The following is a 55,537-nucleotide window of genomic DNA, read 5'->3' on the forward strand; positions in this document are numbered from 1 at the left end:
GTCCGCCGCCCCGCTGGCGTCCTCTGCACCAAAGATCAGATCGCGGATACCCTTGAGGGCATCGGTGCCATCGCCCATGCCGAGGCCGGACAGCAAGCCGCTGAAGCGCGACTTGAACTCATCGAAAATGGTGAATCGCGAGTCGAGCGTGTTAAAAACGAGCGAAAGATTGTCCGCCATTTCCGACACCGGGCCGAGGATATTGGTGCCAATGCTCTCTCCAAGGTTGGAAAGTGAGACCTTGAGAGACTTCACCTTCTGGTTTGCGTCGTTCATCCGGCGTGCATAGGCGTCGGCAACCGTACCGCTGGCGCGCTCCGCGTCCTCGCGAATCTTGATATAGTCCTGAAAGTCAGCCAGCATCGGCCGCACGAAGTCGAGAACCTGTTTGTCTCCGAAAAGCTGCCCGAGCAGGTCAGCCTGACCGCCTTTCGTGGACTTGTCGATCAACTTGATGAAGTGCTCAATCGGCGAGATGCCTTGTTTATGGGCTTTCTTCAGCTCCTTGGTGACATCGACGCCGAAGCCTTTGAAGCGCTTCATTACTTCCGGCGACATGATCTTGCCGAGGAAATTGCCCATGTTATTCGCGGCTGTGGATGCATCACCAGCACCGCGCCTTGCGACCTGGAGAGCGGAGGCCATATCTAGGATGCCATCTACACCCTCGATCCCGAGCGACTTCGCCGACGCCGTAAGCTGCGGGAAGTACGTCGCCATGTCGCGCATTTCGAATGCGCCGGCGTTACCCGCCGAGGTCATTCCATCGAGCATCTTCGGAATGTCGGTGTGCAGCACATTGAGGTTCTGCATTGCCGATACCGACGCGGCGGAGAGATCGGTCATGGTGGCGCCGGTGGCCGTGGATGCTTTGCCGATGGCCTCAATGGAGCCCATAGCCTGGTCGACGCCAAGACCCATGGTGAGCATGGTGTCCACGCCGGCACGAAGGTCCGACGTGAACTGGTTCACGCGGGGCGCCATGCCAGCCAGCCGCTGCTGGAGGACCCCAAGCTGCGCCTGGCTCAGATCGGCTTTGATGCCGATTTCGGACAGTGCCGCCTGCGCATCAGCGGCAGCACCGTATGTTCCGGACCAGCCTTGCGTGACGCCAAGGTAGGCGCCACCAAAAGCAACGATCTGTCCGGTGACACCGCGCAGCGGCGCCATCATAGACGACTGCTGGCGCCTCAGCCCGTTGAGGACGCCATTGATTCGTCGCGCAGGTCCGGTGATGCCGTCGAGGAGGTCCAGCCGGAGGGTGCTGCGTAGTGCTCCCATCTTGCGCCCCTCCCTTAACCTGGAAGTCGGTCGGCGATCTTCTGCGCATCGTCCCCGAGGCCGCCTAGAAGCTGGCCGACATCATCGATTTCAAGCGCTGAGATGACGGCCTGAGGCACATCAGCGAGGCGCGCGAGCAGGATCTTCATCGCTTCGATCTCGTGTTTCGCGCCGAAAAGACTTTCGAGATCGCCGAAGCGAAGCGCGCGAATGGTGAGGACTTCGTACGTCTTGCCCTCGACGGTTACTGGGACGGACAGCTTGAAGGATTTGCTGGTCATGGTTTCTCCAATAAGAAGCCCGGCGCAAAGGCCGGGCGATGGTGGGGATGGTGGATGGGATGGCGGCGCGCGGAACAAAGGTTCGTATTTGGAATTTCAGCCTCCGATCTCCAACACAACGAGGCTGGCGATGTACGATCGCGTAAGACGACTTAAGGACACCGACAGCACACTCGTCGCCGCCGCGACGCTGATTCTCGCCGGCTTGGTGATGATCGGAATACCGCCATACATTTTGCTCGGCAGCTAAGCGGGCCTGAGCTCACACAGCCGAAAGGTCGGCCAACGCAGCCACGACCGCGTCGTCTATCGCCGCCTTTATTTCCGATGCTGAAGTCATGCCAGAGAGGCGGGGCGCGATTTCCGCCCCAATAGTTCGGCACCGCTGCCGGACTATTCCGAACTCGTTTACAATGTGCCTGGCCGCGTCGTCGATGGTCACGACGCGGGTGCTTTCGCGCTCAAATTCGAGCTGCTTCAGACGGGCGGAGAAGTTTTCTTTGACGGTTTCGGCGTCGGCCCGCGACCACAGCGGCTCGCCGTCGATCGACGTTACCCCTGTCAGGTCAATGTTCGCGGGTTGACGAATCCCGTGATCGGCCAAGCGCTGATCCGTGGCCAGGAAATCAACTTTTCCGTCATCGGAAAAAACGAGCAGACCCCGCTGTTTCCAGTCGGTCACGGTCTGCCTGGAGACGCCCTTGAATGCGGCGAAAGAAGCCTGATTTCCGGTCTGGCGGGGGTCTTCTGTCAAGTTGTCAACCTGTTTTAGAGTAACCTAATTTTCGAATCCTCGCGGCTGCGTGACCGCCCAGAAGAACGAAATGAGAACGGTCCCTATGATGGGGGCTATCGGTGGCGTCGGACGAACGAGTTGTTCGCCTCAACGATTTTCGCCCAACCGGTGAGCTCGACCTTCGGCTGCGCCTCCTCTGGCGACGCGGCAGGCGCGAAGCCCATCGACTTGTTCATGGACGCGACAACGCGGGCCCACGACGCCTTGGCATCGGCCACCTTCTGTAGGCCTCGAGGTGAGGCTGCTGCGCGTGCATGCACGGCCTGCATTCGCGCCTCATATCGCTTATCGACGAAGGCGAAAGGCACAGCACGGCGGTCGGCCACGGCGGTTGCGAACCCTGCGGTTACTGCCTCGTCTGGCGTGAACCAAGTCTCGGCCTTCATGACCTGGCGGGCCGCTGCCTCAGCGATTCCAGCACGCTTCGCGTAAACCTTTGCATAGGCCACGGCATGCGCCTCCAGTTGCTCGACGGTCTTTTGGTGCGCAGCTGAGTCACCGATCGTAATGTTCTGCGGCTCATGAATCATGAGAATCGATCCGTCGAACATCGTGATGGTGTGTCCAGCCATGGCGATAAGGCTGGCGGCCGAAGCGGCAATGCCGATAATCTCGACCGCAACCTTGCCGCGGTGAGCGGCAAGGATGTTGTAAATTGCGGAGCCATCGACGGCGATACCACCACCACTATTAATGGCGACGGTGATGTCGCCACTATAAGGCAGTGCTGCGCGAACGGTCGCCGGTGTGAAGTCCTCCCCGACGACGCCAAACAGGTCAATACGCAAGGGCAGTCTCCTTCGGAGCAAGGCTGTATTCATATTCAGGGCTGCGCTCGGGGCGCTTAGGCGCGGGCTTCAGTTCGGCAGCTGCCTGGTTTGATGCATCACGCTGATCGTGAGCCGGTTTCCAGAATGGAGATGCGCCGGCATCGATTGGTGGTAGCATGATCTCACAAGCCAGCGGCCCGGTGAGCCAGCCGGCCTGATCAGGAAGGATTTTCGTGCGGCGGAAGCGCTTGCGGACCACCTCAAGCGGCCCGTGCTCCGTTTGTGCGGTCCCATACAGCAGCGGACGTTCGTCGCTGTCAGATCGGTCTCGCATCATGCCGCGCCGATTTTTCTCGTGCGCGCGCACGGTGCGCTGGAGTTCGTCACGAATCGGGCGTGTGCCATCGATCTCCGTCCACATCTCGACGATGTCTTCGGAGATGACCTCCCGGTAAAGCTGATGCTGCGAACGGGAGTAGTCGGGATCGAGCAGCGGGGGGGCTCCTTCGGGGCGATCCTCATTCGCAGCCTGCACGGCGATCGACGCGGCAGCAACCTCGGCAAGAAGGTCGCGGATCTGGAGGGCAGCCTTCGAATATTCGCGGCGAAGGCGTTTTTCAGCGGCTTCTGATGCGGCCTTTGCCTCATCATAACGGCGCTGGCGCAAGTCGGTAGCCTCAGCCTCAAGGGCTGCCGCGTGGTCCCGCTCAAGACGGTGGATGCGGGCACGAGCCTGGTCTACATCGATGCCTGCTTCCGTCTTCGCATCCAGGAAAGCGCGCAAGGACTTCTTGTCGGCCGTGAGGAGGTTGGCGTCGTATTGCTCTTCGGCCGTCGCTACCGCAGCCTCAGCCTGGGCGAGCTCGGCCCGCGCCTTGGTGATCGCGGAAGCGATGTCGGTGGAGGATGACTTGCCCATAAGTTTGTTCAGGAGTTTTGACATTCGAGTTCCTTCAGTTCGGTTTCGACGTCACGCCAGATATTTGCCGCATGCAGCACGATCCCGGCGGCAGCAGTTTCTCGGACGGTGAGTAGCGCGCCGGGTTCGGGCACGGCCGGCTCGGGGTCGCGTGTGGCGGCAATGATGGTGGAAATGGCGTCGGCGTTGACCGGTACGCCGGCCCGGTGAAGGGCGACCAATAGGGCGATGACGTATGTCTCGTGCTGGCTGAACACACGGCGATGCCCGCGCTTTTCACCAAACGGGACAATCATCTTTGCGATGGCTAGCCAGTTGCCGAGGCTAGCGGAATTGACATCGAGGACGCGGCAGACGTCGCTGAACTCGAAAACTCGGTCGTGGTAGTACGGCGATGCGCGCGGCATATCGCGGCTCCTTTCAGCTATTAGATTTAACGGGTCTTGAGGTGGCGTAAAAAAAGCCCCGGCCTTGCGGCCGAGACTTTTGCAAACTGGCCCCGTGTCGCTCTGCAGCGCCGACGGGGAGATCGACCGGCGGGAGAAGGAAGACAACCGCCGGCGATGGGGGGATAAAAAACCGCTGGGGCGGCAAAGAGGTTGAGGGTTTGGCGCCTGCTATGCCCGTATGGAAGCCGGTGCGTTCTGCCCTCTAACTACTTTGCCGCCCAGGTGCAGTTTGGGGACTACGCGGCCGCTAGTTTTTTTTAGATTTTCGTTGGCGGCCTTGAGAATTTTCTTCCCGAACCGTTCGGCATTCTTGTCCACTTTGCCGAACGCCTCGCCGACTTCCTCCAGATTGGCAGCGGTGCTAGCGATGTTCAACGCCTTCCGCTCGTTGGCCGGAAGGGCTGCCGCCCACCGTTCAAATTCGCCCTGCCGGGCCATCTCATCGGAGATGTCTTCCCACCGCTCAAGCGGTTGCTTGCCCTTCGGGTTCGATATCCATCCGCCGATGAAGCTGTCACCAAGGTTCTCGACCCCGCACGGAAGGCCGGGGCGGCAGTGAGTGACCGGTGGCAGGGGGCCAGACAAGAGTACGGCGCGGTCCTCCGCTGTCAACTTGACATTGCGGCGCATCTTTCCACGGCGGATGAACCGAACAGGCTCAAGTTCTTGCCGTCCTTCGTTTGACATCAAGCGGACCCAGTATCGGTTGGACCGTTCGATTTCGAGTGGGTCCCGGCCAGGGCCCAGCATCTCACCGAACTTGTCAGGCTGGAAGAGGATAGTTCCCTCTTCAATGCGGTCCGCGCCATTTTTTGTCTGACCGTTCGCTATACGAAGTTTACCGGCCCGGACAACGGTGCGGTGGCTTCTCCTCACGGTGCCGGCCCTGTCGGTTTTGTCGGGCACCGTCTGCAGAGTGATATCTGTGGGCTCAAGTTCCCAGACCCCGCCACCGCCAAGGCGAGCGTGCTTCCGGAGCCCCAACGGTCCAGCCTTCGTGATGTAAGATTTCAGTTCTGCGTCGTTCGAGCCGGGGCGAATGCGCCGCTGGAGATTAGAAGCAGGTCGCTCTTCACCTTCGGCGTAGTTGTCGTTGTCGGCCTGCAGCCAATTCGTGCCGGAGAGGAATAGGGGCTTCCGCATCCTGGCCCAGGTTAGCAGCATGTTCAGGCTATCCGCCATGTGGCCGTTTTTCGGCCTTTCCGTCGAAGCGACGCGGTCGAAGATGTCGCAATCGTTTGGTGGCAGGGTAGCCCAAATGGCCATAGTGCGAGCGAGCCATGCGGCTGTCGGCCCGTCGTTCTCCCTCCACACCCGACTGCCGACAGGGTGGAGACGATGCATGGGAACGATGAGCCCATCGCGGATGGCGGTGAAATGTAAGGCGATACCGAAAAGGCGACGCAGCCGTTCGGAGATGCTCAGATAGCGCTCGGACAGGGCGACGTCGTCTCCGTCGACAAGCCTGTCCAAAAACCGCTCTGGAATCCACGGTGCCTTCTCCGCTTCCGCGCTGAGTGGAAGCGGCAGCTCGAATCTGGCGGGGGGCTGCTTGCCAGCCAGCCAGAGGGCTGTGGCGCGGTTGCTATACAGGCGCTGGCCTGGAAGGATATGGTCGCGACGGTTCCAGCGGTCCGCGGCGGTGCCGCGGGCGGTCGAAGATGTCATTCGTGATTTCCCCAGTTGCCCTAGCGGGCGAAGTTGGCCTCGTTGGCCATCGCGGAGCGCCGCCCTTTCCGGGTCTTGCGCATGTGCCGTCGTGCGGCGAGCTTGATGTGGAATCGGTGCACTGAACACCGATGATAAAAGGATAGTACCGTTTTACAAATTTGTCAAGCTTTTTCTGTTGACAAGTACTGAAAAGTGTGATCGCGAATTACGCAATTCTTGTAGCAAACGCGGGAGTTGCAATTGGCATGCCGATGTAGTGAATAATCCCAATCGCAATTTGGAGAACGCCATGGCGGATGACATAGACCTAAGGGATCTGCTTGCCGGCGACACGGACATGGTGGCGCGTGATCTACGCGGCGCGAACCTCACAGGCGCCGATCTTCGGGCGCGCGACTTCAGTGAATGCAACTTTGCTGATGCCAATCTTGAGGGGGCGGACCTTTCTGGCTCCTTACTCCGCGGCACGATATTTTTTAGGTGTAATCTTGCAAACGCAAAATTTGACGGTTGCACAGGATCCAGCACACTTTTCAACGATGCCTCCACAATTGGCGCGAGTTACATCAACGCCGAACTAGGAAATGCGAACTTTAACGGCGCAGATCTTCGGGGCGCTGACATGCGTGGCGCAAAAATGGGGTACTCGACGTTTAATCAAACGCAGATGGAAGACGTAATAACCGACGACGACACTGATTTTGAGGGCTCCGCTGTGGCGCGTACTCTCGCTTTAGCGCCTGCATTTCGCCGCTATAAAGTAGAGAAAGGGAAGCTTATTCGGCGGGCAGCCGATGACCTCCTATACGACGGCAACAGTGCTTACGGCGATGCGGTCTATGCCACTCCCGGGCGGATGGTCGCTGGTACGGGTGAGTTCCGCATCGGCACACCCACGATTTCGTCATCTCACCGGAGCGAATATCCCGAGATCGTAGCCGCGATTGATAAGCTGCTGGCCGACCTGAAAGAGATGGCGCCACCACTTCCGGCTGACCAGGCGACGCATGGCGGCATCGGCCACAACGGTCCGCCAGATGATTATCCCCTGAACCGTGTCGAGCACGATGACCTGGTCGCGGCCTTGACCGAAGTGCGTGTCGAACTTCACGGTGGGGATGTGCGACGGGACGTAGTTCAAGCCGCTGCCAATAAGTTTGATAGCGTAGGCTGGCAAATCGCTAAATGGGTTGGTCGTAAGGCGGATTTGGCCGCAGATGAATTTGCTAAAAACATAGGAAAAAATCTCGCGGATTCACGCCACTGGATGGGGGGCTTCATGATAGTCTCAGGACAGCTTGCGAACCTCTCGCAAGCATTGACGGGCCTGCTTGGCGGGCTAACGCACTAGCGCTTACTCTAGTCGCCGGCTCGCCGAACAACTGAAAGATCCATGTAGAGATCTTGTCCGCGCTCCGTCAGCTTCATTAGTTCCACGTCAACTCCCTTTTCCGTTTTATCGGTGTAGAACTCCACCAAATTATATGCACGTAATTGAGACTTTATCCGCGCTCTATCGGTATCGTTTAGCGAAATAAATCGGTCCTGCCGATAGACTTCCTTCATTGCATCGGCCATTGCGGTAGATATGGCGCCATCACGCTTCGGTGCACCAAGTTGAGCCGCAACGTGAGTGAAAATCTGGCTCCATGTGAGTTCATTTGATCTATCCTGAGACTCAGAAAGCCCGTGACCGGTCGAGACTCTTACCTTGTAGCGGACTTTATATTTCTCATCCATGTCTGCCAGATCTTCAAACAGTTTTGGCGTTTTCATTTTCATCCGATCGAGCTCGGCGCGCAAGCGTGCGTTCTCCTGAAGGATTGCGTTGGATTGCTCCAGCATGTCGGTGCTGGCGGCAGCATCGCCGCGAATCCATCCAGTTTGCGGGTAGGTACTGAAGGCGAGCATAAGTGATTGGAAAACCGCAAGCTGCAGGTCCGTGCGGTTTGTCCAAGTCTTGATTAAACGCCCCGACATCACCTTGTCTTTAAATGCCTTCAACGCCTCCGCCAGCTTCGGCTCGATATCGCTGTTATCTACCGTTATCGAGCCAGGGGCGCCGTGGACAAACGCGATCACGAACTTCCCCTTTTCTACGGCATAGTCGTACTCTCGCTCCGTGAAGCTAATACCTTCCGCGTCCAGCGACCCGTAGCGTCCCCCCACGATGAGAAGGTAGTAGTCGCACTCATCGATCACCTTCTTAATGTAAACGAGCTGATCGACATCAGCCGCAGGGAAAAGCTCCATTCCCGCGGGGATGTGCTTCATGTCGCGAATGGTCCTAATCGTATCCTGCCGCTCGTCCACGAGATCGCGGAAAGTCGATGAAACGAAAACCTGATATTTCCTCTCAGCCATTTCCAACCCTGCATTGCGTTTGAACGAGATGTAACCGCGCAAGCGCTAGTGATGCAAGGGCATGGAATTACTGGAGCTACGCTATACCCGTGGCTATGCCAGCCGATAGGTGGGTACCCATAAGTTGCATTTCAACACAATACACCAAAAAGTTTCCACACCACCACTTCTATGATTTTCCCTACACCACACCCACCCACCCCACCATAAAGGTGAGGTGTGGGTGGTGTGGAGTGCAGTTTTACCCACACCTCCACACCTGCTCCCCACCTCAATCACTCGAGGTGTGGAAGACTGGAACGAGGCACGGGCGCTCGACGCCCTTGTAGTCCGGTCGCTGCTCGATGGTGAAATGGCCTTGCCGCTTCCACGCCTCCAGCATGCGCCGCACCTCCTTCTTTTCAGAGGGATCGGCCATGTTCATCTGCAAAGCTTCAGCGACTTTGTACCCTGCCCACTGCGACGACTGGACATTGTCGCGGCAATCAGAGCCGTTGATTTTGCGCTTGATGGCGTGCAGCGCTTCTTCGGAGACACCTGCCACCGCGTCCGCTGCCGCCGGCCAGCGCCACGCCTCTACCACGCCTATCTCGTCGCCTCTATCGAGTAGCCCTGAGCCGTTCATCAGCGGCACGTTCGCGAAGCGGCGCCACTCGGAACGGCCTGATGCAACAAGGTTGACCTTACCGTTGTCGATCCGGAAGTACCCGTCCGGCGTGTCAAGGCCAGCCTTGTCGGCTTCCTCGCGGGTCATCGCATTGATAACCCGCATGCCGCGCGTCTTATCCTTGAGCGCACCGCCACCACGGGCCGAATCCGCGGTGACCTCGCCGCTGTTTTTGACGACGTGGTGGATGACCTCGACGCAGCAGTTGCCGCGATCGGAAACCTCTAGCCAAGCCTTGGCAACTCGTTGCATCGCGCCGTTGTCGTTCTCTGGCACCTCATGCGTCGAAACCAGAGGGTCGACAATCACAACGTCAATCTCCCGACGCCTGATCTCTGACACCATCTCGTCGATGAGCGGCTGGCAAATCTTAAGGTCGCGGCCCTCCTGGCGCATGATTACAAACTCCTGATCTCGACCCGAGTCTGTGTACAGACGATCAGCGATCTGATCGGGCGTGACATCGAAGTGTTTTGCCGCCGCGTGGAAGCGGCGATCGATTTCCTCCTGCGGGTCTTCGGCATTGATGTACCAAACCCGCAGAGGTTTTGTGAGTGGGCCTTCAGGGTCCAGCAGAGGCCGGCCAGTCACCATCGCCAAAGTCTCTGAGATGGAGTGCGCGGACTTGCCGCCGCCGCCAGCGCCTACGGTAGACGTGAGAAACTTACGGATGTAGTGCCGAGCAAAAAGCCAGTCACGCGCAGGGAGGCTTGATGGGTCGCGTAGCGCGAACGGCGTAGCCTTGATAACTGGCCGAGGTTGGGTGGCATAAGCCTTAAACCTGGGCTGGCCGTCTGGGCCGATCTCCGCAACGCCGACCTTGCCTTCATGCTTGCAGTTGGCGAGGAAGTGCTTCCCCGTGTTCTGGTCCACGCCCATCTGCCCATCGCCGAAGAGCTCGCGTAGGCGTGCATCATCCGTGCGATTGTCGTTTGCCGGCGAGGGCGGATCGACACTAACGTCGTCGAGACGGCGTCGAGCCTCGCGTTCAAGCCATTTGGGGCGATGCCCTGCAGAATAGCCCTTCAGATATGCCAGCTTTTCGATCTCGGCCTCCAGCGGCGGGAGACCGACCCACTTCTCAGTGAGTGCTTCCTGAGCGGTGATAGCACCCATGATCAAATTCACTGCGGCCTCACAGGGGGCGCCGTCGATCTGCCTGACCAGTGGGGTTCCTTCACGCCAGATCGTGACGATAGACGCGTCTTCGCCCTCGTCAATGAAGCGAAAAAAAGAGTCGGTCAGTACGGCGAGACGGGGAATGTCCGCCTCTGTTATGTCGGACCAGTGCGAAATTTTCGTCAGATCGTCGCGAGTTACGCCGTCGATATTATAGGGGTCTGGCACTAGCACCACATCGCCGGCAAGTTTCCATTGCGCAATGGAGCTGATTTCTCGGAAGGCGGTCTGATGTGGGCGCGGGTCAGACTCAGGCTGCATTAATGCTGTCATTGGCGGTCACTGCCTTCAGTTCGTCGGTTGCGAGTTGGGTAATGCGCGCAGCGAGGGGCGCCGCAAAGGTGGCCACTCGCCGGTACCCGGACTGGGGCGCGAACGTCAGTAGGCGGCCATCGCGCATGCGCAGCAGTCGGAGTCCGTACATTCGGACCTCGTCGGTCAACTGCAAGTCGAAGGCCGCGATGGCGCGATGGCCGCTGCCGGGTTCGTCTATAAGTTTAAGTTCCAAGATTCTCATTTGTGTCCTTGCACGGGAAAACGCCCGCCGGGATGCCGGCAGGCGGTTAGTGGTGATGGAGTGGGGTAGGTGGGCAGCCTAGCGTCTGGGGGACGCTACGTTAGGCGAGGGGACGCCAGCTAAGCATTTCACATGGTTAGCACAGAATGCGGAACTGCTCGCGCGGCTCATGCGCCATGGCGGCGTGGCAATATTGGATGACGGAAGCCCAGGAGGCGAGCACGGTCTTGTTGCGGATCTCGCTTTTCAGCGTGCGCTGGGCAATGGCGGAAATCAGTTTCAGGTCGAGGGCCACGGCCTCGCCGATACCCTTCACCTCCTGCAACAGCGCCGGCGTGGCGCCGAAGACGCCGGAAAGCGTGCCGAAGCGGTCGAGCAGCGCCTTCGCCACCGGCTTGGTGTCGCGGCGGGGAATGAGGCGGAACAGCAGCAGTTCGAGGATCTCGTAATCGGCCAGCGCGCCGTCGCCACTGTCGCGGAAGCGCAGGCGCAGGCGCTCGCGGTGGCCGTGATAGTGTTTTTCCTCCACCGCCGGAATCGCCTTGGCGTTCGTCGTGCGGGCAGGGCGCTCGTAGAAATGGCCGCGCTCGTCCATGGGGTCGAAAAGATCGTCGGCGGTCGCGGGCTCGTCCCCCGTCGTGGTGGAGGATGTCGTGTCCTTTCGTCCGCGCGATCCCGCCATGGGCGACCTATGCCGGAAGGCCGGGGCGGTCGAGGCCGCCGGGCGAAAGGGTGAAGATCTCGCAGCCATCCGCAGTCACGCCGACGGTGTGTTCGTACTGGGCGGAGAGCGAGCGGTCGCGCGTGACCGCCGTCCAGCCGTCGGACAACACCTTCACATGCGGGCGACCGAGATTGATCATCGGCTCGATGGTGAAGATCATGCCCTCCTTCATTTCCGGCCCCTCATTGGCGCGGCCGTAGTGCAGGATGTTCGGGGCATCGTGGAAGAGACGGCCGACGCCGTGGCCGCAGAAATCGCGCACCACCGAGCAGCGCTCGTTTTCCGCATAGGTCTGGATCGCCTCGCCGATGGCGCCGGTGCGCGCCCCCGGCCTGACGGCGGCGATGCCGCGCATCAGGCATTCGTGGGTGACTTCCAGCAGCCGCTCGGCGGCGCGCTTGATCTCCCCGACCGGATACATGCGGCTCGAATCGCCGTGCCAGCCGTCCAGGATGAAGGTGACGTCGATATTGACGACGTCGCCTTCGCGCAGAGGCTTGTCGTTCGGAATGCCGTGACAGACGACGTGGTTGATCGAGGTGCAGCTCGACTTGGTATAACCGCGATAGTTCAGCGTCGCCGGCAGGGCGCCGTGATCCATGCCGAATTCGAAGACGAAGCGGTCGATGACGTCGGTGGCGACGCCGGGCTTCACCAGCGGATAGAGCTCGTCCAGGCAGCGCGCGGTGAGCTGGCAGGCCTTGCGCATGCCGGCAAAGGCCTCCGCGTCGTAGAGGCGGATCACGCCCGTGTTCTTCAGCGGCGCGGCGGTCGCGTCGATATAGGTCACCATGGTCGAACTTTCGCTAATCTTTAGAGACCGTCATAAATCAGCGACACCGGGTTCGTCCATGGCGATCGCTGCGACAGGATGGATTTGCTGGGATGTAACGGCGCATTTGACCGCATAGGCCTCGACGCCGCGCGCAATCGCCCGCCGGAAGCCCGTCGCATAGGTCGGATCGAGATCGGCGCAGATGCGGAAGCGCGAACAATCCTCGCGCTGGATGAGATAGAGCATGACGGCGCGAAATCCCGCCTCCGCCATGTCGCCGAGCTCTTCGAGATGTTTGGCACCGCGCGCCGTCACCGTGTCGGGGAATTCCGAGAGGCCGGGCGTGCGGCGGAAATGCACGTTCTTCACCTCGACATAGGCCGATGGGCGGCCGGGGCCGGACAGCAGGATGTCGATGCGGGAGTTGCGGCCGTATTTCCTCTCGCGCTCGAGAACCGGATAGGTGGCGAGATCGGCGACGAGGCCGGCGCGGATCGCTTCTTCGGCGAGCCGGTTCGGCAGGCCGGTATTGATGCCGACCACCGTGTCGTCCGCCTCCACCAGTTCCAGCCGATGCCGGTGTTTTCTCGTCGGGCTGTCGCTCTCAGACATCCAGATGCGCGAGCCCGGCGCGGTGAGGCCGCGCATCGAGCCGGTATTGGGGCAGGAGCCGGTGATCGCCGACCCGTCGTCGAGGATGGCGTCGAACAGGAAGCGCTTGTAGCGCTGCACGAGGGTGCCGGAAACGAGCGGCGGATCGAATTTCATGTCGCGTCAGGCACGCACGCGCACATAGGAGCCGGGCGCTTCCTCGATGGAGTTCATCGCGCCGCCGGTCTTGCGCGCCGGCACCATGCGGTCGTCCTCGGCCTTGATCCAGGCATGCCAGTGCGGCCACCAGGAGCCGGCCGTCTCCTTTGCCTTCTCGACCCAATCCTCGAAGGCGCCCTTCACCGCGCCGCCGGTCCAGAACTGGTATTTCATCTTGTCCGGCGGATTGACGACGCCGGCAATGTGGCCCGAGCCCGCCATGACATAGGTGACCTTGCCGCCGAAGAACTGGCTGCCGACGAAGACCGATTTCGCCGGTGCGATATGATCCTCCCTGGTGGCGAGATTGTAGATCGGGATCTTGACATCCTTCAGCGACAGCGTCTTGCCGGCGAGCACCATATTGCCCTTGGTGAGCGTGTTGTTCAGATAACAATTCCTGAGGTAAAACGAATGGTTGGCGGCAGGCATTCGCGTGGAATCTGAATTCCAGTAGAGAAGATCGAAGGGCATGGGATCCTGGCCCTTCAGGTAGTTGTTGACGAAATAGGGCCAGATCAGCTCGGAAGCACGCAGCATGTTGAAGGCGGTCGCCATCTTCGAGCCGTCGAGATAGCCGGTCGCCTTCATGCCGCGTTCCATGAGGTCGATCTGCTCCTCGTCGGCAAAGACCTTGAGGTCGCCGGCATGGGTGAAATCGACCTGCGTGGTGAAGAGCGTCGCGGTACGGATGCGCTTGTCGCCTTCCTGCCCGTGCAGCGCCAGCGTCGCGGCCAACAGCGTGCCGCCGACGCAATAGCCGATGGCGTTGACCTCGTCCTCGCCGGTCGCCTGCTTGATCGTATCCAGCGCAAAGCCGATGCCCTCGCGCGCATAGGCCTCCCAGTCCTTGGCGGCGTGGCGCTCGTCCGGGTTCACCCAGGAGATGACGAAGACCGTATGGCCCTGGTCGACGGCCCATTTGATGAAGGATTTCGCCGGGTTGAGGTCGAGGATGTAGAACTTGTTGATCCAGGGCGGGCAGATGAGGAGCGGGCGCTTCAACACCGTCTCCGTCGTCGCGTCATACTGGATGACCTGGCAGACATCGCTCTGCGCCAGGACTTTGCCGGGCGTCAGTGCCATGTTCTCGCCGATCGCGAACTTGCTCGTGTCGGTCTGGCGCAGCTTCAGGTCGCCGCGGCCGGCGGCGATGTCCTCCGCCAGCATCTTCATGCCGCGCACGAGGTTCGCGCCGCTGGAGGCCACCGTTTCGCGATAGAGTTGCGGATTGGTGGTGACGAAATTGCTCGGCGAGATCGCGCTGGCGATCTGCTTCACATAAAATGCGGCCTTGTGGCGCGTGTGCTCGTCGAGGCCTTCGGCATCCGCCACCAGCTTTTCCGCCCAGTCGGAGGTGACGAAATAGGCCTGGCGCAGGAAATCGAAGAACGGGTTCTTCACCCAGTCCTCGTCGCTGAAACGCTTGTCCTTGCTGTGCGGATCGGGCGCGGCGGCGGGCTCTTCGCCGGAAAGACGGCTCAGCGTGCGCGACCAGATGTTGAAATAGCTGCCGAGCAGCAGGGTCTGCGCCTCCAGCGTGCGGCGCGGGTCCGTCAGCCAGTATTCCGAGACTTTGGAGAGGGTTTTCACCATGTCCACCATCGGCTCGGAGACGGTGTCGACCTTCTCGCCGCTTTCACGGGGTGCGAGCCAGGCCGATGCCGCCTTGCCCAACTGTTCGACGGTGCGGGCCAGGTTGACCGTCAGCGCCTCGGGGTCCTTCACGACATAGGGTTCGATCACGGCGGGGTCGAAAGGCTGAAAACCGGGCTTGTTTCCGGCCGCATCGCGTTCGTTCGCTTTGCTGTCCTCGGCCATCGTTCCCTCCCGATTTTATTGTTACTTTTGTATTTTTACATTCTCTGCGAAACATATTACAAGGGCCTGACAGCCTTTCACGGAAAGATACGGAACCGGTCGTTTCGACAGGAGCATACTGCCACATGGCGTTCGAATTCAGGCGCTTGAGCGCCGCCTTTCTCATGGCCGCCATGCCGGTCGTCTTCGTCTCCTGCGCCTCGAGCGAGACGCCCTCGACGGTCAACAGCGGCGCCAACCGCGCCGACGTCTATCCGGACATCACCGCGATCGTCAGCGCCGAGACGAAGCAGATGAGCGACGAGGAAGCCGCCAGCTACTCGGCGCGCCTGTCGTCGCTGTCGCACCGCCGCAGTTCCGGCGTGATTTCGGAGGCGGAATACCGTCGCCAGCTCGCCGAATTGCAGGCTCTGCGCGACGGACACGGCGCGGCGACGCTTTCTGAGATCCAGGGCACGAATTAGCACTTGCCTTTCTTGCCGTTTGGCAGCAAAGCGATGGGCGGTCCCCTGGACCGCCGGCGCAGGCGAAGCGCCTTCATTTTGAACGCATTCGCCCTTATCCGATGACTTGATTCGCGTGGAGTTTTTCGTCTTCCGGCAGAGCCGCCGGAGGGGCTCCGCGCTCAACGGGGTAAAAGATGGAAGAGTTTCACAAGGTCCGGCGTCTGCCGCCGTATGTTTTCGAACAGGTCAACCGTTTGAAAGCAAGCGCGCGAGCGGGTGGCGCCGATATCATCGACCTTGGCATGGGCAATCCCGATCTGCCGACCCCCAAGGCGATCGTCGACAAGCTCTGCGAAGTCGTCCAGGACCCGCGCACCCATCGTTATTCCTCGTCCAAGGGCATTCCCGGCCTGCGCCGCGCCCAGGCCGCCTATTACGCCCGCCGCTTCGGCGTGAAGCTGAACCCGGAGACGCAGGTCGTCGCGACCCTCGGCTCGAAGGAAGGCTTCGCCAACATGGCGCAGGCGATCACCGCGCCCGGCGACGTGATCCTCTGCCCGAACCCGACCTATCCGATCCACGCCTTCGGCTTCCTGATGGCCGGCGGCGTGATCCGCTCCATGTCGGTCGAGCCGGACGAGAGCTTCTTCCCGCCGCTCGAGCGTGCCGTGCGCCACTCGATCCCGAAGCCGCTCGCGCTGATCATCAACTATCCGTCGAACCCGACGGCGCATGTCGCCACACTCGATTTCTACAAGGACGTCATCGCGTTCGCGAAGAAGCACGACATCATCGTGCTCTCCGACCTTGCCTATTCGGAAATCTACTTCGACGACGCGCCGCCGCCGTCCGTGCTGGAAGTGCCGGGCGCCATCGACATCACGGTCGAGTTCACCTCCATGTCGAAGACCTTCTCCATGCCCGGCTGGCGCATGGGCTTTGCCGTCGGCAACGAGCGCCTGATCGCGGCACTCACGCGTGTGAAATCCTATCTCGACTACGGCGCCTTCACGCCGATCCAGGTGGCGGCGACGCATGCGCTGAACGGCGACGGTGCGGACATCGCGGAAGTGCGCAGCATCTACAAGCGGCGCCGCGACGTCATGGTCGACACCTTCGGCAAGGCTGGCTTCGAGGTTCCGCCGCCGGCGGCCACCATGTTCGCCTGGGCAAAAATCCCGGAAAAGTTCCGCCATCTCGGCTCGCTGGAATTCTCCAAGCTTCTCGTCGAGAAGGCCGACGTCGCGGTCGCACCGGGCATCGGCTTCGGCGAGATGGGCGACGATTATGTTCGCCTCGCGCTGGTCGAGAACGAGCACCGCATCCGCCAGGCGGCGCGCAACATCAAAAAATTCCTCTCCACGGCCGACGAGACGATGCACAACGTCATCTCGCTGAACGCCCATCGCTGACACCATCCGCCCTCCGCGCCTTGCGGAGGGCTTTTTCCAAAACGTTAGGACATGACCATGGCTGATGCCCTGAAGATCGGCATTGCGGGCTTGGGCACCGTTGGTGCTTCGCTCGCGAAGATTCTCGTCGAACGCAGGGACATGCTCACGACGACGTGCGGCCGGTCGATCGAGATTGTCGCCGTTTCCGCGCGCGCCAAGGGCCGCGATCGCGGCGTCGATCTGTCCGCCGTCGAATGGTTCGACGATCCGGTCGCGCTCGCTCGCGAGGCGAAGATCGACGTCTTCGTCGAGCTGATGGGCGGGGCGGGCGATCCGGCCCTTGCCGCGGTCAAGGCGGCGCTGTCGCGCGGCGTGCATGTGGTGACCGCCAACAAGGCGCTGCTGGCTGCGCATGGCGTCGAGCTTGCCGGAATCGCGGAGAAAAACGGGTGCATCCTCAACTACGAGGCGGCGGTCGCCGGCGGCATCCCGGTCATCAAGGCACTGCGGGAATCGCTCACCGGCAACACGATCTCCCGCGTCTACGGCATCATGAACGGCACCTGCAACTACATCCTGACCAAGATGGAGAAGGAGGGCCTGTCCTTCGAGGCCTGCCTCAAGGAAGCTCAGCGCCTCGGTTACGCCGAAGCCGACCCGGCCTTCGACATCGAGGGCAACGACACGGCGCACAAGCTGTCGATCCTGACGACGCTCGCCTTCGGCACCAAGATCTCGGCCGACGATATCTATCTCGAAGGCATTACCAACATCTCGATCGATGACATCCGCGCTGCGGCCGACCTCGGCTATCGCATAAAACTGCTCGGCGTGGCGCAGAAGACCGATACCGGCGTCGAACAGCGCGTGCACCCGACCATGGTGCCGCTCGATTCGGTGATCGCGCAGGTCGATGGCGTGACGAATGCCGTGGCGATCGAATCGGACATTCTCGGCGAACTGCTGATGGTCGGCCCCGGTGCGGGCGGCAACGCGACGGCCTCCGCCGTGCTCGGCGACATTGCCGACATCGCGAAAAGCCGCCCGGGGGCACAGACCGTGCCGGCGCTCGGCCGCCCGGCGGCGTCCCTTGCGCCCTACAAGCGCGCGCAGATCCGCAAGCACCATGGCGGCTATTTCATCCGCCTTTCCGTGGAAGACCGCACCGGCGTTTTCGCCAGCATCGCCAAGCACATGGCGGCGAACGGCATCTCGCTCGAATCGATCGTCCAGCGCGCGCAGTCGACGACCGAATCGACCGATCCCAAGACCATCATCCTCGTCACCCATGCGACGATGGAGGATTCGGTCCGCAAGGCCGTCGCCTCCATCAAGGGCGAGGGCTATCTCGTCGGCGAGCCGCAGGTCATCCGCATCGAGCGGCCGAAGGCGGCCTGATTCTCTGCCGTCGCGATCTGGCGCCACCCCCCTCTGCCCTGCCGGGCATCTCCCCCTCAAGGGGGGAGATCGGCAAGTGGCGGGAATTGTGCTCAAATCGCATCGTTGGTGATGGGCAAGACATCGCCTCATCCAATCTCCCCCCTTGAGGGGGAGATGCCCGGCAGGGCAGAGGGGGGGTAAAGAGACGAGAGCGGCCATGAGCATGTTGGAAAACGCAGATCCCGTCAGCCGCGCCTTTCTCGGCGTCGAGCGCTCGGTGACGGGCCAGCGCTGGGTGGCGCGGCTCGACCAGGCGGGGGAAAACCGCGCGCTGGCGATGAGCCAGACGCATGGCCTGCCGGACCTCATTTCGCGCGTGCTGGCCGGTCGCGGCGTGCCCTTCGAAACCGCGCTCGAATTCCTCGACCCGACGCTGCGCCGGCTGATGCCGGAACCCTACAGCCTGATGGACTGCGAGGCCGCGACCGAGCGGCTGGCGCGCGCCGTCGAGCGCGGCGAGCGCGTCGCGATCTTCGGCGACTACGATGTCGACGGCGCGACCTCCTCGGCGCTGCTCTACCGCTTCCTCGTGCATTTCGGCGTGCAGGCGGAAATCTACATTCCCGACCGCATTTTCGAGGGGTATGGGCCCAATCCGAACGCGATCGCCCAGCTCATCGAGCGCGGCGCGCAATTGATCGTCACCGTCGATTGCGGCTCGACCAGCCACGAATCGCTTGCGGTGGCGCGCGATCGCGGCATCGACGTCGTGGTGATCGACCACCATCAGGTCGGCGAGGACCTGCCGCCGGCCGCGGCCCTGGTCAATCCCAACCGCGAGGACGACCTGTCGGGGCAGGGGCACCTGTCCGCCGCCGGCGTCGTCTTCCTCGTGCTGGTGGCCCTGCAGCGCGTCCTGCGCGCGCGGGGCGATATGCGGGCCGCCGGCTTCGATCTGCTCTCCATGCTCGATCTCGTGGCGCTCTCCACGGTCTGCGACGTCGTTCCGCTGAAGGGGCTCAACCGTGCCTATGTGGTGAAGGGCCTCGTCGCCGCGCGCCATCTCGGCAATGCCGGCCTGACGGCGCTGCTCAAGCAGGCGGGCATCGGCGGGCCGGTGACGCCCTACCATCTCGGCTTCCTCGTCGGTCCGCGCATCAATGCCGGCGGGCGCATCGGCGATGCGGCGCTCGGCAGCCGGCTGCTCACCATCGACGAACCGGGCGAGGCCGAGCGCATCGCCAAGCAGCTCGACGAGCTGAACCGCGAGCGCCAGGCCATGGAGGCCGCGATGCTTGCCGAGGCGGAAGCCGAAGCGCAGGCGGAATACGGCACGGGCGACAGTGCCGCCGTGATCATCACCGCGCGCGAGGGCTGGCATCCGGGCGTCGTCGGCCTGCTCGCCTCGCGGCTGAAGGACCGCTTCCGCCGCCCCGCCTTCGCCATCGCCTTCGATCCCTCCGGCAAGGGCACCGGCTCCGGCCGCTCGATCAGCGGCTTCGATATGGGCCGCATGGTGCGCGCCGCCGTGGACGAGGGGATCCTGGTCAAGGGCGGCGGCCACGCCATGGCGGCCGGCCTGACGGTGGAGCGGGCCAATCTCGGCCGCCTGCGCACCTTCTTCGAGGAGCGCGCCGAGCGCACCGTGCGCGACCTGGTGGCCGTGGAGACGCTGAAGATCGACGGCGCGATGAGCGCGAGCGGCGCGACGCTCGCGCTCGCCGACCAGCTCGAACAGACCGGTCCCTACGGCTCCGGCCATCCGCAGCCGATCTTCGCGCTGCCGGCGCACCGCGTCCGCGATGTGCGCCCCGTCGGCGTCAACCATCTGCGCATCGCGCTGGAAGGCCCCGATGGCGGGCGGATCGACGCCATGGCGTTCCGCGCGGCGGAAGCCGATCTCGGCATGTTCCTGATGAAGGAGCGCGGCCAGGCGGTCCATCTCGCCGGCACGCTTTCGGCCGATAGCTGGCAGGGTAGCCGGCGCATGCAGTTCCGCGTGCTGGACGCCGCAAAGGCGTTCTGACGGGCGTATCGAGTGTGGGACGATCGGGGGAAGTGGCACGCCCTAGGGGAGTCGAACCCCTCTTTTCAGAATGAAAATCTGACGTCCTAACCGATAGACGAAGGGCGCGTGCGGTGGCCGTCTTCTAGTCGGGCCTGCCGATTTGCGCAAGCCCTAACGGCAGGATTTTTCTCTTTTTTCCCGCTCGGCTGACGAGCCGGTTCGAGAAGGTCATGGCAATATTCGGGGGAGGGGAAGTGGCACGCCCTAGGGGAGTCGAACCCCTCTTTTCAGAATGAAAATCTGACGTCCTAACCGATAGACGAAGGGCGCGTGCGGTGGGCGTCTTCTAATCAGGACCGGCCGGATGCGCAAGACGGAAAATCGCGAAAATCGCAACTTTTTCATCGGTGGAAACAGGAAGCCACGGGGCAGGGCGCCGTCGTTGAACTGACGACTGGCAATTTCGCGGGCGCCTTCCCATATAATGTTTGCTGAAGGTCCTGAGGTTGCCGCCGTTGACCCTCCCGGCGGTGCTCGTGGCTCAGCCCGTTGCCTCCCTCGGCAACACACAGCCGCTCGTCCGGCAAGCTGGGCCGGACGAGCGGTGCGACTAAGCGGATCGAGACCCCGGAGCGCTGGGCCATACTCGACGGGGCCTCTCTCCCGACCGCGCAACACCGCAGCCGTAAATCCTCAACGATCCTTAACCATATGTCGTTCCACGCCAAGGCGAGCACGAAAAGCTTCGGTCGGTCATGAATGCGTGATGTGGGGAGGGTGGCACGCCCTAGGGGAGTCGAACCCCTCTTTTCAGAATGAAAATCTGACGTCCTAACCGATAGACGAAGGGCGCGTGCGGTGGGCGTTTTATAGAAGGGCGCCTTGGCTTCCGCAAGCGGGAAAAAGCCGTTGTGACAAAAAAATGAAAAGCCGCCCGGAGGGCGGCTTGAGATGCGCGAAAGAGAAACAATTACAGGAGTTTAGGCCGAAATCTTATTTGCGCCGGCGGCAGCGCCAGTTCCAGTCGCGTTCCGGACCGACGTCGATATGCACGGATTCGGTATGGCAATAGGTGCCGACGCCGCCGCGGCCGGGCATGCTGCGCAGATATTCCGCAAGCTCCCATTTGCCGACGCCCGAAATCTGGATATCCGCCGCCTCGCAACGGGTGTGCAGCGATTGTTTTGCGCGATTGCGCTTCATATCCCTGAGGCCCGAGGTGACGATGATCGGCTTGTCATAGTGCTTCTCGATCGTCTTCAGCACCTGCAGCAATTCCGGCTTGAAACAGCCGGTCTTCACCTTTTCGGTCTGCAGCCAGAGGCCGTTCGGCGCGAGCCGCGCAAGACCGGCGAGCGAGGCCACTTCCTTGAACTGCGGTGCGTCGTCCTCGACCTCTTCGGATTCCGAATGTTCCGTCGAAAACAGCGCATTGGCGGTCGAAACGCCGGGAAGCCTGCCGAGCGACGCCTTCTGCGTGGCACTGGCGCTGTCGCGATTGATGACGCGGCGCGGCTGTTCGGCAAAACGATCGCCGTCGAACTGGTCTTTGGCTTCGCGCTTGCTGGCGAACAGCGAGGCGAGCGTCACCGTCTTACGCGGCTTGCCCTTCGTCTGCGTCTCGGCAAGACCCGCCTGCGTCGTCGTGTCCGGCAGCGCGGCGTTATCGTCCGCTGCGAGTGCAAGATCGGCGGCATTGCCGGTCGCTGCCTCCGCGACGAGCGCCGTGCGCGCGGTCTTGGGGATCGGCACATTTTCCGGCAGCACCACTTCGGCCTGCTGGTCGCCAAGCGTTTCGAGCGGCGGCTGCCCGGTCGATTCGACCGTCGGCATGTCCTCGACCGGCAACCGGCCGGACTGGTCCGCGCCCTGCGCCTCGCCGGAACCGGCATAGAGGCTTTTCACGGAGGCATTGGTGCCAGACGTCTGCGTCGCATAGGCGTTGCCGGCCTGGCCGCCATTCGCATAGATGCTCGACTGGCCGGCATTCAGCGTGGTCTGCTGCATGACGAGCCCGGCCATGTCGCGGCCGGCCTCTTCGCCCGCGACCTGGCCACCCGCTGCCGTTCCGGCATCCGCGGTAACCGATGGATCCTGCGCAGTCCTCTGGGCTGCATCGGCGCTCACCACCGGCGTGGTGGTCTCGTCGGTGCTGCCTTCGGCGACCGTTTCTTCATTTTCCTGCGCGGCCTTGTTGTTCGCGCGAATATCCGTGGAGACTGCGGAAACGCAGCCCGAGAGCGTGGCAACCGACACGGCCAGCAGCAATCCATACCGCAGCGCCTTCAGGCCTGGCCACTTTCCCTGCATGTCCTGCAAAGGCTTTCCCCCGCTTTCGACGTTCGTGCCCTCGGTCTTGCCGCCGATGGTGCTATTTTTTCAAACAGTCGCAACCGCAAGCGAGAAAGGCCGGAGGCCTGGCTGCGGTTGCCGCGATGTTAACGTTTCGGCCGAGCCTGTAAAGGCCGAAGCGCGTGGAGCCGTCAACGCAATACGGGAAGCAATCCGGCCGGAATCGGCCAAGGCGCCCCTCTTGCTGGCGATCGACCGGAAGGCAAGAAATCCCGGCCAAATACGGCGAAACGATGGTCTCGCGACAAAGCTATAGGACGCAAGCTTTGCCCGGAGCTTGCGTCGATAGCGCCTGCCGGGCCGGTCTTACCAGACGCCGGTATTGCCCATCGATGCCCAAGGCTCGGCCGGCGCCAGGTTTTCGCCCTTCTGCAGGATCTCGATGGAAATGCCGTCCGGCGAGCGCACGAAGGCCATGTGGCCGTCGCGCGGCGGGCGGTTGATGGTGATGCCGTTGTCCATCAGCTTCTGGCAGAGCGCATAGATGTCGTCGACCTCATAGGCGAGGTGGCCGAAATTGCGCCCGCCCGCATAGTCCTCGGTGTCCCAGTTATAGGTGAGTTCCAGGCAGGGCGCCGCATTTTCGCGCGCGGCGGCGACATCCCCGGGGGCGGCCAGAAAGATCAGCGTGAATCGGCCCTTTTCGTTCTCGTAGCGGCGCACTTCCACGAGGCCGAGCAGCGTCGCGTAGAAATTGAGGGACTGATCGACGTCTTTGACGCGGACCATCGTGTGGAGATAACGCATTGGAATGTCCTCTGAATGTGGGCTCGTCAGAAAGTGTAGGGTTTTGTCAGCCTCAGGCAAGCCTTGCAGCCTACCAATAGGGCCAGCAAAACTTTCAAAGGGACTTGCGCATCCGCATCGGGACAATGTTATTCTGGTTATCAAGAATCAGTTAACCGTAACTCATGTGACGCGTAAACGAGGGGCTGGCAGGTCATGGTGGACAGGGTGTCTTCAAAGGAAATCACAGCCCGTGATGACCAGAGCAGCGACGCCGTCGATCTGATCGAGATCACCGGTGTCATCAAGTGGTTCGACGTCGCCAAGGGCTTCGGCTTCATCGTGCCCGACAACGGTATGCAGGATGTCCTGCTGCACGTCACCTGCCTCAGGCGCGACAACTACCAGACGGTCCTGGAAGGAACGCGCGTCGTCGCGCTGATCCAGAAGCGCGACCGCGGCTACCAGGCCTTCCGCATCCTGTCCATGGACCAGTCCACGGCTGTGCATCCCTCGCAGATGCCGCCCGTCAAGACTCACGTCCAGGTCACGCCGTCGAGCGGGCTGGAGCGGGTTCTGGTCAAGTGGTTCAACCGCACCAAGGGTTTCGGCTTTTTGACGCGCGGCGAGGGCACCGAGGACATCTTCATCCATATGGAGACGCTCCGCCGATTCGGCCTGACGGAGCTGCGCCCCGGCCAGGTCGTGCTGGTGCGCTTCGGCGATGGCGACAAGGGCCTGATGGCCGCGGAAATCCATCCGGATATGCCGGTTCCCGGCAACATGGCCCACTGATGGGTCCTGTCGTGCGGACGTTCGGCTTCGCGCGCCTGGCTAGCGCCTTCATGGCGTTTTTTTTCTGCTTTTCGCTCGCCGCCCATGCTGCGGAAACCTTCGACAAACAGCCGCTGACGATCGTGACGAAGGACGGCAAGAAACACGCCTTCACGGTGGAACTCGCCGTCACGCCGCGCCAGCGCGAGCAGGGCCTGATGAACCGCCGCGAAATGGCGCCGGACCACGGCATGCTGTTTGCCTTCGGCGAGACGCGGCAGGTCTTCATGTGGATGAAAAACACCTACCTGCCGCTCGACATGCTGTTCATCGCCAGGGACGGCAAGGTACGCGCGATCAAGGAAAATGCCGAGCCGCTCTCCGAAGCGATCATCGATTCGCAGGGACCGATCGACTACGTGCTGGAACTGAACGGCGGCACCGTCAAACGCCTCGGCATCCGCGCCGGCAACCGCGTCGAGAACGAGCTGGTGGAATCCCAGCGCAAGGCGCAATAAACCATCCCCGCATTTCTCGCGACAAGCGCCCGAAAGCACCTATTAGCTGTTGCGGCCGCCGCCGGATGCGTGTATCTCCCCCTTCGCCGGGACGGACGGAGTGTAGCGCAGTCTGGTAGCGCATCTGGTTTGGGACCAGAGGGTCGGGAGTTCGAATCTCTCCACTCCGACCATGTCCGGCGGGCGTCTCGATGACAAATGCTCGGCCGGTCATTCCCCCTTTACGGAATCTGGGTTATGCATGCTCGAACGCGCGCCGGCGGAACGGCGTGCCTGTCTGCGAGAATTCTGGAGTCGCTTCGATGACCGCGAAGATCTATCGTCCCGCCAAGACCGCCATGCAATCCGGCAAGGCCAAGACCCACCTCTGGGTTCTGGAATTCGATGCCGAAAAGCCGCGTACGATCGACCCGATCATGGGCTATACGAGCTCGGGCGACATGTATCAGCAGGTCAAGCTGACCTTCGAGACGAGCGAAGAGGCGATCGCCTATGCGAGCCGCAACGGCATCGAATACCGCGTGATCGAGCCGAAGGAAGCGACCCGCAAGCGCGTCGCCTATCCGGATAACTTCCGCTTCAACCGCATGCAGCCCTGGACCCACTGAGGTTTTACTGGCGCCGCCAGTCCCGGCCCCTTAGCTCAGCTGGATAGAGCATCTGCCTTCTAAGCAGAATGTCGCAGGTTCGAGCCCTGCAGGGGTCGCCAAGTCCCATTCATGCAAAAGGGCAGCCAACCGGCTGCCCTTTTGCATTGTCAACGACCCGCTTACTTAATAAGGCGAAACGCACTGCTGGCGCGGGCCGTTGTACGGCTGGAACGTATTGTCGTACGCGCGGTACGAGCGATAGCGGTTGGCGCACCAGCTCGCATGCGAGCCGCTGCCGGCCTGCGGCTGGTTGGAAATCGCGCCGCCGATGATCGCGCCGGCACCGAAGGCAGCGAGCGGGTACCACCAGCCGTCGGAGTGGCGGCGATAGCCCGGGCGGCGGTCGCGATAGCCGCGATGGCCGTGCCAGCGGCGTTCCGCACGGCGTTCGTAGCGGTCGCGGCGGCGCTCATAGCGATACTGGACCTGTTCGACATTCGAGGCTTCCGGAACCGGAACCCTTGCGAATGTCACGGCCTGGGCCGGGACGATGGAGGTCAGCGCAATGGCGATGGACAGCGCGCCTGCGGCAAATCCGGTCTTGAGCTTCAGCATGATTAAACCTTTCGTGCTTGAAATGCCTCCGCAGCAAAACGCGGCAAGGCGCCGGTTGTTCCCTTGCTTTCGAAGGCAGGTGGAGTCCGGAGAAAAAGTCAAAAAAAACGGGTTGGTCCGCCTTGTCGGCTCGCCAACCCGTTCCGGTAAAATGCGGATCAGGGTGTTCGGGGTACAGGGGCTCTCACCACAATCCGGCTGCATCTCCAGATCTCCTGTAAGGCGATCATGCCCGAATGCGCTTTTCTCGATTGACATAACCCGCATCTTTTTTGACAATTTCCACATGCGTAAGAAAGAGCTGCGGCAGGGACCGCTCGAAGTCACGATCGTCCTTCTGCCGGAGTCGTCGATCATGTCGCTCGCCTCGGTGCTCGACCCGATGCGTGCGGCAAACCGCGTCGTGCCGGAGCCGGTGTTCCGCTGGACGATCCTGTCGCCGCAGGGCAGGCCGGTGCTCCTGACCTGCGGCGTGGAGATCCGGGTGGATGGCGATTTTGCCGATGTCACCAGCGGCGACGCGCTGCTTCTGATTGCCGGCTTCAACCAGGATCGCCATGCCGACCGCAATTTCGTTGCCCGGCTAAAGAAGGTCGCGCGCCGCTTCGGCGTGGTCGCCGGCATCGAATCGGGATGCTGGCTGCTGGCGCGCTCGGGCCTGCTCGACGGGCGCGATGCGACCGCGCATTGGGAGGAACTGGAGGATTTCGCGGCGGCCTTTCCCGCGCTCAACGTCCGTGCCGACCGTTTTGTCACCGACGGGCCGCTCTGGACGTCCGGCGGCGCTTCGCCGACCTTCGACATGATGCTGCATCTGGTGCGCGAGCGTTTCGGCTCGGCGGTGGCGCTCGATGTGGCGAGCGTCTTCGTCTATGACGAGACCCATGCGGCGACGGATGCACAGCCGCTCGTCTCGCTTGGCAGGCTCGGGGAACACCAGCCGGAACTCGCCGCCGCCATCCGCCTGATGGAGCGCACGGTCGACCGGCCGCTGACCATCGCCGCACTCGCCCGGCGGCTCGGTTTTTCGACACGCAAGCTGGAGACGCTGTTTGCGGCGGGCCTCGGTATCGGGCCGGGGAAATATTACCTGCGCCTGCGCCTCACCGCGGCCCAGAGGATGGTGCGTGACACGCCGCTGTCGATCCGGGACGTGGCGCTGCGCAGCGGCTTCGACAGCCTCTCCGCCTTCTCACGCGCCTTCCGCAACCATTTCGGCGCAAGCCCGCTGAAGCTCAGGGCAGAGCTGCGGGTCAAGTGAATGCCGCGATGGTGCGGGGTGTGGCGTGGATTCTCGGGTCAAGCCCGAGGATGACGAAAGAAGGGAGCTTGAGAGAGACCTGGCGGCGTCGCCGCGTGCCGCACCGTGGGATGGGCCGGCAACAGATCCTCCCCTCCGTCATTCTCGGGCTTGACCCGAGGATCCACGCGACACCCGCACCGTTCCCGCAAAACAAAAAAGGCGGGCTCAAAAGCCCGCCTTCCGTATCTCAGTGCCGTCCGCTTAGTGCAGGATCTGGCTGAGGAAGAGTCGCGTGCGCTCGTGCTGCGGATTGTCGAAGAACTCGGCCGGCGAGTTCTGCTCGACGATCTGGCCCTGGTCCATGAAGATGACGCGGTTGGCGACCTGGCGGGCGAAGCCCATTTCGTGCGTCACGCACAGCATGGTCATGCCCTCTTCGGCGAGCGACACCATGGTGTCGAGCACTTCCTTGACCATTTCCGGGTCGAGCGCCGAGGTCGGCTCGTCGAACAGCATGATCTTCGGCTTCATGCAGAGCGCGCGGGCGATCGCCACGCGCTGCTGCTGGCCGCCGGAGAGCTGGCCCGGATATTTGTGGGCCTGTTCGGGGATCTTGACGCGCTTCAGGTAGTGCATCGCCACTTCCTCAGCGTCCTTCTTCGGCATCTTGCGCACCCAGATCGGCGCCAGCGTGCAGTTTTCCAGGATCGTCAGGTGCGGGAAGAGGTTGAAGTGCTGGAACACCATGCCGACTTCGCGGCGCACTTCGTCGATCTTCTTGAGGTCGTTGGTGAGCTCGATGCCGTCGACGACGATCTGGCCCTTCTGGTGCTCTTCGAGGCGGTTGATGCAGCGGATCATCGTCGACTTGCCGGAACCCGATGGGCCGGCGATGACGATGCGCTCGCCCTTCATGACCTTGAGGTTGACGTCGCGCAGCACGTGGAAATCGCCGTACCACTTGTTCATGTTGGTGATCTCGACGGCGACATCCGTCGTGGAGACCGCCAGCTTTTGCGCCTGGGCTTGGTTGGCCATTGTGTTTCCTCTCTTTTATCGTTTGTGGCCCTTGTCGAGCCGGCGTTCCACGAAGGCCGAGTAGCGCGACATGCCGAAGCAGAAAATCCAGAACACGAAGCCGGCGAAGATCAGGCCCGTCAGCGGCGTGACCGGCGTGATCCAGGCCGAATCCCCAAAACTTGCCTTCACGATGCCGAGCAGGTCGTACATCGAAATGATCGTGACGAGGGACGTATCCTTGAACATGCCGATGAAGGTGTTCACGATGCCCGGGATCACGAGCTTGATGGCCTGCGGAAGCACGACGAAGGTCATTTTGTGGAAGTAGTTTAGACCAAGCGCGTCGGCGGCTTCATATTGCCCTTTCGGAATGGCTTGGAGACCGCCGCGAATAACCTCCGCCATATAGGCGGACGCGAAGATCGAAACGCCGATCAGCGCGCGCAGGAACTTGTCGATATTGTTGCCGGGTTCGAGGAACAACGGCAGCAGCACGCTCGCCATGAAAAGCACCGTGATCAGCGGCACGCCGCGGATCAGCTCGATGAAGACGACGCAGGCCGTCTTCAGCACCGGCATGGTCGACCGGCGGCCGAGCGCCAGCAGGATGCCGGCCGGCAGCGAGACGACGATGCCGACGAAGGAGATGATGAGCGTCACCATCAGCCCGCCCCAGAGCGAGGTCTCGACGTGCCGCAGGCCGAACACGCCGCCGAGCAGCAGGAAGAAGGCGACGACCGGCAGCACGATCAGCAGCAGCAGCGCGTTCAGGCCCTTGCGCGGCGCCTTCGGCATCAGGAAGGGGATGAGCAGGCCGACGAACATGACGACGACCAGGAGCGGCCGCCAGAGTTCGTCGCGCGGATAGGAGCCGAACATGAACTGGACGAAGCGGTCGCCGACATAGGCCCAGCATGCGCCGTTCCAGCCGGCCGGAAGCTGGCCGCCCTGATCGACGGTGAGGCAGGCTGTGCGGTCTGCGCCGGTCCAGACGGCCGATACGAACAGCCAGTTGAGCAGGCCCGGTACGAAGTAGAGGATCGCCGCCAGCGCGACGAGGGTCAGGATGCTGTCCTTCCACGAGGCGAAGAGGTTCTTGCGGACCCAGCCGATGGCGGAGGAATCCGACATCGGCGCCTTCTCGGGCTCGAGGAACTGGCTGCGGACGTAGGTAATGCTTTCAGCCATATCAGCGCTCCACCAATGCCATCTTGGCGTTGAACCAGTTCATGAACAGCGAGGTGATGAGGCTGATCGATACATAGATCAGCATCCAGATCGAGATGATTTCGATCGACTTGCCCGACTGATTGAGGATGGTGCCGCCGACCGCGACGAGATCGGCATAACCGACGGCCACCGCGAGCGAGGAGTTCTTGATGAGGTTGAGATACTGCGAGGTGAGCGGCGGAATGATGATGCGCAGCGCCTGCGGCAGCACGACGAGGCGTGTCGCCTGGCCGGGGCGCAGCCCCAGCGCATAGGAGGCCTCCGACTGGCCCTTCGACACGCCGCGGATGCCGGCGCGCACGATCTCGGCGATGAAGGAAGCCGTATAGAGCGACAGCGCGAGGTAGAGCGCCAGGAATTCCGGCCCGATGACCATGCCGCCGTTCATGTTGAACGAACCCGGCACCGCATAGTCGAGCGAAAGCGGGCTGCCCATCACGAGGAAGACGATGAGCGGGAACAGCACGATCAGGCCGAGATTGACCCAGAGCACCGGCGGGCGGATGCCCGTGGCGCGCTGGCGGGCATTGGCCCAGATGGCGAAGCCGATCGCCGCGACGATGCCGATCAGGAAGGCCGCGAGCACCACGCCAAAGCCCTCGCCGAAGACCGGTGCGGGCATGTAGATGCCGCGGTTCGAGATGAAGAAGACCGCGTCCGGATTGTCCTTCACGTGCTGGAAGATCGTGCGGATCGACGGCAGCAGGGCGAGAACGCCGAGATACCAGAAGAAGATGACGAGCAGCGGCGGAATGTTGCGGAAGATTTCCACATAGACCGTGCAGAGCCGCGCGATCAGCCAGTTGTGCGACAGGCGGCCGATGCCGACGAGCAGGCCGACGATCGTCGCGGTGACGATGCCGGCGGCGGCGACGACGAGCGTGTTGATAAGGCCGACCTGAAGGGCGCGGAAATAGGTCGAGTCGCTGCTATAGGCGATCAACGACTGTGCGACGTCGAAGCCGGCGCGGCTGTTCAGAAAGCCGAAGCCCGCCGACATGTTGGCGCGGGCAAGGTTCTGGACGACATTGTTCCACGCATACCAGACGGCGGAGACGATCACGATGATCGTCACGACCTGGTAGACAGTGCTTCTCAGCGCCGGATTGTAGAGAAGAGATACCTTCGGCGGTTCGCCGGACCCTGTTCGGGCATCCGCAAGAGCCATGCATTTCCCCTGACATTGTTGTCGCCCTGTTTTCCGGGCGTTTTGTTTGAAAGGGAGGGCAATCGCTTGCCCTCCCGGAGTGGTGCGGATGATCGCTTAGCGAACCGGAGGTGCGTATTGCAGGCCGCCCTTCGTCCACAGGCCGTTCAGGCCGCGGGCGATCTTGAGCGGGGAACCTTCGCCGACATTGCGATCGAAGGATTCGCCGTAGTTGCCGACCGCCGTGATGATCTGCACGGCCCAGTCCTTCGGCACGCCGAGGTCGGCGCCGATGGTGCTGTCGGCTTCTTCGCCGAGGAAGCGCTTGATGTCCGGGTTAGCCGACTTCTTCATCTCTTCGACATTCGCCTGGGTGATGCCGAATTCTTCGGCGGCCACCATCGCGTAGTGCGACCAGGTCACGATGTCGAACCACTTGGAGTCGTTCTGGCGAACGGCCGGGCCGAGCGGCTCCTTGGAGATGATTTCCGGCAGAACCATGTGGTCGTCCGGATTGGCCATCTTCAGGCGGATCGAGTAGAGGCCCGAGGCGTCCGTCGTGTAGACGTCGCAACGGCCGGCATTGTAGGCGGCGTCGGCTTCATCCTGCGCTTCGAAGACGACCGGCTTGAAGTCCATGTTGTTCGAGCGGAAGAAGTCGGCGAGGTTGAGTTCGGTCGTCGTGCCGGACTGTACGCAGACGGAGGCGCCGGACAGTTCGAGCGCCGACTTCACGCCGAGCTCCTTCTTCACCATGAAGCCTTGGCCGTCATAATAGTTCACGGCGCGGAAATCGAAGCCGAGCTGCGAATCGCGGCTGATGCTCCAGGTGGTGTTGCGGGCGAGAATGTCGATTTCGCCGGACTGCAGGGCCGGGAAGCGGTCCTTGGCCGAGAGCGGCGTGTATTTCACCTTGGTGGCGTCGCCGAAGACGGCAGCGGCCACGGCCTTGCACAGGTCGATGTCGAGACCGGACCAGTTGCCGGCCGAATCCTGTGCGCCGAAACCGGCGAGGTTCGAGCCGTTCACGCCGCACTGCACGAAGCCCTTTGCCTTCACGTCAGAGAGCGTGTCCGCCTGTGCTGCATTTGCGCCAAGCCCCAGTACGGCAGCGCCGACGAGCGCAGCCATGATTTTTTTTGCCATTTTTTTACAACCTTTTTCTGTTGTCTTTGTTTTGTCCGCAGGCCCCGCACCCCTGACGGGCGCGCCCACGAAAACTCGCCACCCTCCCGGCGCGAGGTTGCTTATCTCATGCTCAAAATTTCGCAGGGTCAAGTGATCCGAACCATTTTCCGTCCGGTAACCTAAATTTGTCGGCAGTTGACGGGTTTTTGGGCAAAAAACCGTGGACTTGTGCAGTAAATCGCACAAAATTTCCGCGCAGGGGAGACTTGAAGCGCTTTGGGCGCCTTTGCATCCTTTTGTATGGGGGTTGACCTGCCCGGTTCCGCTGGCGAAAAGTCGGTGTCACAAACCCCTCGCATCGCTTCGGACAGATCCATGAAAAACAAAGACGAAATCCTCGCCGGCGCCGGCGTGAACACGCGCCTTGCCCATGCCGGAAATGACCCGGCGGACTATTATGGCTTCGTCAATCCGCCCGTCGTGCATGCCTCCACGGTGCTCTTTCCCGATGCCGCGACGATGGAAAAGCGTGCGCAAAAATATACCTATGGCACGCGGGGCACCCCAACCACCGACGCGCTCTGTGCCGCGATCGACGAACTGGAGGGGTCTGCCGGAACGATCCTCGTGCCTTCGGGCCTTGCCGCCGTCACCGTGCCGTTCCTGGCCTATCTCTCGGCCGGCGACCATGCGCTGATCGTTGATTCGGTCTATCACCCGACCCGCCATTTCTGCGACACGATGCTGAAGCGCCTCGGCGTCTCCGTCGAATATTACGATCCGACGATCGGCGCCGGCATCGAAGCGCTGATCAGGCCGAACACCAGGCTGGTGCACACCGAGGCACCGGGCTCCAACACGTTCGAAATGCAGGATATTCCGGCCATCGCCGCCGCCGCCCACAAACACGGCGCGGTCGTGACCATGGACAATACCTGGGCGACGCCGCTCTATTTCCGCCCGCTGGATTTTGGCGTCGATGTCTCCATCCACGCGGCGACGAAATATCCGGCCGGGCATTCGGACGTGCTGTTCGGCACCGTCTCGGCCAATGCCGCCCATTGGGAACAGCTGCACGACACGCAGATCACGCTCGGCACCTGCGCCTCGCCGGATGACGCCTACCAGGTGCTGCGCGGCCTGCGCACCATGGGCGTGCGGCTGGAGCGCCACCAGGAGAGCGCTTTGGCACTGGCGCGCTGGCTGGAAGGCGTCGAGGACGTGTCGCGCGTGCTGCATCCCGCACTGCCGAGTTTTCCCGGCCACGACCTCTGGAAGCGCGATTTCAAGGGGTCGAGCGGGATCTTCTCCATCGTCCTGAAGGGCGGATCGCCGGAGCGCTACAAGGCGAAGGCGCATGCCTTCCTCGATGCGCTCGGCATTTTCGGCCTCGGCTATTCCTGGGGCGGCTTCGAGTGCCTCGCGGTGCATGTCGGCCTCAACGACCGCCGCGTCGCCAAGGGGCCGGAGGAAGGCCCGGTGCTGCGCCTCCAGATCGGGCTCGAGGACGTCAAGGACATCAAGGCGGATATCGAACGCGGGCTTGCCGCGGCACGGGCGGTTTGAGCGCAGCCCTTCAATTGGGTGTGCGGTAGCCGTAGAGCCAGTCGAGATCGGCGGCGAGGCTTTCCGGGCCGCGCAGCGACAGCACGAGGTTGCGGGCGAGCGCGATCGGCCCGCGGGCATGGTAGGCGAAGCGGTTGAAGGCGCCGCGGCTGCGCACCCGGGCGACGCGTTCGCGGCGGGTGGTCTCGAATTGCCGCAGGGCCTGGCCGGTGTCGGTCGCCTCGGCGAGCCGGTTTGCCAGCAGTGCTGCATCCTCGATCGCCATCGCGGCACCCTGGGCCGCGAAGGGCGTCATGGCATGTGCGGCGTCGCCGATCAGCACCGTTTTTCTTCCATCCGTCCAGGCGCCGTCCGGGCATTCGAAAAGCGGCCACATCAGCGGCGCGCGCGCGTCGTCGAGCAGGCGGCGGATATCATTGTGCCAGCCGGAAAAGGCGCTGAGCAACGTCGCAGTATCGCCGCTCCGCGACCAGCCTTCCGGCGGCGCTTCCGCCGATTGGTGAATGGCGACGATGTTGAATGCCTGGGTTTGCGCGAGCGGATAGGCGACCAGATGGGCCTGCGGGCCGAGGAAGGCGGTCACGGTGCGCGGGTTGAGAAAGGACGGCGCGGCGGCGTAGGGCACGAGGAAGCGCCAGGCGACATTGCCGGAATAGCGCGCGGGCAGGGCGCCCGACACCGCCTGCCGCAGGCGCGACCAGACGCCGTCCGCGCCGATCAGCACGTCCGCGGGTGCGATGGCGAGGGCGTCCTGCACGGTCTCGATTCGCTGGCCCGTCGCGAGCGTGCAGAGCGGCTCGTCGCGCACGGCCTCCAGCAGCACGGCTTGCAGCGCGGCACGCGGGAGCACGCCATAGGGTGCGCCCCAGCGGGTGCGGGCCGCCTTGCCGGCAGGGACCGAGGCGAGGGGGGCGAGCGTGCTTCCGGAGGAGAGCATAATGTGATCCGGCTCGCTCCAGCGGGCGCTCAGCGCATCGAGGAGGCCGAGACCGGCGAGGATACGCGACGCGTTCGGGGAGAGTTGCAGGCCGGCGCCGACCTCCTCAAGGGCCGGGGCCTGTTCGAGGATATGCGAGGCGATGCCCTTGCGGGCGAGGGCCAGCGCCGCCGTCAGCCCGGCTATGCCGGCACCGACGATGGTTGCGGATCTCGTGGAAGACATGCGGGTGCCGGCCTTTCGGCCGTTACGCCGCGACCTGGTTGGTGAAGGTACAGCCGACCGGCTCGGTCTGGGTGGCCTTGAAGCTCGAATTGTAGCGGTAGAGCGTCGAGCAGTACGGGCAGACCTTCTCGTTGTCGTCGCCCATGTCGAGGAAGACATGCGGATGGTCGTAGGGCACCGAGGCGCCGACGCACATGAATTCCTTCACGCCGATCTCGATCATGCGATGGCCGCCGTCGTTCTGGAAATGAGGAATGCCGTGTCCAGCCATGTCATGCTCCGTGGGAATGCCTGTTTTCTGCGCCGGACCATAGTCGCCTTCCGGCCGAATGTGTAGATGCAAAACCGTCGCGCCGGTCGAGAAATCCGCCCGGCCACCGTTTTCTCGACGATCAAACGGCATTAAGAGCAAGGCATGAAAACGAAAGAAGGCCCGCGATGAACCTCGATGCTCCGTCCTTTTCCAGTTTCACGCATGACGGCCTCGAGCTTGCCTTCTTCGACGAGGGCGACCCGTCGGGCGATCCGGTGCTGCTGATCCATGGATTTGCGTCGAGCGCCAGCGTCAACTGGGTGTTTCCCGGCTGGCTGAAGACGCTGGGCGATGCCGGCTACCGCGTCATCGCGCTCGACAATCGTGGCCATGGTGCCAGCGCCAAGCCGCACGATCCCGCGGTCTATACGCCGCCGCTGATGGCAGGCGATGCGGCGGCGCTGCTCGATCACCTGGCGATCCCGGAAGCCCATGTCTTCGGCTATTCGATGGGCGCGCGCATCACTGCCTTTCTGGCGCTGGCGCATCCGCACCGTGTGCGCTCCGTGGTCTTCGGCGGCCTCGGCATCGGCATGGTGACGGGGGTCGGCGACTGGGATCCGATCGCCGATGCGCTGCTCGCCCCGTCGCTCGCTTCCGTGACCCACGAGCGCGGCCGCATGTTCCGCGCCTTCGCCGACCAGACGAAATCCGACCGCCAGGCGCTCGCCGCCTGTATCATGACGTCGCGTGACCTGCTGACGCCGCAGGACATGGGCCGCATCGACGTGCCTGCGCTGATCGGCGTCGGCACGAAGGACGATATAGCCGGCAGCCCGCAGGCGCTCGCCGAGCTGATGCCGAACGCCCGCGCGCTCGATATCCCCGGCCGCGACCACATGCTGGCCGTCGGCGACAAGGTTTTCAAACGCGCCGTCTTGGATTTCTATGCGGAGATCGACGGCCGCTGACGCGGCGTTTACGACAATGGTCGCCGGGCCATTTCGCTCCGGCGCCCTTTGCTTTATATATGGACGGGAATGACCATAAGGAGTGCGGCGATGGTCGCGACGAACGAACTGCGGGCCGGCGAGAATCTCAAGGCCATGGATCCGATCTGGGACAGCCTGCGCGAGGAAGCGCGTGTTGCCGCCCAGGCCGAGCCGCTTCTGGCGGCTTTCCTCTATTCGACGGTGCTGAACCACCGTTCGCTGGAGGAAAGCGTGATCCACCGCGTCTGCGAGCGCCTCGACCATCCGGACCTGCAGGCGAACCTGCTGCACCAGATCTTCGACGAGATGCTGGAAGACTGGCCGGAATGGGGCGGCATCCTGCGCGTCGATATCCAGGCCGTCTACGACCGCGACCCCGCATGCCTGCGGTTTTTGGATGCCGTGCTCTATTTCAAGGGTTTCCACGCCATCCAGACCCATCGCGTCGCCCACTGGCTCTACAACCGGGGCCGGCGCGACCTTGCGCTCTATCTGCAAAGCCGCTCTTCCAGCGTCTTCCAGACCGATATCAACCCGGCCGCCCGCATCGGCAAGGGCATTTTCCTCGATCACGCCACCGGCTTCGTCGTCGGCGAGACGGCGACGATCGGCGACAATGTCTCGATCCTCCACAATGTCACGCTCGGCGGCACCGGCAAGGAGGGCGGCGACCGCCATCCGAAGATCGCCGACGGCGTGATGATCGGCGCGGGCGCAAAAATCCTCGGCAATATCCATATCGGCCATTGCTCGCGCATCGCCGCCGGCTCGGTGGTGCTGAAGCCCGTGCCGCCGAAATCGACGGTCGCCGGCGTGCCGGCCAGGGTCATCGGGGAGGCCGGCTGCAACGAGCCGTCGCGCGCCATGGACCAGCTTCTGGCAGCCTTCGACTACGATCTGTAGCACCGTCAGCAAACGTGCAAAGCGGCTTGGCGTCCGGCGTTGCGAGAAAGACTCCAACGCGGAAAAGTCGCTTTCCTGCGGAAATCGAGGGTTTACACGCCCCGGAGCAGGTGCGAGAAGCGCGGCAAATCAAACGTTGATGGAGACATATCGTGACGCCGGAAGAAATCAGGAAGCTCGAGGCCTACTTCAAGCGCAATATCAACAAGGAGATTGTCGTGAAGGCCCGTCCGCGCAAGGATGAATCGGCGGAAGTCTATCTCGCGGACGAATTCCTCGGCGTTATCTTCCGCGACGATGAAGATGGAGAACTCTCCTACAACTTCTCCATGGCAATCCTCGACATCGATCTCTGATCGTCGGTATTATTTCCAGAAAAAAGCCCGGCTGCCTCTCGCGCCGGGCTTTTTCATTATTGTTTTGCGACAAATTCGTCTTTTCCGCCCCCAATGATCATACCTATTGCGCAAGGTCTTGCTTTGCCTGCGAAATATTGCATTGCAGCATGAATATTGACTTTATTGTGCGGCGCATATAGATTTCGGGCCTAAACCGGGATCCAAAGGAGACTTCGATGTTCAATCTCGACGACGCAAACAAGAAGAGCAAGGAAGCCGTGGACACGTTCGTAAAGAGCTACACGACCGTTGCCCAGGGTTTCCAGGCGATCGCCACCGAAACGGCCGACTACTCGAAGAAGTCCTTCGAAAACAACGTCGCCCATTTCGAAAAGCTCTCCGGCGTCAAGAGCGTCGAAGCCGCTGTCGAACTGCAGACGGCTTTCGTGAAGTCCGCCTATGAAGGTTTCGTCGCCGAAGCCACGAAGCTCACCGAAATGTATGCCGACCTCGCCAAGGGCGCCTACAAGCCCTACGAAGCACCGGTCGCCAAGGCGACTGCCGCTGCCAAGGCCGCCGTCGCCGCCTGATTTTTCCGGTACCACGTACGCGTATAACGTTTAATGGCCGGCTGTGGGCAACCGCAGCCGGCCATTGCGTGTTCCAAGGATTGCGCGAGGCTGATGGAGCGGGCGCAAATTTCGCTATTTCCTTCGGATGACCCGCGATTATGATTGCAGTGCGAAGCGAGGCTCTTACAATCGTGTGACGAGACATTAGATAACAGGTCCAGAAGGCAGCCTCGGCTGAACGGTTCGCCCAAAGGAAGCGACCGAAATCAAGGGAATGAACACGAATGGATGTGAGACGGGTTCGAATGCAGGATGGGGAAGGCGGCGGCGACACTCCCGGTCGCAGCACCTCCGTCATTACCCGCGCGAAGCCTAAGACGAAGAAGCCGAGCCTTTATCGCGTCCTGCTTCTCAACGATGATTATACGCCCATGGAGTTTGTGATTCACATTCTGGAACGTTTCTTCCAGAAGGACCGCGAAGCGGCGACAAGGATCATGCTGCATGTGCACAATCATGGCGTGGGCGAGTGTGGCGTGTTCACCTACGAGGTTGCCGAAACCAAAGTGACACAGGTGATGGATTTCTCCCGCCAGCACCAGCATCCGCTGCAATGTGTCATGGAAAAGAAATGAGGAACGAACGTGCCAACATTTTCTGCAAGCCTTGAAAAGGCGCTCCACCAGGCACTGACCTTTGCGAACGAGCGTCATCACGAATATGCGACGCTCGAGCACCTGCTGCTCGCCCTCATCGACGACGCCGACGCGGCTGCCGTGATGGGTGCCTGCAACGTCAACCTCGACGTGCTGCGCAAGACCGTTACCGACTATGTCGACCACGATCTCGCCAACCTGGTGACGGGTTACGAGGAAGATTCCAAGCCGACGTCCGGCTTCCAGCGCGTCATCCAGCGCGCGGTGATCCATGTCCAGTCGTCCGGTCGCGAAGAAGTGACCGGCGCCAACGTGCTCGTCGCGATCTTCGCCGAGCGCGAGAGCCATGCCGCCTATTTCCTGCAGGAGCAGGAGATGACGCGCTACGACGCCGTCAACTTCATCTCGCACGGCATCGGCAAGCGACCGGGCTCCGCCGAACCGCGCCCGGTGCGCGGCGCGGATGAATCCGAGAGCGAGCCGAAGCAGCAGCGCGGCAATGGCGGCGGCGAACCGGAAGAGGCCGCCAAGAAGCAGGACGCGCTCACCGCCTATTGCGTCAACCTCAACGAGAAGGCCAGGAACGGCAAGATCGATCCGCTGATCGGCCGCCACGCCGAGGTCAACCGTACGATCCAGATCCTCTGCCGCCGCTCGAAGAACAACCCGCTCTACGTGGGTGATCCGGGCGTGGGCAAGACCGCCATCGCCGAAGGCCTCGCCAAGCGCATCGTCGAAGGCAAGGTGCCGGAAGCGCTCGCCGACGCGACGATCTTCTCGCTCGACATGGGCACGCTGCTCGCCGGCACGCGCTATCGCGGTGACTTCGAGGAACGCCTGAAGCAGGTCGTCAAGGAACTGGAAGACTATCCGGGCGCCGTGCTGTTCATCGACGAAATTCATACCGTCATCGGCGCCGGTGCCACCTCCGGCGGCGCGATGGATGCATCGAACCTGCTGAAGCCGGCTTTGTCCTCGGGTGCGATCCGCTGCATCGGCTCGACGACCTACAAGGAATACCGCCAGTTCTTCGAGAAGGACCGTGCACTCGTCCGCCGGTTCCAGAAGATCGACGTCAACGAACCCACCATCGACGACACGATCGCGATCATGAAGGGCCTCAAGCCCTATTTCGAGGAATATCACAAGCTTCGCTATTCCAACGAGGCGATCAAGTCGGCCGTCGAGCTTTCGGCGCGCTACATCAACGACCGCAAGCTGCCGGACAAGGCGATCGACGTGATCGACGAGACCGGTGCGGCGCAGATGCTGCTGCCGGTGGGAAAACGCCGCAAGCTGATCACCGAGAAGGAGATCGAGGCGACGATCGCCACGATGGCCCGCATTCCGGCGAAGACGGTGTCCAAGGACGACGAGCAGGTGCTCGCCGGCCTGGAGAAGGAATTGCGCTCGGTCGTCTACGGCCAGGATCTCGCAATCGAGGCATTGGCATCGTCGATCAAGCTCGCCCGTGCGGGCCTGCGCGAACCGAACAAGCCGATCGGCTGCTACCTGTTCAGCGGTCCGACGGGCGTCGGCAAGACCGAAGTCGCCAAGCAGCTTGCAAGCTCGCTCGGCGTGGAACTGCTGCGCTTCGACATGTCGGAATATATGGAGCGGCACACGGTCTCGCGTCTGCTCGGCGCACCTCCCGGCTATGTCGGCTTCGACCAGGGCGGCCTCCTGACGGATGGAGTCGACCAGCATCCGCATTGCGTGCTGCTGCTCGACGAAATCGAAAAGGCGCATCCGGACCTCTACAACATCCTGTTGCAGGTCATGGATCACGGCTCGCTGACCGACCATAACGGCAAGAAGATCGACTTCCGCAACGTCATCCTGATCATGACGACCAATGCGGGCGCATCCGACATGGCCAAGTCCGCCATCGGCTTCGGTTCGTCGAAGCGCGAGGGCGAGGACATGGAGGCGATCAACCGCCTGTTCACGCCGGAGTTCCGCAACCGCCTCGATGCGATCATCCCGTTCGGCTCGCTGCCGACGCCGGTCATCCATCAGGTCGTGCAGAAGTTCGTCATGCAGCTGGAAACGCAGCTCGCCGAACGCAACGTTACCTTCGACCTCCAGCAGGACGCGATCGCCTGGCTGGCGGACAAGGGCTACGACGAGAAGATGGGCGCGCGGCCGCTGGCGCGTGTCATCCAGGAGCACATCAAGAAGAAGCTCGCCGATGAAATCCTCTTCGGCAAGCTGAAGAAGGGCGGCGTCGTGCGCGTCTCCGTCGGCCCGAAGGAGGATGGCTCGACCGGCCTCGTCCTCGACGCCGTGCCGGAAACCGCGCCGATCAAGCCCAAGGCCGAAATCGAGGAAGCGGCCGCCAAGAAGGCAAAGCCGCGCAAGGCCAAGGAAACGGTCGCCGCCGAGGCCGCGCCCGCCAAGGCCAGGTCTTCGAAGAAGGCGGCGGAGCCCAAGGCCGAGGAGCCGAAGGACGAGCCGCCGCGCAAATCGTCCAGCGCCGTGCCGAAGGTGCCGCGCAAGAAATAACGGCTTTACAAATCCCATGAGCCGGGCAGGTAACTGCCCGGCTTTCTTTTTTTGTTGAAGAACCCGAGACGTTTATGACGGCCGAGACTGCGCCAGACCCTCAATCCCAGACGCACTGGTTCCTCCTCGGCATGCGCGGCATCTTCAGCCTGCCGGCGATCATCCTCATGCTGTCCTTCGTCGGCTTCGCGGCCTTTACGGCGGAAGCGAAAATCCCGGTCGAGCAGGTGATGTTCATGACCGGCATGGTCTGGGCGCTGCCGGCCAAGGTGATCCTCGTCGGCTCGATGCTCTCGGGCGCCCATATCCTGACGGCCTTCATCGCCGTGACGCTCTCCTCCGTGCGCATGATGCCGATGGTGGCGGCGCTGATCCCGGAAATCCGGACCAGCCGCACGCCGACCTGGCTCCTGCTGTTCCTCTCGCATTTCGTCGCCATCACCGCCTGGGTCTTTGCCATCGAGCGGGTGAACGGCGTGCCGCGCGACGGCCGCGTCGCGTTCTTCGCCGGCTTCGGCATCACGCTGACGCTCATCAACATCCTGCTGGTCGGGCTGGTCTATGGCGCGGTCTCGGAATTTCCGCCAATCGTCTCCGGCTGCCTGTTCTTCCTGACGCCGGTCTATTTCCTGACCTCGATCTGGATTTCGGCCCGCCACCGGGTGATCTACTGGGCGCTCGGCATCGGGCTGGCACTCGGCTGGTTCTTCGCCATCGTCGCGCCGCAATACGATATCCTGCTTGCCGGCGTGATCGGGGGTACGCTCGCCTGGTGGGGTGAGCGGATGCTGCGCCAGCGGGAGGCCAGCCGATGAGTTTCGATGGGCTCTGGCCCTATATCTTCATCGCCGTCGCCGGATGGCTCGCGACCGATCTGTGGCGCTGGGCGGGCGTGCTCGCCGGCAATCGCATCGACGAGAAATCGGAAGTGCTGAACTGGGTGAAGGCGGTGGCGACCGCGCTGGTAGCCGCGGTCATCGCCAAGCTGATCTTCTTCCCGACCGGCACGCTGGAAGCCTCGCCGCTCTGGCTGCGGCTGGGCTCCGTGGTCATCGGCGCGGTCTGCTTCTTCCTCGGCGGTCGCTTCCGGCAGATCGCCGGCATCGCCGCGGCCATCGGTTTCCTGGCCGCGGGTCTTGCCATTCTAGGGGTCTGATCAGGCCAGCGCCTTGCGTAGCTTCTCGGCATTCGCCGCCAGCACGCCCTGGTCCTCCATCGTGCCGGAATGCGGCTTCAGCGCCACGCCCTCGATGCGCGGGATGATGTGCACATGCAGGTGGTAGACGGTCTGGCCCGCCGCCGGCTCGTTGAACTGGATCACCGTCACGCCGTCCGCCTCGAACGCGTCCTTCGCCGCGACCGCCACCTTCTGCACGACCGGGAAAAGACGCGAAAGCGTCTCGGGATCGGCGTCGAGGATGTTGCGCGAGGGCGCCTTGGGGATGACGAGCGTATGCCCGTTGGCCTGCGGCATCACATCCATGAAGGCGACCGTGTGCTCGTCCTCGTAGACGCGGTGCGAGGGGATTTCGCCGCGCAGGATCTTGGCGAAGATATTGTTGGTGTCATAGGCGCTCATGCTGGTCTCCCGATGATGCTCAGTCGCTTTCGTTTTCGCCGCGGCGGAAGGGGCCGTGTTCGGCAAGATAGTCGCCCATCGTCTCGACGTCCTGGCGCTCGCGCTCAAGATAGTCGGCGACGGCGCGGCGCAGGCCCGGATGGGTGATGAAATGGGCCGAATGGGTGATGGCCGGCAGGTAGCCGCGCGCGAGCTTGTGTTCGCCCTGCGCCCCGGCCTCGACGCGCGCCAATCCCTTGGCAATCGCGAAATCGATGGCCTGATGGTAACACACCTCGAAATGCAGGAAGGGATGGTCCTCGATACAGCCCCAGTGCCGGCCGTAGAGCGCATCGCCGCCGATGAAGTTGATCGCGCCGGCAATGTAGCGGCCATTGCGCTTCGCCATGACGAGCAGGATGTCGTCGGCCATGCGCTCGCCGATCAGGCTGTAGAATTCGCGGTTGAGGTAGGGCCGACCCCATTTGCGGCTGCCGGTGTCCATATAGAAGGTGAAGAACTGGTCCCAGATCTCTTCCGTCAGGTCGGTGCCGGTCAGCCAGTCGATCGAAATCCCGTGCTCCAGCGCCGCCCGGCGCTCCTTCTTCAGCGCCTTGCGCTTGCGCGAGGCGAGGGTTTCGAGAAAATCGTCGTGCGAGCCGTAAGCGGCATTGAGGAAGTGGAACTGCTGGTCGGTGCGGTGTAGGTAGCCCGCCGCCTCGAAGATCGGCATTTCCTGTTCCGGCACGAAGGTGACGTGGGCGGAGGAGGCGCCGTGGCGCCGGGCGAGTTCCTTCAGGCCTTCGGCAAGCCCGGATTGCGTCTCGATCAGCGGCTGGTCGGGGCGGTGCAACAGCCGCGGGCCGGTCGCCGGCGTGAAGGGGATCGCGGCCTGCAGCTTCGGATAATAGCGACCACCGGCCCGCTCGAAGGCATCGGCCCAGCCATGGTCGAAGACATATTCGCCCTGGCTGTGGCTCTTGAGATAGACGGGCAGGGCGCCGAGGATGGCGCCGTCGTCGCCTTCCAGCAGAAGATGCTGGCCGAGCCAGCCGGTCTCGGCGGTGGCGCAGCCGGACTCTTCCAGCGACGAGAGAAACGCGTGGCTGACGAAGGGGTTGTAGGGCGTGTGCGCGTCGCCCCTGGAGGCGCCGGCAAGACGCCCCCATTGGTCCGCCGCAATGTCGGCGAAGCTCGTTTCGACGCGGATGCGCACGGGCTCGACCATGTCAGGCCGTCAATGCCTCACGCGGATCGAAGCCCTCGAAGGTCATCTGGTCCGCGTTGAGCGCCGTGATCGTGCGCGCCTCGTCGTCGCGCACGGTCCAGGTGATGATCTGCTTGCCGAGGTCGCGCTCCTTGCTGATGAAGGCGTTCGGCAGGTGGCCGTAATGGTAGGAGATGAAATCGAGCCCGAGCCGCATCGCCTCCTCGTGCACGGCAAAATTCTCCGGCCGCGCGCCTTCCGCCGTCAGGCCGAGGGGGCGGCTGGTGCCAAGCGCCTTGAGGTCCTTCAAAAGCCAGTGATCGAAGCTCATCAGCGCGACGGGGCCGTCATAGTCTTCCAGCGCGTCGAGCACCGCCATGGCGAAACCGTCGTCGTCGCCCTTGCGGCCCTTGAGTTCCAGCACCAGCGGCACGCGGCCCTTCACGAGGTGAAGCAACTGATTGAGCGTCGGAATGCGGTCGGCCGTGCCGCCGATCGCCAGCAGGCCGAGTTCGCCGGCGGTGCGCGCCCGCACATCGCCCTCGACGCCGCACAGGCGCTTCAGGTCGTCATCATGGAAGACGACGGGAATGGCATCGGCGGTATATTGCAGGTCGCATTCGATGGCGAAGCCGGCGTCGGCCGCGCGCGAAAATGCGGAAAGCGTGTTTTCCCAGACGGTCCGGTTGAGGTCGTGATAGCCGCGATGCGCAATCGGCCTCTCGGTCAGCCAGTTGAATTTATGCATCAGGCGATTTCCATGATGGCGTCGATCTCGACGGCGGCGTTCAGCGGCAGCGCGGCCATGCCGACGGCGGCGCGGGCATGTTTGCCGGCGTCACCCAGCGCGCCGACGAGGAAGTTGGACGCGCCGTTGATGACGAGGTGTTGCTCGACGAAGTCCGGGGCGGAGGCGACGAAGCCGTTGATCTTGATGATGCGCTTGATGCGCGACAGGTCGCCGAGCGCGGCCTTCGCTTGCGCGAGCAGGCCGAGCGCGCACAATTCCGCCGCTTTCTGGCCGCCGGCGACGTCGACATTTTTGCCGAGATGGCCGGTCACGGCGAGCTTGCCGTCGAGCATGGGGAGCTGGCCGGAAATATGGAGCACGTTGCCGGTGATGACGAAGGGCACGTAATTGGCCGCAGGCGCCGCCGCCACGGGGATTTCGTAGCCCAGTTCCTTGACGCGATTCTCGATTTCAGCGGACATTGCGGTCTCCGTCGTTGCTCGCGTTCGGGCCTGCCGTCGCGATATCGAAATGAATGGGGCAGCGCGCGCATATTGCCTCGCTTTTGCCGGAAGAGTTCTTATAACATCGCGGCCGACTTCAACAGGAGGAAACGGATGTTTCGTTCAGCCTTTGTCGCGACCGTCATGGCCGGGACATGCTTCGCCGGCAGCGGCGTCTCGAGCGCCTTTGCCACGCCGGCGACCGGGCTTGCGCCGCACCGTGCCGTCTACGACCTCCAGCTCAAGGATGCGACCGAGCGCTCGGGCATCGCCGGCATGTATGGCCGCATGGTCTACGAGTTCAACGGCAGCCCCTGCGACGGCTATACGGTGAGCTTCCGTTTCGTCACGCAGGTCAATACCGGCGAGGAGACGCGCCTCACCGACCAGCAGACGACCACCTACGAGGACCTGAAGAACGGCAGCTTCCGCTTCCTGACCCGCTCGTTCACCGACGAGAAGCTGGACAAGGAAGTGCGCGGCTCCGCCCGCGAGCAGAAGCAGGGCGTCAGCGTCGACCTGACCGCGCCGGACACAAGGCAGGTGGAGCTCGCCGCCAGCCGGTTTCCGACCGAGCACATGCTGGAAGTCATCGACCACGCCAAGAAGGGCGACCGCTTCTTCGAATCGCGCATCTTCGACGGCTCGGATGCGGGCGACAAGACGCTGCTGACCACCGCCGTGGTCGGCAAGAAGGAAACGCCGAAGCCCGGCGATGTCGACGCTGCCAAGGCCGGCGATTTTTCGAAGGATGCGTTCTGGCCGGTGTCGATCGCCTATTACAACGACACCAGCGAGGGCGATGCGCTGCCGGTCTACCGCATGTCCTTCAAGCTCTACGAGAACGGCATCACGCGCGACCTCACCATGGATTACGGCGAGTTCTCGCTGACCGGAAAACTCGCCAAGCTCGAGATGTTCAAGCAGCAGGAGTGCAAGTAAGCACCCTGCCGGTCGCATTTTTAACGCGCTGCCCTTGATTTACCCGGAAACTGAGGGTAAGGGGCAGCCATTCCACACGTAAGGCTTGGGATTGTCCGGGAGAAATCCGGACCGTTCCGCCCGGTGGCATTCCTGAACGGGATGCTGTTCGCCTTGCGGAGGTTCAACCGGAAAAGGATAACAAGGCATGGCATTGCCCGATTTCTCTATGCGCCAGCTTCTCGAAGCTGGTATTCACTTCGGCCACCAGACCCACCGCTGGAACCCGAAGATGAAGCCGTACATCTTCGGCGATCGTAACAACGTTCACATCATCGACCTGGCACAGACCGTTCCGCTCCTGTCGCGCGCCCTTCAGGTCGTGTCCGACACGGTTGCCGGCGGCGGCCGCGTTCTGTTCGTCGGCACCAAGCGCCAGGCGTCCGACATCATTGCCGACGCTGCCAAGCGTTCGGCCCAGTACTACGTCAACGCCCGCTGGCTCGGCGGCATGCTGACGAACTGGAAGACGATCTCCAACTCGATCCAGCGCCTGCGCAAGCTCGACGAAATCCTGAACTCGGAAGGCTCCGGCTATTCGAAGAAGGAACGCCTGACCCTCGAGCGCGAACGCGAGAAGCTTGAAAAGGCCCTCGGCGGTATCCGCGACATGGGCGGCACGCCGGACCTGATGTTCATCATCGACACCAACAAGGAATCGATCGCGATCCAGGAAGCCAAGCGTCTCGGCATCCCGGTCGTCGCCGTTATCGACTCGAACTGCGATCCGGACCCGATCGACTTCCCGATCCCCGGCAACGACGACGCCTCGCGCGCCATCGCCCTTTACTGCGACCTGATCGCCCGCGCCGCCATCGACGGCATCGCGCGCCAGCAGGGTGCATCGGGCCGTGACCTCGGCGCCTCCGCCGAGGCTCCGGTCGAGCCGGAACTCGAAGCCGAAGCGTAAGGCCGAGGTCGGAGCGAAACAGTCGCTCCCGCTTATCTGAGATAACCGAGGCCAGAGAGACGATCCCTGGCCTCGGCTTGTTTGAAGACCCTGTCTGCCGACGATCCGCGGGGTCGTGGTCGAGGCGACAGGTCTGAGGTGATCTTCATCACCCTGTCACATTTCCGGGTACATTCGTTCCCAAAACCTTGAGTTCGCCGGGGTTTCCCGGCGGCACGCAACAAGAACCGACAAGAGGCTCACAATGGCTGAAATCACCGCTGCACTGGTGAAGGAACTGCGCGAAAAGTCCGGCGCAGGCATGATGGACTGCAAGAGGGCGCTGACTGAAAACAACGGCGACATCGAAGCGGCAATCGACTGGCTGCGCGCCAAGGGCATCGCCAAGGCCGACAAGAAGTCGGGCCGCACCGCCGCTGAAGGCCTCATCGGCGTTGCCACCTCCGGCACCAAGGCCGTTGTCGTCGAAGTCAACTCCGAAACCGACTTCGTTGCCCGCAACGACGCCTTCCAGGCGATCGTGCGCGGCGTTGCCGACGTGGCGCTGACCACCGACGGCACCGTCGAAGCCGTTGGCGCCGCCATCTACCCGGCAACCGGCAAGTCGGTCACCGACACGATCAAGGACGCTGTCGCCACCATCGGCGAGAACATGAACCTGCGCCGCTCGGTCCTGCTGTCGGTCGAGGACGGCGTCGTTGCGACCTATATCCACAATGCCGCCGCCGACCGCCTCGGCAAGCTCGGCGTTCTCATCGCGCTGAAGTCGACCGGCGACAAGGAAGCCCTCAACACCATCGGCCGCCAGGTCGCCATGCATGTTGCCGCGACCAACCCGCTCGCCATCCGCGCCGAAGAAGTCGATGCCGCCGTTGCCGAACGCGAGCGCAACGTCTTCATCGAGCAGTCGCGCGCGTCCGGCAAGCCGGACAACATCATCGAGAAGATGGTCGAAGGCCGCATGCGCAAGTTCTTCGAAGAAGTCGCCCTGCTGTCGCAGGCCTTCGTCATGAACCCCGACATCACCGTCGGCGCTGCCGTCAAGGAAGCGGAAAAGACCGTCGGCGCACCGATCGAAGTCGTCGGCATGGCCCGCCTCCTGCTCGGCGAAGGCGTCGAGAAGGAAGAGACGGACTTCGCTGCCGAAGTCGCAGCCGTCGCCAAGGGCTGATTTCCTTAACTCTGCTTGGGAAAAAACGGCCCATTCGGGAAAAGAACAGGGCGCCGCGTGACAACGCGGCGCCCTTCGTGTATCCGGCTTGCCGAAATGCCTGCCCCGAATTTTCTTCTGCGGCGAGGGTTGCCCCGTGCCGAACCGCTCCCGGTTCTGCCCGGCTGCCCGCTCGGACGAGCAGGCGCACGAGTTCAGGAGCGACAATGACCGCCAAGCCAATCTACAAACGTGTTCTGCTGAAAGCCTCCGGCGAGGCGCTGATGGGCTCGCAGGGTTTCGGCATCGATGTCGCGGTGGCCGATCGCATCGCCTCCGACATCGCAGAGGCCCGCGCATTGGGCGTGGAAGTCGGCGTCGTCGTCGGCGGCGGCAACATCTTTCGCGGGGTGGCGGTGGCCTCCAAGGGCGGCGACCGGGTGACCGGCGACCACATGGGCATGCTGGCGACCATCATCAACGCGCTGGCGCTCGCAACCTCGCTGCGCAAGCTCGACATCGACACCGTGGTTCTGTCCGCTATCGCCATGCCGGAAATCTGCGAGAGCTTTTCGCAGCGCGCCACACTCTATCACCTGTCGCTCGGTCGCGTGGTGATCTTTGCCGGCGGCACCGGCAACCCGTTCTTCACGACCGATTCGGCCGCAGCTTTGCGCGCCGCCGAAATGGGCGCCGAGGCGATCTTCAAGGGAACCCAGGTCGACGGCATCTATTCCGCCGATCCGAAGAAGGACCCGCACGCCACCCGCTTCGACCGCCTGAGCCATAGCGAGGTGCTGGAAAAGGGCCTCGCCGTCATGGACGTCGCCGCCGTGGCGCTGGCGCGGGAAAACCACATCCCGATCATCGTGTTCTCCATCCATGAAAAGGGCGGTTTCGCCGAAATATTGACGGGTGGCGGACGCGGCACCATCGTAACCGACAACTGATTCTCAAGTGGCGGGCACGCCCGATGCGTGCAGCCGTTCCGTGAAAATGGGAGTATTCCAATGAGTGAAGGTATTGACCTGAAGGAACTGAAGCGTCGCATGGACGGGGCGATTTCCGCTTACAAGAACGACATCGCGTCGCTGCGCACCGGCCGTGCCTCGGCCAACGTGCTCGATCCGGTGCAGGTCGAAGCCTATGGTTCGCGCGTGCCGCTGAACCAGGTCGCCAACATCTCCGTTCCGGAACCCCGCATGCTGTCGGTCTCCGTCTGGGACAAGAGCATGGTCGGCGCCGTCGAGCGCGGCATCCGCGAATCGAATCTCGGCCTCAATCCGATCATCGACGGCCAGAATCTCCGCATCCCGCTGCCGGAGCTGAACGAGGAGCGCCGCAAGTCGCTCGTCAAGGTCGCGCATGACTATGCCGAAAAGGCGAAGGTCGCGATCCGCCACGTGCGCCGCGACGGCATGGACGACCTCAAGAAAGCCGAAAAGGATGGCGATATCGGCCAGGACCTGAGCCGCAGCCAGTCCGAAAGGGTGCAGAAGATGACCGACGAGACGATTTTGGACGTCGATCGCTTGCTTGCCGAGAAGGAAAAGGAAATCATGCAGGTTTAAGGCGCTCGCCACGCATCTTTCCTCCATTCCGGATCGCTCATGAACCAAATCACGCCCAGCACCGTACCGGCACACGTCGCCATCATCATGGATGGCAACGGACGCTGGGCGAGTGCGCGCGGCCTGCCGCGCGCCATGGGACACCGCAAGGGTGTCGAATCCGTGCGTGAGGCTGTGCGCACGGCCGCCGAAAGCGGCGTGCGCTACCTCACGCTCTTCGCCTTCTCTTCGGAAAATTGGAGCCGCCCCGAGAGCGAGATCACCGATCTCATGGGCCTCCTGAAGACCTTCATCCGGCGCGACCTCGCGGTGCTGCACCGCGAGAACGTGCGCATCCGCGTCATCGGCGACAAGTCGAACCTGTCGAGCGACATCCTGCCGCTGCTTCTCGAGGCGGAAGACACGACGCGGTCGAACAGCGGCATCACGCTGGTCATCGCCTTCAACTACGGCTCGCGCGACGAGATCGCCCGGGCGGTGCGCATGCTTGCTGCCGAGGTCGCGGCCGGCCGCCTCGATCCTTCAGAGATCACATCGGAACGCGTCGGCGCCTCGCTCGATACCGCCGGCATTCCTGATCCCGACCTCATCATCCGCACCAGCGGCGAGGAGCGGCTGTCGAATTTCCTGCTCTGGCAGGCGGCCTATGCCGAACTGATGTTCATTCCGGATTTCTGGCCCGATTTTTCGCGCGAGACCTTTCTTGCAGCGTTGTCGCGCTATTCCATGCGCGAGCGCCGGTTCGGTGGCTTGCGGGCCGCAAAGACGCTTGCGGTGGGGTCCTGATGCAGAGTGAACTGCGTCTGCGCATCCTCTCCGGCATCGTGCTGGCCGTCGTCGTGCTCGTCGCGACCTGGCTCGGCGGTTTTGCCTTCCGCGTGCTCGCCTCGGCCATAGCGCTCCTCATCTATTATGAATGGTCGACGATTACGCGCCTGCCGGAGACGGATTTCCGCGCCAATGCCTTCGGCTGGCTGTCGGTCGGCGTGATCGCGCTTCTGGTTGTCTTCGGCATCGACGAATTCGCCATGCCGGCGCTGATCGGCGCGACATTGATCGGCATCGTCTATTCGTTCGCGCTCCAGGGCAGCGGCTGGCTTGCCGGCGGCATCGTCTATGCCGGCCTGACGGCGATCTCGCTTGCCGCCATCCGCGGCGATACCGCGCACGGCTTTGCCGCCATGCTGTTCATCTTCGCCGTCGTCTGGGCGACGGATATTCTCGCCTACTTTATCGGCCGGGCGATCGGCGGGCCAAAACTCGCGCCGCCGATCTCGCCGGGAAAGACCTGGTCGGGGGCGATCGGCGGGGCCGTTTCCGCCGTCATTGCCGGCACGCTCGTGCACATGGCGTTCTTTTCGCTGAATGGCCTCTGGGTGCCGGTCATCGCGCTGGTGCTCTCGGTTTTCAGCCAGGCTGGCGATCTTTTCGAGTCCTTCATCAAGCGCCGTTTCGGCGTAAAGGACTCAAGTCGTCTTATTCCGGGACATGGCGGCGTCATGGACCGGGTTGACGGCCTTGTTTTTGCCTGCTTCGCCGCGTTCCTCATTGCACTTGGCGATGCGATCGTGTCTGGCACCGCGAACACGCCGGCCGGCGTGTTCCTTTTCGGCCCGTAATCGCGAAGACGTAAGGATTGGGAAACATGGACATGCTGGCTGGCTCCGTTGGGTTCGTGACGGGCTATATCCTTCCCTTTCTGGTCGTGCTGACGCTCATCGTCTTCGTGCACGAGATGGGTCACTATCTGGCGGGTCGCTGGTCCGGCATCGGCATCACCGCCTTTTCCGTCGGCTTCGGCCCGGAGATTTTCGGCTTCAATGATCGCCACGGCACGCGCTGGAAGCTCTCCGCCATTCCGCTCGGCGGTTATGTGAAGTTCCTCGGCGACGACGATCCGGCCTCCATTCCGGATTATAATTCCGTCGCCGCGCTGCCGGAGGCGGTGCGCAAGCGCACCTTCCTCGGCGCTGCCCTGTGGAAAAGGGCGGTGACGGTCGCTGCCGGCCCGATCGCCAATTTCGTGCTCGCCATCGCCATCTTCGCCGTGATGTTCACCATCTACGGCCGCCAGATCGCCGATCCGATCGTCGCCGAAGTCCGCCCGGACAGCGCCGCCTCGGAGGCCGGCGTGCTTCCCGGCGACCTGCTCGTGGCGCTCGACGGCAATCCGGTCGCGACCTTCGACGACGTGCGCCGCTATGTCAGCGTGCGGCCGGAGCTGACGATCAACGTGACGGTACGCCGCGATGGCCAGGATCTCGTCCTGCCGATGGTGCCCAAGCGCACCGAGATCACCGACCAGTTCGGCAACAAGATCGAGCTCGGCCTGATCGGCATCGTCACCAACCAGGAAACCGGCAATTTCCGCGTGGTGGAATATGGCCCGGTCGAGGCCGTGGGGCAGGGCGTGCTGCAAAGCTGGCACATCGTGACGGGCACGTTCGACTATCTCGCAAACCTCGTGACGGGCCGCATGAAGGCCGATCAGCTCGGTGGACCCATCCGCGTGGCGCAGGCTTCCGGCCAGATGGCGACGCTGGGTGTTGCCGCTCTGCTGCAGCTGGCTGCCGTTCTCTCTGTTTCCATTGGACTTTTAAACCTGATGCCGGTTCCGGTACTTGATGGCGGCCATCTGATGTTCTATGCGGTGGAGGCTATCCGGGGCAGGCCTGTCGGGCCCGGGGCGCAGGAGATCGCATTTCGCATCGGCATGGCGCTGGTGCTCATGCTGATGGTCTTTGCGACCTGGAACGACATATCCATGCTTCTGGGCTGAGGTTTGCCGGGCGACCGGCGGGGAATCAAAAGGGGTACCGCTTTTCGCTCAGGCAGTCGTGCTAACGCTCTGTTTACCGTAATGAAACGGATGTAGTGACCTTCAGGCCACGGTTGGAATTGAAGTAAACAGAAATTAACGCGTGACCTTGCTTAGATGGCAAAAGCGGTTAAAACGGCAAACGTGACCGGAATCGGGCGTACGCGCCTGCCGGGACGTTGAAACGAAGGTAAGTAGTGAAGATGAAAGCTGGTTCAAAATTTTTGAACGCCGTGTCGGCCGTTGCATTGTCGGCCAGTATGGTTGTCACGGGCGGCTCTGTTGCCACGCTTGTCTCCGCCACGGCCGCTGAAGCCGCCGTCATCCGCAGCATTCAGGTGAGTGGCGCCGATCGTGTCAGCGCCGATACGGTCAAGGCCAACGTCACCATCGTTCCCGGCAAGGCCTTTTCCAACGCCGATATCGACGCCTCCGTGCGCCGCCTGTTTGCCACCGGCTATTTCTCCGATGTGAAGATCTCGGTTTCCGGCAGCACGCTCGTCGTCGTGGTCAATGAAAACCAGCTCATCAACCAGGTCGTCATCAACGGCAACCGCAAGATCAAGGACGACAAGCTGCAGGGCGTCCTGCGCTCGCAGTCGCTCGGCCCGTATAGCGAAACCGCCATCGAAGCCGACAAGCAGGCGATCCGCGATGCCTATGCCGCCATCGGCCGCAGCGACGCCACCGTCACGACGCAGGTCTATCCGCTCGGCAACGGCCGCGTGAACCTCGCCTATATCGTCGACGAAGGTGACCGCACCAAGATCTCGCAGATCAATTTCGTCGGCAACGAGGCTTACAGCAACAGCCGCCTGCGCGCCGTCATCGTCACCAAGAAGTCGAACTTCCTGTCCTTCCTGACCCGCAAGGACGTCTACAGCGAGGACAAGCTGCGCGCCGACGAAGAGTCGCTGCGCCAGTTCTACTTCAACAACGGTTATGCCGACTTCCGCGTCATCTCGTCGGAAGCCGTGCTTGACGAAGCCTCCAACGAATATGTCGTCACCTTCACGGTCGACGAAGGTCAGCGCTACGATTTCGGCGTGGTCAACGTCGAATCGACGGTCGAAGGCATCGATGGCGCGGAGCTTCAGGGCCTTGTCGAATCGCGCCCGGGCAGCACCTATCGTGCCCGCGACGTGCAGGACACGATGTCGGAAATCTCCAAGCGCGTTGCGGCGAACGGTTATCCGTTCGCTCGCGTGACGCCGCGCGGCAACCGCGACCTCGGCAACGGCACGATCGCCGTCGATTACCTCGTCGACCAGGGCGAGCGCGCCTATGTCGAGCGTATCGAGATCCGCGGCAACACCCGCACGCGCGACTACGTCATCCGTCGCGAGTTCGATATCGGTGAAGGCGACGCCTTCAACCAGGAAGTCATCACGCGCGCCAAGCGCCGCCTGGAGGCCCTCGGTTACTTCTCAACGGTGAACATCACGACCGCGCCGGGCAGCCAGTCCGACCGCGTTGTCCTGGTGGTCGATGTTCAGGACCAGTCGACCGGTTCGTTCGGCATCGGCGCCGGTTACGAAACGGGCAATAACGGCGGCATCAAGCTTGAAGCCTCCGTCGAAGAAAAGAACTTCCTCGGCCGCGGCCAGTATATCCGCGTGGCTGCCGGTGGCGGCAAGGACTCGCGCGATTATAGCCTGTCCTTCACGGAACCCTATTTCCTCGGCTACCGCCTGGCGGCCGGCTTCGACGTCTTCAAGAACGAAGACGAGAGCGAAGACTACTACAGCGTCAACACGGAAGGCTTCACGCTGCGCGTGACGGCGCCGATCACGGAAGACCTGTCGACGTCGCTGCGCTACAGCTACACGAAGCTCGATTACAATTCCGGCGATCTCGACGAACTGTCGTCGCCTTATCGTTACGTCGTGACCGAAGGTCCCTGGGTTCGCTCCTCGGTTTCGCACAGCGTGACCTACGATACGATCGACGACCGCACGCTGCCGCGTGAAGGTATGTTTGCCCAGATCACCCAGGAATTCGCCGGTCTCGGCGGCGATTCGGATTATTACAAGATTTCGGGCAAGGCACGTTACTTCCACATGCTGCTCGAAGATGCCGATGTCATCGGCTCGCTCTCGGTCAGCGGTGGCCACATGTGGGGCCGCGGCGACACGAAGGTCTTCGACCAGTTCACGCTCTCGGCCAGTGACATCCGCGGCTTCGAATCGGGCGGCATCGGTCCGCGCGCGACGTCGACGGACGATGCGCTCGGCGGCAAGACCTACTTCACGGCCTCTGCCGAAGCGTCCTTCCCGCTGCCGTTCATCTCGCGGGATTCGGGCCTGCGCGGCGCCTTCTTTGCCGATGCCGGTACGCTCTACGGCAACGACGTCAAGACGGTCGCAGCCGACCGGGTGCGTGGCGAAAGCATGAGCCTGCGCGCCTCTGTCGGCGCCAGCGTGATCTGGGCTTCGCCGTTCGGTCCGCTGCGTCTCGATTACGCGGTTCCGGTCAAGAAGGAAAACTTCGACGAGGTGCAGCGCTTCAAGTTCGGCATCGCGACGCAGTTCTGATATAGGCAGTCCAGAACTGCGAGAAAACGGACGTTCTGGAGTCATGCCGATGGAGCATAACTGGTTTTTTCCGCCCCATGACGGTATTCGTCTGGGTGATCTTGCGGCGACGCTTGGGGCGGAACTTGCCGATGCCGCGCATGCCGACCGTGTCGTGCGCAGCGTTTCGCCCGTCAACCGGGCGAAGGAGGGCGACCTCTGTTACATTCTCTCCCGAAAATTCCGCGGTGAACTGGCGACCTGTGCGGCATCGGCCATCCTGTGCGACCGTTCGCTCGCGTCGCTCGTCCCGCCGGATGTCGCCGTCCTGCTGTCCACGCGCCCGCACACCGCCTTTGCGATCGCCGGCGAATTGCTGCACGGCTCCGCCATGCGGCCGGAGCCGACGACGTCTGTCGCCGGCATCGCGCCCGGCGCCTATGTCGATCCCGAAGCGCGCATCGAGTCCGGCGTCACCATCGAACCGATGGCGGTGATCGGCAAGGGTGCGGAGATCGGCGAGGGTACGCATATCGGCCCGGGTGCCGTCATCGGCGCCGGCGTGCGCATCGGCCGCAATTGCTCGATTGCCGCCGGCACCACCGTGCAGTGTGCGCTCGTCGGCAACAATGTCATCCTGCACCCCGGCGTGCGCGTCGGCCAGGACGGTTTCGGCTATGCGCCGGGCCTGAAGCCGGGCATGATCAAGATCGTGCAGATCGGCCGCGTCATCATCCAGGACAATGTGGAGATCGGCGCGAACACCACGATCGACCGCGGCACGATGGACGACACGGTGATCGGCGAGGGCACCAAGATCGACAACCAGGTCCAGGTCGGCCACAACGTGCGCATCGGCCGCCATTGCGGCATCGTCAGCGGCGTCGGCATCGCCGGCAGCGCACGCATCGGCGATGGCGTGATGATCGGGGGCGCGGCCGGCATCAACGGCCACATCACCATCGGCGATGGCGCCCAGATCGCCGCGATGAGCGGCGTCGTTGCCGATATCCCGGCAGGCGAGAAATATGGTGGCGTACCGGCTCGGCCGATG

55 protein-coding genes, 5 tRNA genes and 1 pseudogene (2 of these 61 running past the window's edge) are annotated in these 55,537 nt (G+C 62.6%); 31 read left to right on the forward strand and 30 right to left on the reverse strand.

What is annotated here, in order from left to right; translation table 11 throughout:
* On the reverse strand, nucleotides 1–1,281 hold the 5' portion of the coding sequence (locus VGN93_RS07265) for a phage tail tape measure protein (protein ID WP_327506921.1). It extends 924 nt beyond the left edge of the window; the window shows 1,281 of its 2,205 coding nt (coding positions 1–1,281); its start codon is at nucleotides 1,279–1,281; its stop codon lies off the left edge, out of view.
* Between the two features lie 14 nt (nucleotides 1,282–1,295).
* Nucleotides 1,296–1,562, reverse strand: a complete 267-nt coding sequence (locus VGN93_RS07270) for a phage tail assembly protein (RefSeq protein WP_327506922.1) — start codon at nucleotides 1,560–1,562, stop codon at nucleotides 1,296–1,298.
* Here VGN93_RS07270 and VGN93_RS07275 point away from each other — a divergent pair.
* Complete coding sequence (locus VGN93_RS07275; protein ID WP_327506923.1) at nucleotides 1,543–1,812, forward strand: hypothetical protein; 270 nt, start codon at nucleotides 1,543–1,545, stop codon at nucleotides 1,810–1,812. The two genes, VGN93_RS07270 and VGN93_RS07275, sit on opposite strands and share 20 nt — an antisense overlap.
* 12 nt (nucleotides 1,813–1,824) lie before the next feature.
* Here the strand turns inward: VGN93_RS07275 and VGN93_RS07280 are convergent, their stop codons facing one another.
* The 5 genes from VGN93_RS07280 to VGN93_RS07300 form a co-directional block, all read right to left on the reverse strand.
* A complete protein-coding gene (locus VGN93_RS07280) occupies nucleotides 1,825–2,316 on the reverse strand; it encodes a hypothetical protein (protein WP_327506924.1) in 492 nt (163 codons plus the stop codon).
* Nucleotides 2,317–2,411: 95 nt separating this feature from the next.
* Nucleotides 2,412–3,146 carry a head maturation protease, ClpP-related gene (locus VGN93_RS07285; RefSeq protein WP_327506925.1) on the reverse strand — a complete coding sequence of 245 codons (735 nt, stop codon included), beginning with the start codon at nucleotides 3,144–3,146 and terminating at the stop codon, nucleotides 2,412–2,414.
* Nucleotides 3,136–4,071, reverse strand: a complete 936-nt coding sequence (locus tag VGN93_RS07290) for a hypothetical protein (protein WP_327506926.1) — start codon at nucleotides 4,069–4,071, stop codon at nucleotides 3,136–3,138. Before VGN93_RS07290 ends, VGN93_RS07285 begins: the two co-directional genes overlap by 11 nt.
* On the reverse strand, nucleotides 4,056–4,454 hold the full coding sequence (locus VGN93_RS07295; RefSeq protein WP_327506927.1) for a hypothetical protein: 399 nt from the start codon (nucleotides 4,452–4,454) through the stop codon (nucleotides 4,056–4,058). Before VGN93_RS07295 ends, VGN93_RS07290 begins: the two co-directional genes overlap by 16 nt.
* Nucleotides 4,455–4,664: 210 nt before the next feature.
* On the reverse strand, nucleotides 4,665–6,164 hold the full coding sequence (locus tag VGN93_RS07300) for a hypothetical protein (RefSeq protein WP_327506928.1): 1,500 nt from the start codon (nucleotides 6,162–6,164) through the stop codon (nucleotides 4,665–4,667).
* 292 nt (nucleotides 6,165–6,456) lie between these two features.
* Here VGN93_RS07300 and VGN93_RS07305 point away from each other — a divergent pair, with 292 nt between their 5' ends.
* Nucleotides 6,457–7,518 carry a pentapeptide repeat-containing protein gene (locus tag VGN93_RS07305; protein WP_327506929.1) on the forward strand — a complete coding sequence of 354 codons (1,062 nt, stop codon included), beginning with the start codon at nucleotides 6,457–6,459 and terminating at the stop codon, nucleotides 7,516–7,518.
* Between the two features lie 8 nt (nucleotides 7,519–7,526).
* Here VGN93_RS07305 and VGN93_RS07310 read toward each other — a convergent pair whose 3' ends face one another.
* The 7 genes and pseudogenes from VGN93_RS07310 to VGN93_RS07340 form a co-directional block, all read right to left on the reverse strand.
* Entirely contained in the window at nucleotides 7,527–8,531 is a 1,005-nt protein-coding gene (locus VGN93_RS07310) for a DUF4062 domain-containing protein (RefSeq protein WP_327506930.1), read from the reverse strand.
* 271 nt (nucleotides 8,532–8,802) lie between these two features.
* Nucleotides 8,803–10,650 (reverse strand): AAA family ATPase, encoded by a 1,848-nt coding sequence (locus VGN93_RS07315; protein ID WP_327506931.1) that lies wholly within the window; start codon nucleotides 10,648–10,650, stop codon nucleotides 8,803–8,805.
* Nucleotides 10,628–10,894 (reverse strand): hypothetical protein, encoded by a 267-nt coding sequence (locus VGN93_RS07320; RefSeq protein WP_327506932.1) that lies wholly within the window; start codon nucleotides 10,892–10,894, stop codon nucleotides 10,628–10,630. The genes VGN93_RS07315 and VGN93_RS07320 overlap by 23 nt, the downstream gene beginning before the upstream one ends.
* A 142-nt stretch (nucleotides 10,895–11,036) precedes the next feature.
* Nucleotides 11,037–11,489: pseudogene (locus VGN93_RS07325) on the reverse strand (JAB domain-containing protein); the annotation flags it as partial.
* A gap of 94 nt (nucleotides 11,490–11,583) precedes the next feature.
* Complete coding sequence (gene map / locus VGN93_RS07330) at nucleotides 11,584–12,411, reverse strand: type I methionyl aminopeptidase (protein WP_327506933.1); 828 nt, start codon at nucleotides 12,409–12,411, stop codon at nucleotides 11,584–11,586.
* Nucleotides 12,412–12,441: 30 nt separating this feature from the next.
* Nucleotides 12,442–13,161, reverse strand: coding sequence for a DNA/RNA nuclease SfsA (gene sfsA / locus VGN93_RS07335; RefSeq protein WP_327506934.1), 720 nt, complete (start codon nucleotides 13,159–13,161; stop codon nucleotides 12,442–12,444).
* 6 nt (nucleotides 13,162–13,167) lie between these two features.
* A complete protein-coding gene (locus VGN93_RS07340; protein WP_327506935.1) occupies nucleotides 13,168–15,024 on the reverse strand; it encodes a class I poly(R)-hydroxyalkanoic acid synthase in 1,857 nt (618 codons plus the stop codon).
* 125 nt (nucleotides 15,025–15,149) lie between these two features.
* Here VGN93_RS07340 and VGN93_RS07345 point away from each other — a divergent pair, with 125 nt between their 5' ends.
* The 4 genes from VGN93_RS07345 (at nucleotide 15,150) to recJ (ending at nucleotide 20,270) form a co-directional block, all read left to right on the forward strand.
* On the forward strand, nucleotides 15,150–15,488 hold the full coding sequence (locus tag VGN93_RS07345) for a hypothetical protein (protein ID WP_319318919.1): 339 nt from the start codon (nucleotides 15,150–15,152) through the stop codon (nucleotides 15,486–15,488).
* 176 nt (nucleotides 15,489–15,664) lie between these two features.
* Nucleotides 15,665–16,882, forward strand: a complete 1,218-nt coding sequence (locus VGN93_RS07350; RefSeq protein WP_256116021.1) for an LL-diaminopimelate aminotransferase — start codon at nucleotides 15,665–15,667, stop codon at nucleotides 16,880–16,882.
* Nucleotides 16,883–16,939: 57 nt separating this feature from the next.
* On the forward strand, nucleotides 16,940–18,262 hold the full coding sequence (locus VGN93_RS07355) for a homoserine dehydrogenase (RefSeq protein ID WP_327506937.1): 1,323 nt from the start codon (nucleotides 16,940–16,942) through the stop codon (nucleotides 18,260–18,262).
* A 199-nt stretch (nucleotides 18,263–18,461) separates the two neighbouring features.
* Nucleotides 18,462–20,270 carry a single-stranded-DNA-specific exonuclease RecJ gene (gene recJ / locus VGN93_RS07360; RefSeq protein WP_327506938.1) on the forward strand — a complete coding sequence of 603 codons (1,809 nt, stop codon included), beginning with the start codon at nucleotides 18,462–18,464 and terminating at the stop codon, nucleotides 20,268–20,270.
* Nucleotides 20,271–20,303: 33 nt separating this feature from the next.
* Here recJ and VGN93_RS07365 read toward each other — a convergent pair.
* The 5 genes from VGN93_RS07365 to VGN93_RS07385 form a co-directional block, all read right to left on the reverse strand.
* A tRNA-Glu gene (locus tag VGN93_RS07365) sits at nucleotides 20,304–20,378 on the reverse strand.
* A 129-nt stretch (nucleotides 20,379–20,507) separates the two neighbouring features.
* A tRNA-Glu gene (locus VGN93_RS07370) sits at nucleotides 20,508–20,582 on the reverse strand.
* A gap of 448 nt (nucleotides 20,583–21,030) precedes the next feature.
* Nucleotides 21,031–21,105 (reverse strand) — tRNA-Glu (locus VGN93_RS07375).
* Between the two features lie 140 nt (nucleotides 21,106–21,245).
* Nucleotides 21,246–22,562, reverse strand: a complete 1,317-nt coding sequence (locus VGN93_RS07380) for a YcbK family protein (protein ID WP_327507006.1) — start codon at nucleotides 22,560–22,562, stop codon at nucleotides 21,246–21,248.
* A 348-nt stretch (nucleotides 22,563–22,910) separates the two neighbouring features.
* Entirely contained in the window at nucleotides 22,911–23,351 is a 441-nt protein-coding gene (locus VGN93_RS07385; protein WP_319318909.1) for a VOC family protein, read from the reverse strand.
* 195 nt (nucleotides 23,352–23,546) lie between these two features.
* Between VGN93_RS07385 and VGN93_RS07390 the strand changes: the two genes are divergently transcribed.
* The 5 genes from VGN93_RS07390 to VGN93_RS07410 all read left to right on the forward strand — a co-directional run bounded on the left by VGN93_RS07390 (nucleotide 23,547) and on the right by VGN93_RS07410 (nucleotide 25,331).
* The gene (locus VGN93_RS07390) at nucleotides 23,547–24,125 is read left to right on the forward strand and encodes a cold-shock protein (RefSeq protein ID WP_319318907.1); all 579 of its coding nucleotides are present in this window, start codon (nucleotides 23,547–23,549) and stop codon (nucleotides 24,123–24,125) included.
* 50 nt (nucleotides 24,126–24,175) lie between these two features.
* Nucleotides 24,176–24,622 carry a DUF192 domain-containing protein gene (locus VGN93_RS07395; protein WP_327506939.1) on the forward strand — a complete coding sequence of 149 codons (447 nt, stop codon included), beginning with the start codon at nucleotides 24,176–24,178 and terminating at the stop codon, nucleotides 24,620–24,622.
* Between the two features lie 96 nt (nucleotides 24,623–24,718).
* Nucleotides 24,719–24,795, forward strand: a tRNA-Pro gene (locus VGN93_RS07400).
* Nucleotides 24,796–24,924: 129 nt separating this feature from the next.
* Nucleotides 24,925–25,230 carry an ETC complex I subunit gene (locus tag VGN93_RS07405; RefSeq protein WP_327506940.1) on the forward strand — a complete coding sequence of 102 codons (306 nt, stop codon included), beginning with the start codon at nucleotides 24,925–24,927 and terminating at the stop codon, nucleotides 25,228–25,230.
* Between the two features lie 24 nt (nucleotides 25,231–25,254).
* Nucleotides 25,255–25,331 (forward strand) — tRNA-Arg (locus VGN93_RS07410).
* A gap of 64 nt (nucleotides 25,332–25,395) precedes the next feature.
* Here VGN93_RS07410 and VGN93_RS07415 read toward each other — a convergent pair.
* Entirely contained in the window at nucleotides 25,396–25,827 is a 432-nt protein-coding gene (locus tag VGN93_RS07415; protein WP_327506941.1) for a BA14K family protein, read from the reverse strand.
* Nucleotides 25,828–26,113: 286 nt separating this feature from the next.
* On the opposite strand from VGN93_RS07415, the gene VGN93_RS07420 reads away from it, so the two are divergent.
* The gene (locus VGN93_RS07420) at nucleotides 26,114–27,088 is read left to right on the forward strand and encodes a GlxA family transcriptional regulator (RefSeq protein ID WP_327506942.1); all 975 of its coding nucleotides are present in this window, start codon (nucleotides 26,114–26,116) and stop codon (nucleotides 27,086–27,088) included.
* 243 nt (nucleotides 27,089–27,331) lie between these two features.
* Here VGN93_RS07420 and VGN93_RS07425 read toward each other — a convergent pair whose 3' ends face one another.
* The 4 genes from VGN93_RS07425 to VGN93_RS07440 form a co-directional block, all read right to left on the reverse strand.
* Nucleotides 27,332–28,108: an amino acid ABC transporter ATP-binding protein gene (locus tag VGN93_RS07425; protein ID WP_327506943.1), complete on the reverse strand. Its 777-nt coding sequence runs from the start codon at nucleotides 28,106–28,108 to the stop codon at nucleotides 27,332–27,334.
* 15 nt (nucleotides 28,109–28,123) lie between these two features.
* The gene (locus tag VGN93_RS07430) at nucleotides 28,124–29,278 is read right to left on the reverse strand and encodes an amino acid ABC transporter permease (protein ID WP_327506944.1); all 1,155 of its coding nucleotides are present in this window, start codon (nucleotides 29,276–29,278) and stop codon (nucleotides 28,124–28,126) included.
* A gap of 1 nt (nucleotide 29,279) precedes the next feature.
* Nucleotides 29,280–30,488, reverse strand: coding sequence for an amino acid ABC transporter permease (locus tag VGN93_RS07435; protein ID WP_327506945.1), 1,209 nt, complete (start codon nucleotides 30,486–30,488; stop codon nucleotides 29,280–29,282).
* A 96-nt stretch (nucleotides 30,489–30,584) separates the two neighbouring features.
* Nucleotides 30,585–31,613, reverse strand: a complete 1,029-nt coding sequence (locus VGN93_RS07440) for an amino acid ABC transporter substrate-binding protein (RefSeq protein ID WP_319318887.1) — start codon at nucleotides 31,611–31,613, stop codon at nucleotides 30,585–30,587.
* Between the two features lie 357 nt (nucleotides 31,614–31,970).
* Between VGN93_RS07440 and VGN93_RS07445 the strand changes: the two genes are divergently transcribed.
* A complete protein-coding gene (locus tag VGN93_RS07445; protein WP_327506946.1) occupies nucleotides 31,971–33,161 on the forward strand; it encodes a cystathionine beta-lyase in 1,191 nt (396 codons plus the stop codon).
* Nucleotides 33,162–33,171: 10 nt separating this feature from the next.
* On the opposite strand, the gene VGN93_RS07450 is transcribed toward VGN93_RS07445, so the two are convergent.
* On the reverse strand, nucleotides 33,172–34,323 hold the full coding sequence (locus tag VGN93_RS07450; protein WP_327506947.1) for an FAD-dependent monooxygenase: 1,152 nt from the start codon (nucleotides 34,321–34,323) through the stop codon (nucleotides 33,172–33,174).
* A gap of 22 nt (nucleotides 34,324–34,345) precedes the next feature.
* Nucleotides 34,346–34,594 (reverse strand): zinc-finger domain-containing protein, encoded by a 249-nt coding sequence (locus VGN93_RS07455; protein WP_327506948.1) that lies wholly within the window; start codon nucleotides 34,592–34,594, stop codon nucleotides 34,346–34,348.
* 167 nt (nucleotides 34,595–34,761) lie between these two features.
* On the opposite strand from VGN93_RS07455, the gene VGN93_RS07460 reads away from it, so the two are divergent.
* From VGN93_RS07460 to VGN93_RS07495, 8 genes are all read left to right on the forward strand, one after another.
* Nucleotides 34,762–35,547, forward strand: a complete 786-nt coding sequence (locus VGN93_RS07460; protein WP_327506949.1) for an alpha/beta hydrolase — start codon at nucleotides 34,762–34,764, stop codon at nucleotides 35,545–35,547.
* A 90-nt stretch (nucleotides 35,548–35,637) separates the two neighbouring features.
* The gene (gene cysE, locus VGN93_RS07465) at nucleotides 35,638–36,471 is read left to right on the forward strand and encodes a serine O-acetyltransferase (RefSeq protein WP_319318874.1); all 834 of its coding nucleotides are present in this window, start codon (nucleotides 35,638–35,640) and stop codon (nucleotides 36,469–36,471) included.
* Between the two features lie 152 nt (nucleotides 36,472–36,623).
* Complete coding sequence (locus VGN93_RS07470) at nucleotides 36,624–36,827, forward strand: DUF3126 family protein (protein WP_241595993.1); 204 nt, start codon at nucleotides 36,624–36,626, stop codon at nucleotides 36,825–36,827.
* A gap of 218 nt (nucleotides 36,828–37,045) precedes the next feature.
* Nucleotides 37,046–37,399, forward strand: coding sequence for a phasin family protein (locus tag VGN93_RS07475; protein WP_319318868.1), 354 nt, complete (start codon nucleotides 37,046–37,048; stop codon nucleotides 37,397–37,399).
* A 266-nt stretch (nucleotides 37,400–37,665) separates the two neighbouring features.
* Entirely contained in the window at nucleotides 37,666–38,016 is a 351-nt protein-coding gene (gene clpS / locus VGN93_RS07480; protein ID WP_319318865.1) for an ATP-dependent Clp protease adapter ClpS, read from the forward strand.
* A gap of 9 nt (nucleotides 38,017–38,025) precedes the next feature.
* Entirely contained in the window at nucleotides 38,026–40,542 is a 2,517-nt protein-coding gene (gene clpA / locus VGN93_RS07485; RefSeq protein ID WP_319318862.1) for an ATP-dependent Clp protease ATP-binding subunit ClpA, read from the forward strand.
* 74 nt (nucleotides 40,543–40,616) lie between these two features.
* Complete coding sequence (locus VGN93_RS07490; protein ID WP_327506950.1) at nucleotides 40,617–41,357, forward strand: AzlC family ABC transporter permease; 741 nt, start codon at nucleotides 40,617–40,619, stop codon at nucleotides 41,355–41,357.
* The gene (locus tag VGN93_RS07495; RefSeq protein ID WP_327506951.1) at nucleotides 41,354–41,698 is read left to right on the forward strand and encodes an AzlD domain-containing protein; all 345 of its coding nucleotides are present in this window, start codon (nucleotides 41,354–41,356) and stop codon (nucleotides 41,696–41,698) included. The genes VGN93_RS07490 and VGN93_RS07495 overlap by 4 nt, the downstream gene beginning before the upstream one ends.
* Here the strand turns inward: VGN93_RS07495 and VGN93_RS07500 are convergent, their stop codons facing one another.
* Genes VGN93_RS07500 through VGN93_RS07515 form a run of 4 tightly spaced genes read right to left on the reverse strand, consistent with a single transcriptional unit; the run spans nucleotide 41,699 to nucleotide 44,519 of the window.
* Nucleotides 41,699–42,121: an HIT family protein gene (locus VGN93_RS07500; protein WP_327506952.1), complete on the reverse strand. Its 423-nt coding sequence runs from the start codon at nucleotides 42,119–42,121 to the stop codon at nucleotides 41,699–41,701. It lies immediately after the preceding gene.
* A 19-nt stretch (nucleotides 42,122–42,140) separates the two neighbouring features.
* Entirely contained in the window at nucleotides 42,141–43,328 is a 1,188-nt protein-coding gene (locus tag VGN93_RS07505; RefSeq protein WP_327506953.1) for a GNAT family N-acetyltransferase, read from the reverse strand.
* 1 nt (nucleotide 43,329) lies between these two features.
* Nucleotides 43,330–44,055 (reverse strand): glycerophosphodiester phosphodiesterase, encoded by a 726-nt coding sequence (locus VGN93_RS07510; RefSeq protein ID WP_327506954.1) that lies wholly within the window; start codon nucleotides 44,053–44,055, stop codon nucleotides 43,330–43,332.
* Nucleotides 44,055–44,519: a RidA family protein gene (locus tag VGN93_RS07515; protein ID WP_327506955.1), complete on the reverse strand. Its 465-nt coding sequence runs from the start codon at nucleotides 44,517–44,519 to the stop codon at nucleotides 44,055–44,057. Before VGN93_RS07515 ends, VGN93_RS07510 begins: the two co-directional genes overlap by 1 nt.
* A 135-nt stretch (nucleotides 44,520–44,654) precedes the next feature.
* On the opposite strand from VGN93_RS07515, the gene VGN93_RS07520 reads away from it, so the two are divergent.
* The 10 genes from VGN93_RS07520 to lpxD all read left to right on the forward strand — a co-directional run.
* Entirely contained in the window at nucleotides 44,655–45,482 is an 828-nt protein-coding gene (locus VGN93_RS07520) for a cell envelope integrity EipB family protein (RefSeq protein ID WP_319318841.1), read from the forward strand.
* Nucleotides 45,483–45,669: 187 nt separating this feature from the next.
* Nucleotides 45,670–46,431 (forward strand): 30S ribosomal protein S2, encoded by a 762-nt coding sequence (gene rpsB, locus VGN93_RS07525; protein ID WP_256115991.1) that lies wholly within the window; start codon nucleotides 45,670–45,672, stop codon nucleotides 46,429–46,431.
* Nucleotides 46,432–46,675: 244 nt separating this feature from the next.
* Nucleotides 46,676–47,602, forward strand: coding sequence for a translation elongation factor Ts (gene tsf / locus VGN93_RS07530; protein ID WP_319318836.1), 927 nt, complete (start codon nucleotides 46,676–46,678; stop codon nucleotides 47,600–47,602).
* A gap of 206 nt (nucleotides 47,603–47,808) precedes the next feature.
* Nucleotides 47,809–48,531 carry a UMP kinase gene (gene pyrH / locus VGN93_RS07535; protein WP_319318833.1) on the forward strand — a complete coding sequence of 241 codons (723 nt, stop codon included), beginning with the start codon at nucleotides 47,809–47,811 and terminating at the stop codon, nucleotides 48,529–48,531.
* Between the two features lie 60 nt (nucleotides 48,532–48,591).
* The gene (gene frr / locus VGN93_RS07540; protein WP_256115988.1) at nucleotides 48,592–49,152 is read left to right on the forward strand and encodes a ribosome recycling factor; all 561 of its coding nucleotides are present in this window, start codon (nucleotides 48,592–48,594) and stop codon (nucleotides 49,150–49,152) included.
* Nucleotides 49,153–49,191: 39 nt separating this feature from the next.
* Nucleotides 49,192–49,938: an isoprenyl transferase gene (locus tag VGN93_RS07545; protein ID WP_327506956.1), complete on the forward strand. Its 747-nt coding sequence runs from the start codon at nucleotides 49,192–49,194 to the stop codon at nucleotides 49,936–49,938.
* Nucleotides 49,938–50,771, forward strand: coding sequence for a phosphatidate cytidylyltransferase (locus VGN93_RS07550; RefSeq protein ID WP_327506957.1), 834 nt, complete (start codon nucleotides 49,938–49,940; stop codon nucleotides 50,769–50,771). Before VGN93_RS07545 ends, VGN93_RS07550 begins: the two co-directional genes overlap by 1 nt.
* A 26-nt stretch (nucleotides 50,772–50,797) precedes the next feature.
* Entirely contained in the window at nucleotides 50,798–51,931 is a 1,134-nt protein-coding gene (gene rseP / locus VGN93_RS07555; RefSeq protein WP_319318813.1) for an RIP metalloprotease RseP, read from the forward strand.
* Between the two features lie 242 nt (nucleotides 51,932–52,173).
* Nucleotides 52,174–54,504 carry an outer membrane protein assembly factor BamA gene (gene bamA / locus VGN93_RS07560; protein WP_327506958.1) on the forward strand — a complete coding sequence of 777 codons (2,331 nt, stop codon included), beginning with the start codon at nucleotides 52,174–52,176 and terminating at the stop codon, nucleotides 54,502–54,504.
* A gap of 49 nt (nucleotides 54,505–54,553) precedes the next feature.
* On the forward strand, nucleotides 54,554–55,537 hold the 5' portion of the coding sequence (gene lpxD / locus VGN93_RS07565; protein ID WP_327507007.1) for a UDP-3-O-(3-hydroxymyristoyl)glucosamine N-acyltransferase. 81 nt of this gene lie beyond the right edge of the window; the window shows 984 of its 1,065 coding nt (coding positions 1–984); its start codon is at nucleotides 54,554–54,556; the stop codon falls past the right edge of the window.

Origin of the sequence: Shinella sp., assembly GCF_035998705.1 — a bacterium.
Taxonomy (GTDB): Bacteria; Pseudomonadota; Alphaproteobacteria; order Rhizobiales; family Rhizobiaceae; genus Shinella.

Coding starts and splice junctions, on each gene's coding strand:
- rpsB (WP_256115991.1), top strand. CDS start 45,670: ATGGCATTGCCCGATTTCTCTATGCGCCAGCTTCTCGAAGCTGGTATT.
- frr (WP_256115988.1), top strand. CDS start 48,592: ATGAGTGAAGGTATTGACCTGAAGGAACTGAAGCGTCGCATGGACGGG.
- VGN93_RS07320 (WP_327506932.1), bottom strand. CDS start 10,894: ATGAGAATCTTGGAACTTAAACTTATAGACGAACCCGGCAGCGGCCAT.
- VGN93_RS07305 (WP_327506929.1), top strand. CDS start 6,457: ATGGCGGATGACATAGACCTAAGGGATCTGCTTGCCGGCGACACGGAC.
- VGN93_RS07500 (WP_327506952.1), bottom strand. CDS start 42,121: ATGAGCGCCTATGACACCAACAATATCTTCGCCAAGATCCTGCGCGGC.
- VGN93_RS07295 (WP_327506927.1), bottom strand. CDS start 4,454: ATGCCGCGCGCATCGCCGTACTACCACGACCGAGTTTTCGAGTTCAGC.
- tsf (WP_319318836.1), top strand. CDS start 46,676: ATGGCTGAAATCACCGCTGCACTGGTGAAGGAACTGCGCGAAAAGTCC.
- VGN93_RS07495 (WP_327506951.1), top strand. CDS start 41,354: ATGAGTTTCGATGGGCTCTGGCCCTATATCTTCATCGCCGTCGCCGGA.
- VGN93_RS07385 (WP_319318909.1), bottom strand. CDS start 23,351: ATGCGTTATCTCCACACGATGGTCCGCGTCAAAGACGTCGATCAGTCC.
- VGN93_RS07545 (WP_327506956.1), top strand. CDS start 49,192: ATGAACCAAATCACGCCCAGCACCGTACCGGCACACGTCGCCATCATC.
- VGN93_RS07430 (WP_327506944.1), bottom strand. CDS start 29,278: ATGGCTGAAAGCATTACCTACGTCCGCAGCCAGTTCCTCGAGCCCGAG.
- VGN93_RS07380 (WP_327507006.1), bottom strand. CDS start 22,562: ATGCAGGGAAAGTGGCCAGGCCTGAAGGCGCTGCGGTATGGATTGCTG.
- rseP (WP_319318813.1), top strand. CDS start 50,798: ATGGACATGCTGGCTGGCTCCGTTGGGTTCGTGACGGGCTATATCCTT.
- VGN93_RS07415 (WP_327506941.1), bottom strand. CDS start 25,827: ATGCTGAAGCTCAAGACCGGATTTGCCGCAGGCGCGCTGTCCATCGCC.
- VGN93_RS07435 (WP_327506945.1), bottom strand. CDS start 30,488: ATGGCTCTTGCGGATGCCCGAACAGGGTCCGGCGAACCGCCGAAGGTA.
- VGN93_RS07445 (WP_327506946.1), top strand. CDS start 31,971: ATGAAAAACAAAGACGAAATCCTCGCCGGCGCCGGCGTGAACACGCGC.
- sfsA (WP_327506934.1), bottom strand. CDS start 13,161: ATGAAATTCGATCCGCCGCTCGTTTCCGGCACCCTCGTGCAGCGCTAC.
- VGN93_RS07310 (WP_327506930.1), bottom strand. CDS start 8,531: ATGGCTGAGAGGAAATATCAGGTTTTCGTTTCATCGACTTTCCGCGAT.
- VGN93_RS07455 (WP_327506948.1), bottom strand. CDS start 34,594: ATGGCTGGACACGGCATTCCTCATTTCCAGAACGACGGCGGCCATCGC.
- VGN93_RS07425 (WP_327506943.1), bottom strand. CDS start 28,108: ATGGCCAACCAAGCCCAGGCGCAAAAGCTGGCGGTCTCCACGACGGAT.
- bamA (WP_327506958.1), top strand. CDS start 52,174: ATGAAAGCTGGTTCAAAATTTTTGAACGCCGTGTCGGCCGTTGCATTG.
- VGN93_RS07390 (WP_319318907.1), top strand. CDS start 23,547: ATGGTGGACAGGGTGTCTTCAAAGGAAATCACAGCCCGTGATGACCAG.
- VGN93_RS07290 (WP_327506926.1), bottom strand. CDS start 4,071: ATGTCAAAACTCCTGAACAAACTTATGGGCAAGTCATCCTCCACCGAC.
- VGN93_RS07505 (WP_327506953.1), bottom strand. CDS start 43,328: ATGGTCGAGCCCGTGCGCATCCGCGTCGAAACGAGCTTCGCCGACATT.
- VGN93_RS07490 (WP_327506950.1), top strand. CDS start 40,617: ATGACGGCCGAGACTGCGCCAGACCCTCAATCCCAGACGCACTGGTTC.
- pyrH (WP_319318833.1), top strand. CDS start 47,809: ATGACCGCCAAGCCAATCTACAAACGTGTTCTGCTGAAAGCCTCCGGC.
- VGN93_RS07550 (WP_327506957.1), top strand. CDS start 49,938: ATGCAGAGTGAACTGCGTCTGCGCATCCTCTCCGGCATCGTGCTGGCC.
- recJ (WP_327506938.1), top strand. CDS start 18,462: ATGAGCATGTTGGAAAACGCAGATCCCGTCAGCCGCGCCTTTCTCGGC.
- VGN93_RS07315 (WP_327506931.1), bottom strand. CDS start 10,650: ATGACAGCATTAATGCAGCCTGAGTCTGACCCGCGCCCACATCAGACC.
- clpS (WP_319318865.1), top strand. CDS start 37,666: ATGGATGTGAGACGGGTTCGAATGCAGGATGGGGAAGGCGGCGGCGAC.
- VGN93_RS07300 (WP_327506928.1), bottom strand. CDS start 6,164: ATGACATCTTCGACCGCCCGCGGCACCGCCGCGGACCGCTGGAACCGT.
- VGN93_RS07395 (WP_327506939.1), top strand. CDS start 24,176: ATGGCGTTTTTTTTCTGCTTTTCGCTCGCCGCCCATGCTGCGGAAACC.
- VGN93_RS07460 (WP_327506949.1), top strand. CDS start 34,762: ATGAACCTCGATGCTCCGTCCTTTTCCAGTTTCACGCATGACGGCCTC.
- VGN93_RS07420 (WP_327506942.1), top strand. CDS start 26,114: ATGCGTAAGAAAGAGCTGCGGCAGGGACCGCTCGAAGTCACGATCGTC.
- VGN93_RS07270 (WP_327506922.1), bottom strand. CDS start 1,562: ATGACCAGCAAATCCTTCAAGCTGTCCGTCCCAGTAACCGTCGAGGGC.
- VGN93_RS07350 (WP_256116021.1), top strand. CDS start 15,665: ATGGAAGAGTTTCACAAGGTCCGGCGTCTGCCGCCGTATGTTTTCGAA.
- VGN93_RS07355 (WP_327506937.1), top strand. CDS start 16,940: ATGGCTGATGCCCTGAAGATCGGCATTGCGGGCTTGGGCACCGTTGGT.
- VGN93_RS07345 (WP_319318919.1), top strand. CDS start 15,150: ATGGCGTTCGAATTCAGGCGCTTGAGCGCCGCCTTTCTCATGGCCGCC.
- VGN93_RS07515 (WP_327506955.1), bottom strand. CDS start 44,519: ATGTCCGCTGAAATCGAGAATCGCGTCAAGGAACTGGGCTACGAAATC.
- VGN93_RS07405 (WP_327506940.1), top strand. CDS start 24,925: ATGACCGCGAAGATCTATCGTCCCGCCAAGACCGCCATGCAATCCGGC.
- VGN93_RS07475 (WP_319318868.1), top strand. CDS start 37,046: ATGTTCAATCTCGACGACGCAAACAAGAAGAGCAAGGAAGCCGTGGAC.
- VGN93_RS07340 (WP_327506935.1), bottom strand. CDS start 15,024: ATGGCCGAGGACAGCAAAGCGAACGAACGCGATGCGGCCGGAAACAAG.
- VGN93_RS07510 (WP_327506954.1), bottom strand. CDS start 44,055: ATGCATAAATTCAACTGGCTGACCGAGAGGCCGATTGCGCATCGCGGC.
- cysE (WP_319318874.1), top strand. CDS start 35,638: ATGGTCGCGACGAACGAACTGCGGGCCGGCGAGAATCTCAAGGCCATG.
- VGN93_RS07520 (WP_319318841.1), top strand. CDS start 44,655: ATGTTTCGTTCAGCCTTTGTCGCGACCGTCATGGCCGGGACATGCTTC.
- VGN93_RS07450 (WP_327506947.1), bottom strand. CDS start 34,323: ATGTCTTCCACGAGATCCGCAACCATCGTCGGTGCCGGCATAGCCGGG.
- VGN93_RS07440 (WP_319318887.1), bottom strand. CDS start 31,613: ATGGCAAAAAAAATCATGGCTGCGCTCGTCGGCGCTGCCGTACTGGGG.
- map (WP_327506933.1), bottom strand. CDS start 12,411: ATGGTGACCTATATCGACGCGACCGCCGCGCCGCTGAAGAACACGGGC.